Consider the following 57,671-nt stretch of genomic DNA (forward strand, 5'->3'; position numbering starts at 1 on the left):
TCAGCAAGAACTTTAGTGATTGCTGCTGTTAAAGTAGTTTTACCATGGTCAACGTGACCGATAGTACCAATGTTAACGTGTGGCTTATTACGTTCAAATTTTGCTTTTGCCATTTTGAATTGTCCTCCCGGATAATTAAAACTTTATATACAGTAATCCCATGGGGCTAAAAGCCCCACTAGATACACTTTTGATTAGCCATTTTTCTTAGCTTGAATTTCTTCAGCAATTTTCTTAGGCACTTCCTCGTAATGATCGAATGTCATGGAGTAGTTACCGCGACCTTGTGTTTTGGAACGAAGGTCAGTAGCATATCCGAACATTTCGCTCAATGGAACATATGCTTTGATATGTTGGGAACCGTTGCGAGCTTCCATACCATCCATGCGGCCACGACGGGAGTTCAAATCACCGATAACGTCGCCCATGTATTCTTCTGGTACTTCAACTTCAACAGCCATGTATGGTTCAAGTAATGCTGGGTCAGCTTTACGAGCACCCTCTTTGAAGCCCATAGAACCTGCAATTTTGAAGGCCATTTCAGAGGAGTCAACATCATGGTAGGAACCGTCAAATACGATAACTTTGATGTCAACCATTGGATAACCAGCGATAACACCAGATTCCATAGCCTCTTTAACACCGTTCTCAACTGGTCCAATGTATTCACGAGGAATAGAACCACCAACAACTTTATTTTCAAATTCGAAACCAGCACCTGGTTCTTGAGGAATGATTTCCAACCAGCAATGGCCGTATTGACCTTTACCACCAGATTGGCGAACGAATTTACCTTCAGATTTAACTGCTTTACGAATTGTTTCACGGTACGCTACTTGAGGTTTACCTACATTACATTCAACCTTGAACTCACGGTTCATACGGTCAACGATAATGTCAAGGTGAAGCTCACCCATACCGGAAATGATTGTTTGACCAGTTTCTTCATCAGTACGAACTTTGAAAGTTGGATCTTCTTCAGCCAAACGAGCTAAGGCCATACCCATTTTTTCTTGGTCCGCTTTAGTTTTTGGTTCAACCGCAACGGAGATAACTGGTTCTGGGAATTCCATGGATTCAAGAATAACTTGCGCTTTGTCATCGCAAAGTGTATCACCAGTAGTAGTATCTTTAAGACCTACTGCTGCAGCAATGTCACCAGCATACACGCGGTCAATTTCTTGACGGCTGTTAGCATGCATTTGCAAGATACGGCCGATACGTTCTTTTTTACCTTTTGTAGAGTTGAATACATAAGAACCAGACTCTAATGTACCAGAGTACACACGGAAGAACGCTAATTTACCAACATAAGGGTCAGCCATGATTTTGAAAGCCAACGCAGCGAAAGGGCCATCATCTGTGGAAGGACGAGTTGTCTCTTCACCAGTGTTAGGATCGATACCTTTGATCGCTGGTACATCTGTTGGAGCTGGCATGTAGTCAACTACAGCATCTAACAACATTTGTACGCCTTTGTTTTTATAGGAAGAACCGCAAAGAACTGGGAACAATGTGTTTTCACATACAGCTTTACGAAGAGCTGCTTTAATTTGTTCTTCAGAAATTTCTTCGCCTTCCAAATATTTTTCCATCAATTCGTCATCAGTTTCAGCCACAGCGTCAACCAACATTTCGCGACGTTCTGCTGCCACATCTGCGTATTCTTCTGGAATTTCAGTGATTTCGTATTCTTTTCCGTCATCGCTGATGTAGATTTCAGCTTTCATAGTTACCAAGTCAATGATACCTTTGAAAGTGTCTTCTGCCCCGATAGGCACTTGGATAGCTACGCTGTTAGCGCCTAAACGAGATTTCATCATATCAACTACGCGGAAGAAGTCAGCACCTACTGTATCCATTTTATTTACATAAGCGATACGAGGTACACCGTATTTATCCGCTTGACGCCATACTGTTTCAGATTGAGGCTCAACGCCACCTTTCGCACTGAATACAGCTACGGAGCCGTCTAGTACACGAAGGGAACGTTCTACTTCTACTGTAAAGTCTACGTGACCAGGAGTATCAATAATGTTGATGCGATGACCTTTCCATTGAGTAGTAGTCGCAGCGGACGTGATAGTAATACCACGTTCTTGCTCCTGCTCCATCCAGTCCATCGTAGCAGCACCTTCATGTACTTCACCGATTTTGTGAACTCGACCAGTATAGTAAAGGATACGTTCCGTTGTGGTTGTTTTACCAGCATCGATGTGAGCCATGATACCGATATTACGAGTTTTCTCTAAAGAAACTTCTCTTGCCACTTGTATATCTCCTTAACTAATTACCATTTGTAATGAGCAAATGCTTTATTAGCTTCTGCCATTTTATGAGTATCTTCTTTTTTCTTAATAGCTGCGCCAGTGTTATTGAACGCGTCCATTAATTCGCCTGCTAAACGTTCTTTCATAGTGCGTTCACCACGAAGACGAGCATAGTTTACCATCCAACGAATACCTAGAGATAAACGGCGATCAGCACGAACTTCAACCGGTACTTGGTAGTTAGCACCACCGATACGGCGAGCTCGCACTTCTAATACAGGCATTACATTTTTTAAAGCCTGATCAAAAACTTCCATAGGGTCTTGACCCATTTTGGAACGAATAATTTCAAATGCATCATATACGATGGATTCAGCAATGCCTTTTTTGCCATCGTACATTACTTTGTTAATGAAACGTGTTACTAATTTGCTATTGTACACCGGATCTGGTAGTACATCGCGTTTCACAACAGGGCCTTTTCTTGGCATGTCAATTCCTCCTTTAACGATGTGTGTTCTCTAATCTTATGCTAAATTATTTTTTAGCACGTTTCGCGCCATATTTGGAGCGGCTTTGCATACGGTTTTGTACGCCAGCTGTATCCAATGCACCACGAACGATGTGATAACGCACACCAGGAAGGTCCTTAACACGACCGCCTCTGATAAGTACAACGCTGTGTTCTTGTAAATTGTGACCAATGCCTGGGATGTATGCAGTTACTTCAATACCGTTTGTCAAACGAACACGGGCAACTTTACGAAGCGCGGAGTTCGGTTTTTTAGGCGTAGCAGTGTATACACGAGTACAAACACCACGTTTTTGTGGACACTCTTTCAAAGCTGGAGAGTCAGATTTACGCACTAAAGATTTACGGCCTTTACGTACTAACTGGTTAATAGTTGGCATGTGGGCACCTCCTTTCCAAACAATTAGATTTATAATTGATCCGCTCGATTGTATCGTTCGGATATTACCAAAACTACCGAAGCACGCCGATTGCGGCAGCTCCTACTTTAATATGAGCAGCTTGCCCCAGTTCTTCCATCGTATGATTTCGATCTACAGGCACGTTGTGCTCTAAACAAATTTCCAGAATCGGCAAGATAAGTCGGTCATCGCTATCAAGACCTACAAATACACACTCTACTTCATCGCGCCCCACGGCTTTACGTGTTTGTTTCGCTCCAATTGTGAGATTTGCATTTGAAAGCATATCGATTGTCATATGCGTCTCCTTCTCATTCGTTACTTACTTTAGGGCACACTGCCCCTCAAGCACTTTACTAGTGTACCATTCTTTATATGTCATGTCAAACCATTTTATCCCCTACAAATCGCCATAATAAAGCATTTTATATGTACATGTATCCGTGCGGTTCAGAAATATATTTTTCTGTATATTTTAAGTTGAATTTATACAGTTTTATAGTAATTGCTTGTATGTATATTCACTCCATTTCCTTTTATGGATTTTACCTATGCAAAATTGATATAACAAAATTATTTCTTCCTTTATATAACATAAAGAAATAAGCGGATAACTTCCTTATAGGTTGTCATCCGCTATTTCGTTAGACAATATGAACTATCTATCTATGCTCGTCTTACTGCCTTATATTATTCTGCTGTTTCTACTTCTGTAGTTTCTTTTGTTACATCCGTATTAACAACTTCTGTGTCCACCACTAGATCTTCTAATTCAGGTGTATGTTTCACTACTTTAATCTTACGATAACGGCTCATACCTGTACCAGCTGGTATCAATTTACCAATGATAACATTTTCTTTTAAGCCAAGTAATGGATCAATTTTACCTTTGATCGCTGCTTCTGTAAGAACACGAGTTGTTTCTTGGAAGGAAGCTGCTGATAAGAAGCTATCTGTCGCCAAGGCTGCTTTGGTAATACCCAAAAGTGTGCGAACACCTGTGGCCTCTTTTTTGCCATTTAAGCGTAAACGACGGTTTTCATCTTCAAATGTATTCACATCAATGGAGTCTCCTGGTAATACGTCTGCATCTCCAGCATCTTCAATTTTTACTTTATGTAACATTTGACGAACGATAACCTCGATGTGTTTATCGTTAATTTCTACACCTTGAGATTTGTATACTTTTTGTACTTCATATACTAGGTAACGTTGTGTTGCTTCTGTACCCATGACACGCATAATATCATGAGGGTTAATGGAACCTTCTGTTAAACGGGCACCTAAAGATACTACGTCACCATCTTTTACAATGATGCGAGATCCGTAAGGGATTAAGTAATCAAACTCTTCTCCCTCAGCTGTAGTAATGAAGATTGTATTCGTACCTTTTTTATTATCGTTAGGAACGACACGTATAGTACCTTCTACTTCTGCAATGATAGCATTACGTTTCGGACGACGTGCTTCAAACAATTCTTCGACACGAGGCAAACCTTGTGTGATATCATCACCAGCAACACCGCCTGTATGGAATGTACGCATTGTTAACTGTGTACCTGGCTCACCGATGGATTGTGCCGCAATAATACCTACTGCTTCACCCACTTGTACTTGTCCACCAGTACCTAAGTCACGACCATAACATTTCATACATACGCCATATGGGGAACGACAAGTCAATACAGAACGGATTTTCACTGTGTCGTAATGTTTTACGACTTCATCAGCTAATTCGTCAGTGATTTCACCATTCAATGGAACGATCACTTCACCAGTTTCTTTATTGATTAGTTCTTCTGCTGCTGTACGGCCCACGATACGATCTTTCAATGGCTCGATAACGCCAGTACCTTCCACGATAGCTTCTACTTCAATGCCATGGATGTCATTGTTGCGTACTTGAACTTCTTTTACATCAGAGTTCAAGATAGCTTCGATACCTTCTTCTGTCAACGCTGTATGCGCAGGGAAGATTTCTACACCTTCGCTATCAATAACGGGATATACAGTATCTTTACCCAACATATTTTCAACCATTGTGTTGCGTAATGTTGTACGAATCGTATCGTCCACTTCACCTAATGCAATAGTTTGAACAATGTTAGTATGGTTGATATCGCTGTCACTACCCAATTGTGCGCCACGCAATGCGATGGATTTTACCTGAGATTCTGCTAATGCTTCGATAGTTGCTTCTGTTACGATACTTTCAGCGTCAGCAATCACTTCCCCAGTCATAGGGTCTACTACATCGCGATCCAACACACGACCGATTAAATCATCTTTTAAGTATGTTAACGCATCTTTTGTATTGCGCGCTAAGCGAGCTCTTTCACGAGCTAAGTCGATACCTACTACGTCACAATCTTCTTCACGAACGATTACGTCTTGAGATACGTCAACAAGACGACGTGTTAAGTAACCGGAGTCAGCTGTACGAAGGGCTGTATCGGCCAAACCTTTACGAGCACCATGAGAGGACGTAAAGTAATCCAATACGGTCAAACCTTCTTTAAAGTTCGCTTTGATTGGTAAGTCGATGATACGACCAGATGGGTCCGCCATCAAACCACGCATACCCGCCAACTGACGGATCTGTTGTTTGTTACCACGGGCACCGGAGATGGCCATCATATATACTGGGTTGAAACCGTCTTGGTCAGCCGCCATATTATCCATCATGGCTTCTGTTACATTGTCGATTGCTTCATTCCAAAGATCGATTGTTTTACGGTAACGTTCTTCTTCTGTAATTAAACCACGACGATATAGACGGGATACTTTATTAACTTCTGTATCTGCTTCTTCTACGATACCAGCTTTTACTTCTGGTACTTTGATATCCGCAATAGCGATTGTCATACCAGCACGACGAGCGAAGGAGTAACCCAAGGATTTAATACGGTCCAATAGTTCTGCTGTTTTTTCGTTACCGAATGCTTGGAAACATTGGTCGACTAATTTACCAACCATTTTCTTATCCATGACTTTACCCAAGGACCATGTGCCGTCTTCTTCTTTCACAAATTGACGGATTTCTGGATATAGGGCTTCGTTGAAAATCAAACGACCTGCTGTCGTTTTAACTAAACCATATCCTTCGATACGAATGTAAATCACGTCTTGCAAACCGATGACACCAGAATCGTATGCCAACATCACTTCATCATAATTAGCGAAGCGTTTTGCTTTATCTTCTGTACCTTTACGAACTACTGTTAAGTAATATGTACCCAAAATCATATCCTGAGATGGAACCGCTACCGGTTTACCGTCTTTTGTGGACAAGATATTATGGGATGAAAGCATCAAGGTACGTGCTTCCGATTGTGCTTCTACGGACAATGGTAAGTGACACGCCATTTGGTCACCGTCAAAGTCAGCGTTGAAGGCTGTACATACTAAAGGATGCAATTTGATAGCACGGCCTTCCCAAAGGATTGGTTCGAAGGCTTGAATACCTAATCTATGCAACGTAGGGGCACGGTTTAATAATACTGGATGTTCTTTAATAACTTCTTCTAACGCTTCCCAAACACCAGGACCGATACGTTCTACTTGACGTTTTGCCGCTTTAATATTGCTAGCTTGTCCACGCTCTACCAAACGTTTCATAACGAATGGTTTGAACAATTCCAATGCCATCTCTTTTGGAAGACCACATTGATGCATTTTCAATTCTGGACCAACTACGATAACGGAACGGCCAGAATAGTCAACACGTTTACCCAACAAGTTTTGACGGAAACGACCTTGTTTACCTTTTAACATGTCAGATAAGGATTTCAATGGACGATTGCCAGGACCTGTGACAGGACGACCACGACGACCATTGTCAATCAACGCATCCACAGCTTCTTGTAGCATACGTTTTTCGTTGCGCACGATAATATCAGGAGCGCCTAAATCCAATAAACGTTTCAAACGGTTATTACGATTGATAACACGACGATATAAATCATTCAAGTCAGATGTGGCGAAACGACCACCATCTAATTGCACCATTGGGCGCAATTCAGGTGGAATCACTGGTACAACATCCATAATCATCCATTCTGGGCGGTTGCCAGATTGACGGAATGCTTCTACCACTTCTAAACGGCGAACGGCACGAACTTTACGTTGACCTGTGGCAGTTTCTAATTCACTGCGCAATTCATCGTTCAATGCTTCTAAGTCTAATTCGCAAAGTAATTCTTTAATCGCTTCTGCACCCATGTCGATACACACGAATGTGTTTTCTTCTAAGGCACCAAGTTCTAATTTTTCTTCACGAGTTAATACTTCGTATTCTTTTTCTTCTTCTGGGATTTCAGTATTCGATGAAAGTTCTGCATTCACAGCTTCTTTGTGTTTAGCAGAGTTAATTAATTGCAAGCGTTCACGACGTTGTGCAATGGTTTCAATGATAACACTTTTACCGCCAATGTTATACTCAGGCTCGTTAAACATAGCTTCGTATTCACGGAATTCAGTTTCAAATAACAACTGTTGTTTAGACAGCGGAGATTGACCTGGATCCACTACGATATACGCGGCAAAGTACAATACACGTTCCAAGGAACGAGGAGATATGTCAAGGATTAATCCCATACGAGATGGGATGCCCTTGAAATACCAAATATGAGACACTGGTGTAGCCAATTCGATATGGCCCATGCGTTCACGACGTACTTTGGCACGAGTCACTTCTACACCACATTTATCACAGACAACACCTTTATAACGGATGCGTTTATATTTTCCACAATGACATTCCCAGTCCTTGGTTGGTCCAAAAATGCGCTCACAGAATAAACCATCTCGCTCTGGTTTTAAGGTGCGGTAGTTAATTGTTTCAGGTTTTTTAACTTCTCCATGAGACCACTCCAAAATTTGTTGTGGCGAAGCTAAACCGATTCGCATGGAATCAAATTCATTTACATCTAGCACTGTATGCTCCCTCCTTTACGAGATAGTGGTATTACTCATTATCAGAAGATTCTACATAGCCACTAATTTGGCTGATAATATCGTCTTCTTCACCTGCTGTAACAGGCTCTTCTTCTACAATGTATCCGTCAGGTGTGCCTTCTACTGCGGAAGTTTTACTTTCTGCAGTCGCTTCTGTTGTACCTTCTTCCATGACTTCACGAATATCATCATGACGTGGTGCATCATCTTCATCTAATTCTTTGATGAGAACTTCTTCTTGATCTTCATTCAAGATTTTCACGTCAAGACCGATACTTTGTAATTCTTTCAACAATACTTTGAAAGATTCAGGTACGCCAGGTTCAGGAATGTTTTCACCTTTAACGATTTTTTCGTACGCTTTTACACGGCCTACAACATCGTCAGATTTTACAGTTAACAACTCTTGTAATGTATAAGCTGCGCCATAGGCTTCAAGAGCCCACACTTCCATCTCACCGAAACGTTGTCCACCGAATTGAGCTTTACCACCCAATGGTTGCTGTGTAACAAGGGAGTACGGACCTGTAGAACGAGCATGGATTTTATCATCTACTAGATGGTGAAGTTTCAACATGTATACATAACCAACGGTAACTTTGTTATCCATTTTTTCGCCTGTACGGCCATCGTATAATACTGTTTTACCATCATCATCACGACCAGCAATGCGAAGTGTATCGAATACGTCACTTTCATGAGCGCCGTCAAATACTGGTGTTGCAATATGGATGCCCGCTGTATCAGGTTTCGGCATGCCATATGTGTTAAAGTCGTAACCATATTTTTCCAACTCAGTGCGTAAGTGACTGCGTTTTTCTCGAACATGGTGAATCGTATCGATGACATTAACCACACGGCGAAGTGTGCGCAATTCTTCTTCTAAAGCTGTTTCCATTTCTGGACGTTCCGCTTCTACATCATCAAATGTTTCAATACCTAATTCATAGATGCGTTTTTCTTCTGCCAATAAGAAATCATAACGAGTTTGTCCACCCAATTCTTCAAATTTTTCTTCTGCACAATGTAAAATCTTATCTAATGCCACTACTTTTTGACTGTCGATTTGTTTATCTGTTTCAAGGTAATTCGCAATCGTCGGATCTGCAATGGATTGTTCTAGACTTTCAATTTCTGCGTAGATATCTTTAATACCGTCGATACCATCCCAGTAAGTACCATTCAATTTAGCTTCGTTAAGTACTTCTTTGATTTTTAGGTCTGTTGCTTTAATTTGCATACCCAAACCTTGTACTGCCCAACCTAAATGTGTTTCTAATACCTGTCCGATGTTCATACGAGACGGTACGCCTAACGGGTTCAACACGATTTGTACTGGTGTACCATCTGGTAAGAATGGCATATCTTCTTGGCGCATAACGCGAGAAACAACACCTTTGTTACCATGACGGCCCGCCATTTTATCGCCTTCGTGGATTTTACGTTTTTGTGCAATATATACACGAACCACTTTATTAACACCTGGTTGTAATTCGTCACCATTTTCACGAGTGAAGATTTTAACGTCCACAATTTTACCCGCTTCACCATGTGGCACACGCAAGGAAGTATCGCGAACTTCACGTTCTTTATCGCCGAAAATCGCACGTAATAAACGTTCTTCTGGAGTTAATTCAGTTTCCCCTTTAGGAGTTACTTTACCAACTAAGATGTCACCAGGTTTTACTTCTGCACCGATGCAGATGATACCGTTTTCATCCAAGTTTTTAAGGTTATCATCACCAGTATTTGGTAATTCACGAGTGATTTCTTCGGCACCTAATTTCGTGTCACGAGCATCACATTCGTACTCTTCGATATGGATGGATGTGTAAATATCTTCCTTACAAAGTTCTTCACTTAATAAGATCGCATCCTCGTAGTTATAACCTTCCCAAGGCATGAAGGCTACCAACACGTTGAAACCTAATGCTAATTCGCCACCATCTGTAGCTGGACCATCTGCCAACACTTGACCTTTCACAACGGATTGTCCACGGTATACGATTGGTTTTTGGTTAAAGCATGTAGATTGGTTAGAACGCATGAATTTATTCAATGTATATACGTCTACACGACCATTGTCACGTTGCACATGGATTTCATGGCCCCAACAACGTGTGACAATACCAGCTTCTTTTGCCAATACGCAAACACCGGAGTCTGTGGCCGCTTTGTATTCCATACCTGTACCTACCAATGGTGCTTGCGCACGAAGTAATGGCACTGCTTGACGCTGCATGTTCGCACCCATCAAGGCACGGTTCGCATCGTCATTTTCTAAGAATGGAATCATCGCAGTACCGATAGATACTACTTCTTTTGGACTTACGTCCATGTAGTCTACTTTATCTGGAGATACTTCTAATACGTCATGACCACGACGACATGCGATGTGATCAGATACGAAATAACCATCTTCATCGATACGAGAGTTCGCTTGGGCAATTGTCATGCCTTCTTCTTCATCAGCTGTCATATATACAACTTGGTCAGTAACACGAACTTTCAACACTTTGTTAGCATCTTCGGCTGTACCATATATTTTTTCAATTTTACGGTACGGTGCTTCTATGAAACCAAATTCGTTCACTTTCGCATAGTTGGACAAGGAGTTGATCAAGCCGATGTTTGGACCCTCTGGAGTTTCGATTGGACACATACGACCATAATGGGAATGATGCACGTCACGAACTTCAAAGCCCGCACGCTCACGAGATAAACCACCAGGTCCTAGTGCAGATAGACGACGTTTATGTGTCAATTCGCCCAATGGGTTAGTTTGGTCCATGAACTGGGACAACTGAGAAGAACCAAAGAATTCTTTAATAGCTGCCACAACTGGACGGATGTTCAATAATGCTTGTGGTGTAATGACAGATAGATCTTGAATTGTCATACGTTCTTTGACCACACGTTCCATACGAGTTAAACCGATACGGAATTGGTTTTGCAACAATTCGCCTACGCAACGAAGACGACGGTTACCCAAATGGTCGATATCGTCAGTTTGTCCAATGCCTTCGATTAAGTTCATCATGTAACTTACGTTCGCAATCATGTCTTCACGAGTCACTGTGCGATGGCTGAACGGCAAATTACTGTTGTTACAGATAACTTTCACAACAGTACCTTCTGTATTCACTACGAAGAACTCAGGTACTACATCACCGCTGTATACGCCACTATTAGCTACAATCTCAAGAACTTCTTCGTTCACATAGGTATTCGCTTCTACGATGATTTCGCCATTTTCGTCTACGATTGGTTCCGCCAATGTTTGACCGAACAAGCGTTGACGCCAGCCTAATTTTTTATTTAATTTATAACGACCTACACGAGCTAAATCATAGCGTCGAGGGTCAAAGAATAAATTATCGAATAAGTTACGAGCACTTTCCACAGTTGGTGGTTCCCCTGGACGAAGTTTTTTGTAGATTTCTACTAAAGCCTCATCAGCGGATTGTGTGCTGTCTTTTTCCAATGTACGAAGTAAACGTTCATCGTATTCTGGATGACCATTTTCGTCCACTTGTCCATTCCAGAATAATTCCAAGATGGATTCATTAGTTTCCCAACCTAATGCACGCACTAGTACTGTAGCTGGTAATTTACGGTTACGGTCAATACGTACGGACACGATGTCATTCGCATCTTTTTCTAACTCGATCCAAGCACCACGATTTGGAATCACTGTAGAATCATACAAACGGTTACCCATAGTATCGATGCTGCCACCGTAGTACACCCCTGGGGAACGAACCAATTGGGATACGATAACACGTTCCGCACCATTGATGATGAACGTACCTGTATCTGTCATCAATGGGAAGTCGCCCATGAATACTTCTTGTTCTTTAATATCTGGATTTTCTGGATCATTGTTAACGAGACGAACATTGACACGCAATGGTGCTGCATAGGTTGCATCACGATTCTTGCATTCGTTAATGTCGTACTTCGGTTCTCCAAGGCTGAATCCCTCAAAGGAAAGAGCTAGCTTTCCCGAATTGTCTTTAATCGGAGAAATATCGTTAAAAATATCTTGTAAACCGCTCTCTAAAAACCACTCATAAGACTTGCGTTGCACGTCTAACAAATGTGGCATTTCGAGAACTTCGTTAATCTTAGCGTAGGTATATCGAGTACGCTTACCCACCTGCTCAGGTTTGAACATGTTCTTTTCACCCCTCATAAAAATTGGCTTACATATTCTATAACGGTATGACTGCAGACGATTCCAGGTCTCAGTTTTCCTGCTGACCAATGACAAAATAAGCAAGGCTCGTAATTTTTTCTTGTGAACCTTGCTTTCCTCATTTCAGCACAACCTTGGATATATTCCTTCATCAATTCAATGTTATAGTTACTTTTTTGCAATTAAATATTATAATGTCCTTACATCTATTTGTCAAGACTTTTTAATGAAAGTCTCATCGCCATCTCTAGAGTAGTCAAACATTTGTGACAGAATCTCCTGAAAATATTTTTAATAGCACTCTGCTATGCATTCTGATGACCAGTGCTTCCTTACACCCATTACTACTTAACGATATATGTAGGTATACAAAGAAGAACTTGGATCACTAATGCATTACACATCAGTATCCAAGTCCTTTTCTTTTACCATCTGCACAGCACCGACCGGGCATATGGCATAACAATCGCCACAGTGAATGCACATGTCCTGATGAATGACATAGCGATCACCATTGCGAGTGATAGCCTGTGTCGGACAATCCATGGCGCATCCAGCACAACACACACAGGTGTCTTTAATATGAAAATACATAGACAAGCCTCCTAGTATTAGTATACTACGAGGCCTGTGATTAGACTATAGAGTGTGTTACCAAATATATTTTACGCTTACATTGCCACGGTACCCTTGGTAATAAGAGCCACCTAAATTTCTTTCAAAGCGAACATCGCCATACACATACCAGCGATCACTCGTACGCCACTGTGCACCGATACCTAATTCACCGATAGTGCGACCATAATCACCTCTCAATGTATCTTGACCGATGTGCACTGTATAGGCATTGGTAAAAGTTTGCCAGATATTGGCTACACCATACACTGTGCGATGTGCAACGCCTTGTCGATTGTAACTTTCACGGGATAAACGAACACCAATACGTCCTACCAACGTACCATGTCCCCCATGAGATACCGCTTTATCGGTGCCATGGATACCTTGTAATTTAAGATAGGAATACACTAATTGACCTTGTGGTTCTAAAATCGTGCGACCATGTTCGTTCTCGCGCAACACATGAGGTCGACCTGCTTCTACAGATCCAGCAAAGCCCCAACTAGATTGTGTTTCTTTACTATGACCTACCGCTTCATAGGCATTACGAAGGAAGCTCACTTGTCCAACCCAGTCTACGTATTGATCATGAGCGCCGTATTTCGTTCTTGTTAAACCGATGGATAGATTACGTACTGCACCTGTGCCAGTTTGTAAGTCTGTAGCCTGCTGCCCTTTGTCATCTGTATTAAAATTATCATAGAACTTCGCTTGACCATATTGGTATGCTACATAAGCACCATTAAAGCTCGTAGTACCATCTTCTTTTGTTTTCACATTCCAATCACGACCTAATTGAATGCCATTTGTATGTAATGTATAGCCAAATCGATGTCCATTATGATGTCCGTAATCTTTGATGACTTTCGCCCACATTGGATGTTGATCACCATCTTCATGATGGGCATACATGACACGGCTCATCGGATAGGATTCCATATGACGTTGTTCATGTAACACACGAGGGTTTTCACTACGACGTTCATGCAAAGTACGCAAAATTTGACCCATCATACGCGTGTTCACCTCTGGCATTTGCGTATACCCAGGAACACGTTTATCAAGCATCGGCGTTTTATTCAATCCTGTCAATGTCCAGTACCACTCATGTTTATTATCTTTCACACGGTGCGCTAGTTTCAATTCACCTGCACCGGTTGTTTTCGCCACCCCTGTGAAAGCCCCTTCTTCTGTGCCAGCTTCTGTATCGGCACGAACTACCGGTACTGAATTTTTATTTAAATCTGCTGCAATGGATCCAATAGATCCATCGATTACTTCTTCTTTGCCATTGGCCGATACAGGTACAATCTTAGTTGTGCCAGTCGCCGTGCCTGTAATATGTAACAAGTCAGATTTGGAGTTCGTTCCTACATCATCACCTGGGGAATCCCATTTTGTGTTCATCTTCACCGTTCCATCGGTACCGATGTAATTCCCATTCAAGGTCAACACATCTTCATAGGATTTATTTACCGTGGTGATAATACCACCAGTATTATTAAAAGTAGATGCGGTAGTACCATCTTTTTGTACGGTAGTCACTGTATATTCTGCTTTAGATCCATCTGTCAGGTTAGTACCCGCATCAAGAATACCACCATTAGACAATGTCACTGTGGTAGCTGTAGCAGTTTGAGGTCCCGTCAAATCTTCCTTCTTCGCCAATCGCCAAGTAGCTCCTGTATCTACGGTCATATTCAAAGTAGACCATTTGTCGGCTTGAATTAAGCCTGTGACTAGAGCTTTATCTTTAATGGTAGCTGTTAACTCTGAAGTGGCACGTTTCGTTTCATCGGTGGCGGTTATATTTTCTGATTTGGCACGAATGAGCCATCCCTTTTTCGCTGCTGTGGCTTCGGATAAGTTGCCAGAAAGAGTGAATTTGGCGTTTTTGACGTTCATTGCGCCCCAGTCAAAACGGCTGCGTAATACATCTTCTTTACCTAACATGCCAGCTCCCCAGATTAAATCACCATTCTTTTTAAACTCTGCATTTGCTAACACTAAATCATCCACTTCAGATGTAGTCGACAATTTTGTATTATGCAAGGTAACCACATTATTAATATTCTCTTTTCCACGAGCTAAGACCTCTTTAAACCTCAAGAAAGAGTTTAAGTTTACTACTCCTAAATTTTTATAATCAAAGGTATCAAACACAATAGCATTAGTACTAGATTTAATTTCAGACGCTTCTTTTGTGTTAGCCCCAGTAACAGTGAACTTTGAACCGTTATCAAATAGTCGTACCGCTCCAGAACCGCGGTATTCTTTTCTATCCCATGTGACTACACCATTCGTTCCTGTGGTGTCTACGGTCAGTTTTCCATTTGCTACTACCTGAGCTCCGACTCCAGCATCACCATTCCCTGGTTTACCAATTTTAATACCCGCAGAGTTAACCCCATTAGCCTTTACCGTAATCGAAGTGTCACCATCAAATGTGGCTTTCGCATCGGTTCCTGATACATACAGGCCAACTAGATAGTCTGCTACTTTAGCTGCGCTTTTATCTTCTACGGTAACATTTACAGCACCTGTGCTATGAAATTCAGGTTTTGCTCCATTAGAACGGTATAGACGAATCCCTGACATTTGGTATCCCGTTTCAAACTTACCTTTAGGAACCGGCACTCCCGTATAATTACCTCGTTTCGTATCTTCTGTATTATTAACTACTATATTGGCATTATTCACAGTAAATTTCGTGGTAGCATCTTTGTCACCGCCATTCCATCCATAGCCAACAGCCACACCATAGGCTGCATCACTATCGGGACTATGACCTGTATCAGCTTGTCGATTCGACTTCGTCACGGTTACATTCAGATTATCAATATTTGTATCAGATGTGCCACGCACAATCATCCCTTTGGGACGGTTATTCACAGCTTTGCTACCAGGGGTAACGGTAATGTTCAAATTCTCTGCTGTTAGGTTCGCGCTTGTGATATTCATACCTAAGCTTTCATCTGCACCATTCTCCATAGTTACAGACAAATCTTCTGTACCTGTTATAGTCAGCGTCGCTCCATTCGAGACACCTACTCCAGAGTTAGTATACGTATCCGTTCCACCTGTCTCTGTTGTTGTGCTGTTATAAGACTGCTGCAACGCACCATAGGATACACTCGTTGTCAGCGCATAGGCCGTTAACATCGCGGCCACACTCATCACACACTTTCTTTTCATTCTTACCGCTCCTTAACACACAATGTACGCACATTAAATGGTGCACAACCACCATCTTGAATACCTCCATTCTACCCCCCCCGATTCCAGTTGTCAAGGACAATCGCCTTTATTTGTGCTCCCTAAAAACACTTTGTGAATTATATACCGATTGGGAGTTCTTTATTCAATTCGTTCTCTCGAATGTAGATGCTACATTCATGCTATAGATAAATATTTCTTATCATCATATGGTGGTCACCCGCCCCTTATAGAACGCTTACCAAAATCTATCTGACCCTACCAGAGACTCTCTTGATACTACAAACATAAAAGAGGAATACCGACTCATCAGCATTCCTCTATCTATTGTATTCTTCTACGTTATACTTGCTTATATATTATTCTTCCACAATGCACTGACACATCTTCATCGTCAACAGTGCCGCCTCATGGGATTCTCGGGTCACCCCTGCACAACATCTAGCATCTACATGCAAAGGTATTTCCGGTAGGCCCGCTTTCAAAATGAGTGCATTCGATACGACGCAAATGTCTGTGCATAGACCAACCATCGTAATTGTTTCAATAGATTCCGCTTCATGCATCGCCTTAAGGTGATCCAATAAAGCTAAGGATCCAAAGTTAGGTTTATCTAACACATCCACTCGTTGTCCTCGTTCACGAGCCACTTCCAACAGGTCATCAGCAATCTCCCAGCCTTTGGTGCCACGGGCACAATGTTCCACCGGCAAATGCTTCCCCTCTTGGCTTTCAAGATAACCGCCATCGTGGGTATCACGAGTAAACACAATGAGACCAGTAAAATTGCGAATTTTTTCACGTACCGCCGGTACAATGGCCTGCGCCTGTGGTGAACCTAAAGTTCCATCAATAAAATCATGTTGCATATCTATCACAATCAATACGTTCATAGGGCATCTCCTTTGTTAGAAAGTAGGCAAGGAAATGATACATTCCCTTGCCTTACCTAAATTACTAGTACTAAACCTTTGACTACTTATGCTATTGTCATTATCCTTTGACTACGTCAGCACAACGAGCACATAATGTTGGATGATCCCCATCTTGACCAACTGTGTCACGGTGAATCCAGCAACGTTCGCATTTTTCTAACTCAGAAGGAGTTACCACGATGGATAAGGCTCCGTCTTCTACTGTTACTGCGTTGGCTGGTGCATTGTTACGGCCTTCCACTACATGTGCTTCAGACACGATTAGCAAGCTAGCTAGGGAACCCCCGAATCCAGTCAATGCTTGATACGCATCGCCATCTGCATAGACAGTGATAGATGCATCCAAGGAGTGACCGATAGCTTTATCACGGCGAGCCCCTTCTAAGGCTTTTGTCATTTCGCTACGAAGGTCTAACATCGTCGCCCAACGAGCGGACAATTCTCCGTCCACATGCTCTGCATGACCTTGTGGCCAATCTGCTAACATCACGCTTTCTTCCATGCCCTCTTCTTTTGGCATGTATTGCCATACTTCTTCGGCTGTGAAAGAAAGAACTGGAGACACCATTTTAACTAATGTTGTCAAGATTTCGTAAATTGCAGTTTGCGCACTACGACGAGCTACGTTGTTTTCTTTCTCTGCGTACATTGTATCTTTCAACACGTCTAAGTAGAAAGAAGATAAATCTACTGTACAGAAGTTATGGATTGTGTGATACAAGATGTGGAATTCATAGTTTTCGTAAGCATTTGTTACTTTTTGACGAACTTCTTCTAAACGATGCAATGCCCAACGATCCAATTCTGTTAAATCTTTGTAAGCTACTTTATCTGTGTTCGGGTTAAAGTTATCTAAATTACCCAACAAGAAACGGAATGTGTTACGGATTTTACGATATACTTCCGCCAATTGTTTTACGATATCTTTGGACAAACGCACGTCTGCTTGGTAATCTGCAGAGGATACCCATAAACGCATTACGTCAGCACCGTGTACATCGATGATGTCGGAAGGAGCCACTGTATTGCCTACAGATTTAGACATTTTACGGCCTTCCCCGTCCACTACGAAACCGTGAGTCAATACGGCATTGTATGGTGCATGACTACGTGTAGCGATACCTGTTAACAAGGAAGAGTTAAACCAACCACGATGTTGGTCGGAACCTTCTAAGTACATAGCACAAGGTACATCCATTTCATTTTGTTCCAATACGCCAGACCAAGAGCTACCGCTGTCGAACCATACGTCCATGATGTCTGTTTCTTTGTGGAAAGAATCATGTCCGCAAGATGGACATGTGAATCCTGCTGGCAATAATTCTTTCGCTTCATGAGCCCACCAAGCGTTGGAGCCTTCTTTAGCAAACCATTCTTGTAAAGAAGAGATGGTATCATCATTGATGATGTGCTCTCCGCAATGGTCGCAATAGTAGATAGGAATTGGCACACCCCACGCACGTTGACGAGAGATAACCCAGTCCCCACGGTCTGCAATCATATTATAAATACGGTCATGACCCCATTTAGGAATCCATTGTACTTGCTCGTCGATGGCTTTCAATGCTTCTTGACGGTAGCCATCCACGGAAGAGAACCATTGTTCTGTAGCACGATAGATAACAGGGTTTTTACAACGCCAACAATGGGCATATTGGTGACGGATATTGCCTTTTTGTACCAACGCACCGTTATGAGCTAAGATTTTGATCACTGGCACTTCTGCATCATGGATTTCAACACCAGCTAGTGGTTGTTCTGTATCACCATAGCGAGGTTCATCTACTTTGGCAATGTAACGACCAGTAGCATCGACTAAGGATAGAATATCAAAATCGATTTTACCTGCATCTTTGTATGCTTTCACCACGTTAAAGTCATCTTCACCATGAGCAGGAGCAGTATGTACGCAACCTGTACCAGCATCTAATGTAACGTGAGAACCCAACAAGATAGGAGCATTACGATCTGCAAATGGATGTTTAAAGTTCGCCAATTCTAATTCGCTACCTTTGAACGTATTCAACACTTCATAGGATTCTACGCCCATTTCTTTGGTAGCTGTTTCAATCAAGCCATTCGCTAATAACCATGCCTCATCGCCGATTTTCACCCAAGAGTAATCTAATTCTGGATTCACAGAAATCGCTTGGTTGGCAGGCATTGTCCAAGGTGTTGTTGTCCAGATGACGGAGAACAATTTGGTTGTATCAAGACCTGCTGGCAATGTACTTTCAGCGCCGTTTACGTAAGCAAATTTAACATAGATGGAGAAAGATTTCTTCTCAGCATATTCAATTTCCGCTTCTGCCAAGGCAGTTTCACAATGTGTACACCAGTATACAGTTTTCAAACCTTTGTAGATGTAACCGCGTTTCGCCATTTCACCGAACACGCCGATTTGTTTCACTTCGAACTCAGGGCGCAATGTCAAATACGGACGATCCCATTCGCCAAGTACACCGAAACGAATGAAATCTTTCTTTTGTTCTTCCACACAATTGAGTGCGTATTCACGACATTTGTTACGAAGATCCAGAGGACTCATTTCATGACGGTTCAAACCAGTGTTTTTAATAACCGCATGCTCGATAGGAAGACCATGTGTATCCCAGCCAGGAATATATGGTGTGTAATGGCCTTGCATCGTTTTATATTTCATCACAATGTCTTTTAATGTTTTGTTCAAGGCATGACCGATATGCAATTTACCATTTGCGTACGGAGGGCCATCATGTAAAATAAAAGATTTTTTGCCTTTATTTTTAGCTAAGCGTTTTTCATAAATTTTGTTATCTTCCCAAAACTTGATAAATTCTGGTTCGCGCTTTGGCAAATTACCGCGCATAGGAAATTCTGTTTCAGGCAAGTGCAAGGTCTTACCATAATCCACTTCATTAGACATTGTATTTCTCCTCTCAATAAAAAAAGCACCCGCTCCCCGAAGGGACGAATGCAAATCCGTGGTACCACCCTACTGATGATTCTTGTGAAAGTAACCCCCAACGAATCATCGCTCAAACATATAACGGTGTCCACCGATGTGAGTACCCCCAGTACGGGCTCCCCAACATATACTCAAAAGTGATCCGCCATGCATTCACCCATGAGGCTTTCACCATCCCTCACTCGCTCGGAGCTACCTTGCATGACCGTCTTTATCAACGTATTAACATATATCGTTGTCAATTACAGGTACAATTATATACTATCTGTGGGGCACTTGCAATAGGGGCAAACACATTCGACGGTGTCAATATGAACGACATATGATATTGTCATAGTGTAAACATAGTTAGTATAAAATGTTTGTAAGAAGATAGACATGGTTTGATATAATAGATATATCCACTATTTAGTAAGTGCAGAAAAAGGAGTTACAATGAAGGTAAGTAAAACAGTATTAGTATTAACAGCTATTATGGGGATGACTTGGTTAGGAACATTTGCAATGAATGGTGTCGCTTATACGCCGGAAGAAGTACCCCAATATGGAATGTTAGTCATAGAAGACGCGGTAGAGCTTGTGTATCCTAATAAATCGATCTATACGAATTATGTTCCTCTGATTCGTTGGGACCTAGGAGGACCAGATCCTCTAGATAGAGTCGCCATTTATGACGGCGGAGACTATTATAAATATGTCACCTATGGATTAACTGAACTTTATGATAAAAAAAGTGAAGATAGAACAAAAAGTGGGTTTGGTATGGAATTTACCCTTAAGTTAAAGAAAGATGCCTATGAGGATGAAGAAAAGGAACTCAAAAATGTAGTTGGGCACTTACAGACTCTTGCGAGAGCCACCAAAGAAGATGGAGAAATTTTTAAACCTTATGAATACATTTATACAGGACAAACTTTTGGCATGGACATAGAGCATAAATCTAACATTGTTGGTTTTATTACAATTCCTGATCCAGAATTAAGAGTTGTACATAACTTTTATGGAAGTGTAGATTTTATTGCATTTATTGGTGTAACGGAACAAGAATTACAAGCAGTTATGAAAAAAGAACTTACTGTAAAAGAGTTATACGAAAAACTTGGCAGTGATGTGACAAGTTATACTAGAAAGTCTGTGATATAGTATGGAACTTTGGAAACGCACATTATACGTTTGTTTATTTGGTGCCTTCATGGCATCGGTGGGGCTTAGTCAAGCAGCTCCGCTTATCCCCTTATATTTACAGGACCTAGGCGTCCACGATCAGGGGGACCTCGCCAATTGGTCTGGTCTCGCCATGGGGATGACCTATCTCATGGTGGCCCTCTTCGCACCCTTTTGGGGTAAGCTGGCCGACCGCAAGGGGCGCAAACTCATTTTATTGCGCGCTAGTCTTGGCATGGCTATTACAAATGCACTCCTCGGCTTTGCCCAAACTCCAGAGCACATTGTTATCATACGGATTCTAAATGGAATGATTTCCGGATTTTTCTCTGGTTCTATTACACTCGTAGCCACACAAACACCACAAACCCAAACGGGCTGGGCCCTAGGACTCTTGTCCGCTGCCAACTTGGGTGGCTCTCTCCTGGGTCCCATGATCGGTGGTTACATCGGTGGTCTTTTTGGCATTCGCTACGCCTTCTTCATCGTGTCTGCCTTACTAGGGACAGCCTTCCTATCTACCTTATTCTTTGTAAAAGAAGAATTTACACCGCAACCAAAAGGGGCCTCTCAATCCTTATCCACGTTGAAAGCGTCCATTCCCGACTGGAAAGGACTCATCTACATCTCTGTAGGCTCTTTTATCTTCGCTTTCACTACCATGGCAACAGCTCCTATCCTATCTGTATTCGTACAACAAATCGTAGGACAGGGCGCAGAGCACATTGCCCTTTTGGCAGGATTAGCATTTACGGTAACAGGTCTCGCACAAATGGTGGCTAGTTCTGTCCTCGGTAAATACATCGATAAACTAGGACCACGGTTCATCCTGTGGACTAGTTTCATCTACGTCGGTCTCGTGACCATACCACAAGCCTTCGTGACCGACATCTACACCTTGTGCATCTTGCGATTCCTACTTGGCATCGGCCTAGGCGGATTATTACCAGGTATTAATACTTTCATCTCGAGCATTACCCCAAAAGCATTCGCAGGACAAGTCTTCGCCTATAACCAATCTACCTTGTTTATGGGCTACTTCATCGGATCCCTTGGAGGCTCCTTTATTGCATCCCAATGGGGGTTCGGAGCAATGTTTATCACCACTGGGGCGATGATTGCCCTCACAGGAGTGTTCTTGAAAGTCACATTAGGGCGTACTCGAACAGCTAATCATTAATTACATTCCTGTAAAATACTGTATATTTTGAAACACTATATACTTCGTATTATATTAGTTCTTTACTACTTAGTATCTGCTATACAATATATACTCATAAGGACACATGCAAGAAACTATTAAAAAATAAATGCAATATAACAAAACAGAGGTCTTATTCCAAAGGCCTCTGTTTTTTCTTATTATATTAAAACCATTTTGTATATAAAGGTACTCTACTACTGCTACGTATTTAGCGTAAATTATGCTATAACAGTACTTCGTATGCATACGAATCAGTATCTAGTATACTTATAATAACAATGTAAACCTATAATGTATTCACACCTGTTTCCAAAGGGAAGCCTTCATAGGTCACCCAATCGCTAGAGCTACCTACGTACATAGCAGGTTCTACACCGATTTCGGCAAGAGCAATCATCAAATTCGCTGCAGTCACGCCAGAGCCACAATAGGTGACGATAGGTTTTTCCATCTTAGCTAAGTCACCGTAGGCTTGTTCTAACTCTGGAACTGGACGTACACCATCAGCGGTAAATCCCCATTCGTAGAAATGATTGATCGCCCCTGGGATATGTCCTGTCATACCATCCATAGTATCCACTACAGATCCATCATAGCGCTGTGGTGCTCGTGCGTCGATGAGGACATGACTGCCAGTTTGGCTAGCTTGTAATACTTCATCACGATGCATTAATAAATGGTCTTGCAAGGTATACTCCAATGGCTTTGAATCTGCCACGGTTGGTGTCTCCTCTTGGGTCAACGGATACCCTTCACGATGCCAGCGCTCAATGCCACCGGCTAGGACTTTCACATTGGTGAAACCCATGTATAGTAGCAAGAACCGCAAGCGACCAGCAAAGGAAATCCACGCGTCGTACACTACGATGTGGGAATCCATGGTCACACCGCATTCACTCAATCGTTGTGCTAATACGGACATATCTGGCACCGGGTGACGACCACCGTGCACGCCTAATGGTCCGCTCATATGCGCATCCATATCGATGGCAAAAGCCCCTGGAATATGGGCCCCTGCATAGGCATCAAAACCTCGTGCATCCAACACAACGACTGTATCTAATTGTTCCTGTAATTCTTTCGGTGAAAGTAACACGCTCATTGTTACACCTCCAATATATAAATTAATATGTCTATGTTACATCTCTATCCTATCTAGTATGCATAAAAAATATGCCTTCAGAGGATAGCTATTGCTGTCTCTCCAAGATATACTATAGGACCTTAACTATCATATAGAAACTATCTCTTACGGTTCTGTTAGATACAATAGAAACTGTTAACATACCCATACAAACAATAAAGAATGCCATACACTCTCTATAATCTAGTGTAACATAGATTATCTTCGATGTGTATGGCATTTCTATTCATACGTGTATTCTGTTGAATGCTATTGATTCCCGTCAGTTTTCAATACTTTGAAAGCCGTCAGTTCACCTTCTAGCCCTTAATCGCCTGAAACGCTTCTTTTGCAATTTGCAATGTGTATGCCAAGTCTTGTTCGCTGTGGCATGTGGACAAGAAGTTACTTTCATATTGGCTGGCTGCATAATAGATGCCACGTTCCAAATTGTAGTGGAAGAACGTTTTGAATGCTTCCATGTCACAAGCACTAGCATCATCGAAGTTACGCACCTCTTTGTCTGTGAAGAACAAGGTAAACATAGAGCCCACACGTTGCAGCACCACAGGTACGCCTACTTCTTTCGCTGCCGCTTCTAATCCTTGGCATAAAGCTTCTGTAGATTCCTCTACTTGACGGAATGCATTCGGATGTTTTTGCAACATTGATAAAGTAGCTAGACCTGCTGCCATGGCTACTGGATTACCACTCAAGGTGCCAGCTTGGTACACAGGGCCGGATGGAGCGATGGCAGACATAATGTCTTTCTTGCCACCGAATACCGCCATTGGTAAGCCACCGCCTACGATTTTGCCTAAGCAGGTCAAATCTGGAATGACATTGTAATATTTTTGTGCCCCTCCAGAACTGGATCGGAATCCGCACATTACTTCATCAAAGATGAGGACTACGCCGTGCTCTGTCGTTACTTCACGCAAGGTTTCCAAGAATCCTTCCACAGGAGGCACGCAACCCATATTGCCTGCTACTGGTTCTACGATGATGGCTGCAATGCTTTTTCCATGTTCTGCAAATAACTGACGAACCGCATCAGAATCATTGTACGGCAAAGTAATGGTATCTGACGCCACACCTACTGGCACGCCTGGACTATCTGGAACGCCGAAGGTCGCTAAGCCAGAACCAGCTTTCACCAACAAGCTATCACTATGACCATGGTAACAGCCGATAAATTTCACAATTTTGTCACGACCTGTATAGCCACGAGCCAAACGCAATGCACTCATCGTAGATTCTGTACCGGAGTTCACCATGCGTACCATTTCCATAGATGGATAGAAAGCTTGAATTTTCTTCGCTACTTCTGTTTCTAGTAACGTTGGCGCTCCATAACTAGTACCACGAGGGATGGCTTCCAAAATGGATGCGACAATTTCAGGATTCGCATGGCCTAGAATCATAGGACCCCAAGACAATACGTAATCGATGTACTCATTGCCATCAATATCGTAAATGCGAGATCCACTGGCAGAACTGATGAAAGGAGGATTGCCCCCCACACTGCGGTAAGAGCGAACAGGACTGTTCACGCCGCCCGGCATATATGTACGAGCCTCTGCAAAGGCTTGTTTTGATTTTTCTAAACTAAACATAATTGGCTCCTATATTTCCACACTATTTTTCTTGTAGCCAACGTGCCACATCCAAGGCATGGTAAGTAATAATCATCTTTGCCCCTGCTCGTTTCATGGATAACAAGGTTTCTAAAGTAATGCGTTTTTCGTCCACTAAACCTGCTGCCGCAGCTGTTTTAATCATGGCATATTCACCGCTGACATTGTAAACGGCTAAAGGACAATCGAAGTTATCCCGTACTTCGCGTACAATATCCAAATAGGATAGAGCTGGTTTAATCATAATGATATCCGCCCCTTCGATGATATCTTGTTCCACTTCACGCAAGGCTTCTAAACGATTGGCCTCATCCATTTGGTATCCTTTACGGTCCCCAAATCCTGGCGCAGAATGGACTGCATCACGGAATGGACCATAGTAAGCAGATGCATATTTCGCCGCATAACTCATGATGGATACATGGCTGAATCCCTCTGCATCTAAAGCTTCACGGATCGCCGCGATACGTCCATCCATCATGTCCGATGGCGCCACCATGTGAGCGCCCGCTTTCGCATGGCTCACTGCTACATTGCACAACAATGGCAACGTCGCATCATTGATGACTTCATGATGCTCCACATGACCGCAATGACCGGTAGATGTGTATTGGCATAAGCATACATCAGAGATCACGATTAGGTCTGGTACTTCTTTGCGGATCGCCATAATCGCTTGTTGCACCGGTTGTTCCATGTCCCACGCAGAAGAACCATCTTCATCTTTGTAAGTAGGAATGCCGAAAATTTCCACACCCTTGATACCTAAGTCATAGGCTTCTTTCGCCAATTTTACAGCCTCATCCACGGACACATGGTATTGTCCTGGTAAAGAAGAAATTTCTTCTTTCACAGCTGTTCCAGGAACGATAAATATAGGATAAATTAAGTCTTCTACTTGTAATGTTGTTTCACGAACCAACGCGCGCATGGCTGGATTAATGCGCAATCGTCTTGGTCTATTTCGTAATTCCATACTGTGCCTCTTTCTATTTGCAATCGTTCAAGATTAAGTCCACCATCGCAGGGATTGTGAAAGTTTCTCCAATTAAATCTGGTTGAATTCCTTCTTCCACGCAAGTTGCGCCTGTAATTGGTCCAATACAAACAACCTTCGTATTGCCTAGTAAGGTCACCGCATCAGCTCCAAGCATATCTTTTGTATTTGTCACCGTAGAAGAACTTGTGAACGTAATGTAATCTACTTCTCCTACTCGCAAGGCTTCTTCTAAATATTCTTTGTGGGACGTATCTTGTACCGTTTCATACAAGCGCAATACCGTCACGTCGCATCCCGCCTGTGAAAGTCCTTTATAAATCACGTCGCGCGCCACTTTTGGTTGTACCAATACAAACCGCAAGTCCCCTAGCGCTCGCTCTGGCCATACACGGCCTTGTTCAGCAGTAATCGTTTCTACCACAGATTCCGCTTGGTAATTTGGTGGCACGATGTCCGCACGAATCCCACGATCTAATAAAGATTTCGCCGTCGCACTGCCGATAGCACATACTTTCATAGAACCTAAAGCACGGCTATCTAAGCCACGGTCTAATAAGCCATCAAAGAAGAATCGTACTCCTTCGGCAGATGTAAAAATTAATCCATCGTAGGAAGATAAGCTATCGTATGCCACATCCATCTCCTCTGTACGAGGCAAGGCTTGCGTTTTAATAGCGGATGCTTCGATGACGTGCGCCCCTAATTCCAGTAAACGCTCCGACAAAGCACTCGCTTTACTACGAGCTCGTGTGACAACGATGGTTTTACCAAATAATGGTTTATTATCGAACCAACGTAATTGATCCCGCAAGGATACCACTTCCCCAACGATAACGATGGCTGGCGCTTTCAATTGTGCTTTCTCTACATCCTCTACCACATGTTCCAAGGTAGAGACCAACGTTTCTTGAATTGGTTTTGTGCCCCAACGGATGACCGCCACTGGCGTTTCCTTAGGACGACCATATTTGATTAAGTTAGTAGCAATACTAGGCAAATTAGAAATGCCCATCACAAAGGAGATCGTGTCCACAGATTTAGCTAAGCCTTCCCAGTTCATACCAGACTCTGGTTTTGTTGGATCTTCGTGACCTGTAACAATAGCAAAGGAAGTAGCCATGGCACGCTGTGTGACAGGAATCCCTGCATAGGCTGGCGCAGAAATACCAGATGTAATACCTGGCACAAATTCAAATGGCACGCCTGCTTCCACCAAAGCCAATGCTTCTTCACCACCACGACCAAATACTAATGGATCCCCACCTTTTAAACGAGCTACTACTTTGCCTTCTAATCCACATTTTACGAGAAGTTCGTTGATTTCCCATTGATGCATCGTATGATTGTTGCTTTTCTTACCTGCATAAATGATCTCTGCCCCTTCTTTCGCATAGGACAAGAAATGCGCATCTGCTAAATAGTCATACACAATAACATCTGCTTTTTCAATACATTCCTTGCCTTTTAGAGTGATTAATTTATGATCGCCTGGTCCGGCACCAATTAAATATACAATGCCTGTCATTTCAATACTCCTCTTTCTACTAAATCGTCAATGATGGCTTTGCCCCCTTCTTCATAGAGAGCTTTCGCCAAATTACGACCTAACATGTCTGCTTTTTCTTTTGGACCTGACAATTCACCTTCAAAACAATTTTTTCCATCTAAGGAAGCAATGATAGCTTTCAACGTTAATTGTCCTTTATAAATCGTCCCATGTACACCCATCGGCACTTGGCAACCACCTTCAAGTTGACGAAGGAAACTGCGTTCTCCACGGGTCGCCCACATAGTATTTTCATCGTGCAATACAGATAACATGTCTAGCATTTCTGCATCGTCCTTGCGACACTCAATACCAAGCGCCCCTTGACCAACAGCAGGAATGATTTCATCGCTGGTGAAAGTCTGTGTTATAACAGATTCCAAGCCCAACCGTTTTAACCCGGCCTCTGCCAGTACAATGGCATCAAAGTTTTCTGTTTCTAATTTATTCAAACGTGTTTGCACATTGCCACGAAGTACAGAAATCTGCAAATCAGGACGTCGATTCAATAGTTGTGCTTGACGACGTAAACTGCTAGTGCCTACCTTAGCACCTTGTGGCAATTGATCTAAGGTTTTATATTTCGGAGATACCAAGGCATCGCATGGTGTTTCTCGCTCTGTAATAGCACCTAATACCAAATCTTCTGGTAATTCTGTAGGCATATCTTTCAAGCTGTGTACAGCTAAATCGATGCTACCATCGCGCATGGATGCTTCTAACTCTTCTGTAAATAATCCTTTTCCACCGATTTCAGCCAATGGTTTTTCTAGAATACGATCACCTTTCGTGCTGTGATGGACTAACTCCACCTTGCATTGTGGGTAATGTTTGCGCAATATATCGGCTACATAATTGGCTTGCCATAAAGCAAGGGCACTACTACGGGTGCCTATGCGAATTATATCTCTCATGGTGTGTCGTCCTCCACTTCCAAAGCAAACATATCTTGGAATAACTTCCAATAATCTCGTTCTTCCTCTTTACCCGCTATTTCACCAAAGTGAATCATTGGATCCCGCAATAATTTACGCACCAACATACGAGACATATTGCTAATAATTTTGCGCTCACGATCTGTCGCATCTGGTAACTTCGCCATAGCACGATGCACTTCACGTTTACGAATGGCTTCTGCTTTTTCGCTGAGTAAAACCATAATAGGACGAACCGATAAATATTGCAATTTCTCTTCGATTTCCTGTAACGCTTCTTCTATAATCGGTTCTGCTTTGCGAGCTTCTTCCTCTCGTTGATGCTTATTCGCTTCTACTACACTTTCCAAGGCATCAATATTAAACAAATAGACACCTGGAATCTCTGTTACGTCTGGATTGATATCACGAGGGACAGCAATATCGATCATGACAATTGGCTTACCACCACGACCATCCATAATTTCTTCTGCTTCTTCTCGCTCGATCACGTAATGTGATGCACCTGTGGATGTGATGATAATATCTGCTGTCTTGGCTTCTTCCACAAAATGGTCAAAGGCAACCGCCTTACCATTGAATTGTGTGGCCAATTCTTCTGCTGTTTTAAAAGTCCTGTTGGACACAAACATACTCTTCACACCCTTAGCTTGCAAATGACGTGCTGTGAGCTCGCTCATTTGACCAGCCCCTAAAATGAGAACCTTTGCCTCATTCATCGGTATATCTAAGCTATCTTCCGCCAAATTCACAGCTGTATAACTCACAGACACAGGCGTATTCGCAATACCCGTCATCGTCCGTACCCGTTTCCCTACAGCAATGGCTTTTTGGAAAATAATATTAAACACAGATGCTGTTAACCCCTTGCTATAGGAAGAAATATAAGCCATCTTTAATTGGCTCAAAATTTGACCTTCCCCTAACACAAGAGAGTCCAAACTAGATGCTACCCTAAATAAATGAGAAATACACGCTTTCCCTTCATAAAGGAAGAACCATTTCTCATCTACATTTACTGTCTCTTCTCCTTTCAGATGTAGCAATAAACGTATCATATATTCTTTTACATTCTCCATGTCATTTAGAACGACATAGAGTTCTGTGCGGTTACACGTCGATAAAAGGACGCACTCCTCTACTTCTTCATGAGCATAAATGTGATCCATAGCATGATCGAGAGCTTCTTTAGAAAAAGAAAATTTCTCTCGTACATCTACAGGGGCACTTCTATGATTCAGACCTAATACGACTAATTGCATGTACAATATTCTCCTTCACTGAGTCTTCTTGACCCTCTACTATTTGTATAAACTCCGATTCTCCTAAATAGGTACGCCAGAACTGTTCTCGCTCTTTTGGAGTATCTAATATATGTTGTAATTCTTGTCTCCATAGACGAATCTGAGGTAGCCACTCGGCTAATATGCCATATCGTTTTTCTATATCCTGTCTAAGCAAGCGACTCACTCGTGGGCTCACTTGATTGGTAAATATAGAAATCTCTAAATCACCAATCTCCGTAGCACTGCCGAATACCCAAGTAGAATCATCTTTCACATCAGCCCGATTAATGAAAGCCTGCACCCCTTGAGCATCTTCCATGACTTGAGCATTCACAGCAGGAATGTCCGTAGCAATAATGACAAACTGTTGACCTACCATATATTCTGAGCTATAAGGCTTTGCTATCCATTGTAATACACCTGCTTCATGGTATGTTACAATGTCAGGCAATACATCAGGACTGACTACTATAACAGATGCCTTTTCTTCTATTAATTTTTCAATTCTGCGCAGGGCCACTTGCCCTCCGCCGACCACAAGACAAGGTCTATCTTTTAGTGAAAGTCCAACTGTTATCATCCTACTATCCTTATATGTCTCTACAATGGCAAAAACGGCTTGAATAATCAAGCCGAAATTCACCTTATGCTTCTGTTTCAGTCTGTACAGGTGTAATTTCCTGTAAAGCAATACCATCTAATAATTGTAATTGCGCTGTTAAAATTGATTCTACTTTTGCACGGAATACGGCCATTTCATTGGCAATGGTAGCATATTTAGCTTCTGCTTCTCGCAAGGCGCGATTTGCATCTTCCAAGATCACTTTACGTTGTTGCTCTGCATTTTGTAGAATTAAATCAGCTTCTTTGCGAGCTGCTTCTTTTACGTTTTCACCAGTTTCTTGAGCTAGTACCAATGTATTGCGCATCGTTTCTTCAGTGGACTCATATTGATTCAAACGTTTTTCCATTTGCTCAACTTTATCAGTCATTTCGCGATTTTCTCGATACAAGATTTCATAGGCTTGTACCACTTCATTCAAGAACTCGTTTACTTCATCGCAGTCAAAACCACGAATACTTTTTCCAAACTCTTTATTATGAATATCCATTGGTGTTAACATAGGATCAGCCTCCTTACATAAATCGTTTTAGATGTACTCCAATACGCCCTTTTTTAGACGTCCCAGTAATACTTTCTATTTGCATACGACCTCTGCCACGAAGAGAGATAACATCCCCTTCTTTCACTTCTTGCGCTGGTCCTTTCGCAGGTTGCCAATTCACTTGTACCAATCCTGCCTTAATGGCTTCTACTACTTTTGTACGAGATGTACTAAAACCAGAAGAAGCAATAGAATCCAATCGCATAGACGCCACAGTAGTTCGTACTTCTTTTATTTTTTCTTCTTTCGGTTGTAATTCACTCAATTCCATCCGAGATACTGTGACAGTAACCATAGCAATTTTTGTGAAGTTTTGAATCACAAAATCTGCTATCGTGTCGTCTACAATCACCTGAGCACCGCCACTAGTGACGATAATATCCCCGAAATGAGTGCGGTCGATACCGAGTCCCATCAAGGAGCCCAATACATCACGATGCGTCAACAGTCGGAATCGTGGATCCCAAGATACTTTCAGCACCGCAATTTGTAAATCTACCGTACCTTGAAAGTGTGGGTCCACAAAGGCCACTCGAAGACGTTCTGCCCCTTCATAGCCACCACTGGAAATGATGTTAATACCTCCGAAATTCGCTTTCACTGCATCGGTAATGACAAGCCCTGCGGGGGACATAAAATCTGTCACACGGTACGGTCTACCTGCTTGTACTTGCTCCGCAAGGTCAATCATGCGGCGCGCTTCTTCTCCATTACCAGATGCTTCAAAATATCGAATTAACTTTTCTTTATCTTTCACGTTGTTTTCCTATTTCATTTGATCGCTCATAACAAGCTAGGATGCCTTCCATAATAGAGGACCGTAATCCTTCTTTTTCCATAGCAGCAATACCTGCTATGGTGGTTCCCCCCGGAGAGGTCACTTGATCCCGCAGTACACTCGGATGAGAGCCTGTTTCCAAAGCAATTAAGCCTGAACCATACATGGTCTGTACCGCCGCTTGCAACGCCAATGGCCTAGTGAGTCCAATCCGAACTCCTGCATTTGCCATAGCATCTAAAATGGTATACATATAGCCAGGGCCCGCCCCTGCTAAGGCGCCAATACGGTCTAAATCAGCTTCTGAGCATACAACAGCTTCCCCTAATGCTTCAAAAATGCGCAGGGCTTGCTCCCGTTCACCTGGAGTTACGTCCTCACTACTTGCAATGGCTGTAAAACCAGCTTTCACTAAAATCGGCGTATTCGGCATAGAGCGCAACCAATGCGCATGAGGTGCAAAGGACTGCAATGTGTCCAATGTAATGCCTGCTGCAATGGAAATGCATAGCGTTCTCGGCTCAATCAGTGGGCCTACCTCTTGCATAAGAGATGGCAATACTTGAGGTTTTACGCCAAATACGATGGTTCTATACTCATCAAAGGCAGGTATGGCATCACAGTCCGTAAAGGCTGTTACACCGAATGTGCGCTCTAATGCTGCCGCTTGTTCACTGCGACGCACCAATACATCTACTTCCTCAGGACCCCAAATACCTTGTTCCAAAGCCCCTTGTAAAATAGCACCACCCATCGCTCCTACGCCAATTAGTAGTATTTTTTGCATGGCTACCTCCTAATACTTAGGCTTGTGGCTCTTTCCAAGCTAATTTATCAGATATTTCTGTATATTCTTTATCTGTATAATCTACCGTTACATTCACTGGTACACAGATAAAAATATCTTTACCAATTTTTTCTAATTTGCCATCTAAGGCAAATGTAGCACCACTAACAAAGTCCACAATGCGTGCAGCTTCATGAGGGTCTGTATTTTCAAAATTAATCACTACTGGACGCATATCGCGTAATTGATTTGCAATGTGTTCAGAGTCTTCGAATGCTTTTGGCTCTACGATGACTACTTTCATACCACTAGAACGTTGTGCCACTGTGTTATATCCTCCTGTTTTTGGATGTACTGCTGATGCTACAGGTCCATTACCACCTGCCACTGGTGCTGTAACCACTGGCTGTTGAGATTCTTCATCATATACATCTTCTGGATAATCTTCATATTCATATCCATCATCTTGATTACCGCCAAAAAAGTTTTTTACTGAATTCCAGCTGTCTTTCAGTGCCATCGTCATTTCCTCCGTTACTTATCATAGTGGCGTTCTCCAAATATTGCAGTTCCCACTCGAACAATATTTGCACCCTCTTCAATTGCTACTTCAAAATCATGGGTCATCCCCATGGATATATATTCAATCTGTCCTTCATCGAAATGAAGTTTCATGTCTTCAAATAAAGCATGTGCCACTCTAAAGATAGGGCGTGCCTCTTCTGGATCATCCAAAAATGGTGCCATACACATAAGCCCTTTTACCCGTACATTGGGTAATGTTTTAGCATATTCTCGTATGGCAGGAAACTCTTCCACATCCATACCAGACTTGCTTTCTTCTCGTGCCACATTAACTTGTAGTAATACTTCTTGTATCAAACCTTCTCTAGCGGCAATGCGCTGAATTTCATCCAACAACTTAACATTGTGAACCGAATGAATTAACCGAAACTTGCCCACTGCATTACGCACCTTGTTGTTTTGTAATTGTCCAATCAAATGCCACTGTAGCTCCGGACCCTGGTAGAGTTCCATTTTTTCTTTTGCTTCTTGTACGCGATTCTCTCCCACGGCTCTTACCCCTAGGTGAGCTACCTCTTGTACAGCCTCTACAGGATGATTCTTCGTCACCGCTACTAGCGTAACAGAATCTGTTCTTCCCACTCGTGCCTTCGCCGCTTCGATGCGTTCCTGCACTTCATGTAATGCTGTTGCTATCATATATGTCAATCCTCTTTCATCGTTACATTTCACTTTGAAAGGTCTTTATAAAAAAATAATACTTTATCTTTTTTATTATAAACGAAAGAATAAGAAAAGTACATAGAAAAAGCATGATTTCAAGCCTAGTTCTCTGTATTTTCTTATTCTTAAATTACTATTATATATTTATTAGGTATTCCATGCCTGAGTGAAAGTATATATTCCCTACGCCGTCATCGTATGTGATCTCCTCTGTTGTCCTACAGTATACTATAGTATCCTATGGTGGTGAAAGTGACCGCCCTTACGAGAAAGGAGTCCAAGGCATCTGTATCCTAGGCTTTATCTCGCAAGACAGAGAACATGGCCATGCGTCCTGTGCGACCTTGATCTCGTCGGTACGAGTAACATCTATCATTGGTCATCGTATCCGTTGATGATATCGACACTTGCTCTAATGGTACACCTTTCTGTACCACACAGGCTGCAAGGTATCCTTTCAAATCTACATGCGGTGTAGGCATCGTCTGCCCCACTCGTTGGATATAACGCACCACCTCATCCACCTGTGAAAGTCCCAAGGCATGCATGTCCTGTCGAAACTGTTCACCGATCTCTTCACTCACCTCGAAGGAGTCAGCCCCAATGGAAGGACCGATGAAGAGATAACAATCTGCCGGCAACGTTCCGTACGCATCGTGCATACTATCTATCGTTCGCTCTACAATATGAGCGATGGCACCACGCCACCCTGCATGAACCACCGCCACCGCATGATGCACCACATCATAGATCAGCACAGGCACACAGTCCGCCACAAGCAACAAAAGAGGAACATTCACCAAATTCGTATGAATCGCATCACTATCTGGAATGCTATCGTCCCAACTGAAAGCACCTCGACCGACAAGTTCTTCCGTCACCCTCGTCACACCCACACCATGCACTTGCTCACCACAAGTCAAATGATTCGGATCCACACCTAACACCTGTGCTAAACGTTTGCGGTTCTCTGCCACCGCATCTGGCGTATCACCGACATGCAGACCCATGTTGAAACTGTTAAAGCTACCTTCGCTGACACCACCATAACGGTACGTCACACCATGAGCGAGGGGGAAGTGGTCTAGCAGAGGAGAGTATTCATAGGTGATGGGGGTGGAGTTGTTTTGAGAGATGGGAGATTGGCGGAGAGTGGAGGAAATTTGGAATGATTTAGTTGTGTTCATGTTGGGGTCTCCTTTGTTGTTACAAGCGTGGTTTCCAATTTATGACTTATATCAGGAATTAATAACTCTAATCTTAGTTACCTTTTCTCCGTCATTTTCAAGATCGTTATGGTAAATACATCGCTCTTTCAGATAGACTGCTTGTTTCTGTTACTGTGGTATGTGCTCCAGACTCATTCCAAGATTTTTCAACCTTTTTCCACGTTTTGGACAACCAACTCGCTTCTACATGAGTTGGAGTGAAGATAGTCGCACTGAATAGTGCTAGTAAAATGGATGTGGTTAGTTTTTTCATATTCTCTCCTTTCTCCAATATTCTAACGGTTCTTATACTGGACGACTTATAATTTTAATTGACCAAAAATCTTTTTAATGGATTCACATGTCTCTTCAAACTTAATACCTTCCGCATAGCTATTTTTTTTAGAATAATTATCCCATCGTTGCCGCATAATATCACTAAGTTCTATTATTTCAATAACTTGATTAAACTCTTTTATCCTATTGTATGTACCTCTCTTTTCAGCAGTTTCTCTTAAAGCCATTTCTAATGTAGATATTTCTATATTTTTACTCTCTAACTTAGTTAGGATAAAAATATCATAATAATCTCTAAGCCTAGTATTTTGATCGCCTCTTACTATGACTGTTTCTAACTTTTCCGCAAGAATTGTAGACAAATTATACGCTAATATATTAATACTTCTTTCTTCTAGCATAAGATTATACCTATATTCAATCTCTTTTGGTGTAATCTTATCTCCTGTGGTTATATCCAATTTTAATGGCACCACCATTTTATCGTAATTACCAATTAATGATATCCTATACCCTACATATTCATCTTTTTCTCTAATTTCTTCTATAGCACCTCTATCAAAAGTTATTTTATCTTTCAATGGTATCGCTATAATATCATCAATCATTTCTATAATTCTCTCTTCGTTTAATGGATATCCTTTTATAGTTGCATCCATATCCATAGTAGATCTAATATCCACTCCAATCATAGATGCAATTAAAAATCCACCTTTGAGAATATAGTTATCTTTATACTTACTATTTGAAATACGCTCCAAAAAACGTTCTAGCATATAATTTTGTAAAAGTATTTGGGCCGATATATTCTTCTCCTTTGAAATCTTTTTGATAAGACTTTTGAGCTGCATAGAATTTTTCATAATAACACCTCTAAATAAGAACAGAGTTTTGTTTCTACTTTCAACAGTTTTGCAAACTCAGAAAGTAAGAGAATATTTTTTTCAGTTCTTTTGGTATATCGTTTAAATGCCTCGGTAATAATTTGAATATCTGTATGATTTTTTGCTTGTAATATTTCACATAAGGTCCTCTCTACAGAGTACCCCCTTACTATATTGCCACTGGGCGTTACTAATTCAGTTATACCAATATCATATAATGATGATCGTATCCCCACACATGAGATTCCATCAGACTTTGGATTTGTTAAATTATAGCCATAAGGAAACGCCATATTGAATCGTATCGGTGTTCTATCAGTTAAATCGGTTAAATATAACACTGTATCCAACGAATAAATCCCACGTTTATATCGACTTTGCAAGACAACAAATTCATCTTCCCATACTCCCGGTAATGTATATACCCCTCTTGAAGCACGCTCTATGCGTCCTTTTTTCACCAAATATTGCAAACTACCACGAGGAATACCTTCTTTTACAACCATCGCAGTCGTCACTTGTCCATTATTATACGTTGCCATTTCTAAAATTCGTTTCGAATAATCGATAGATATCCCTCCTTATTAAAACGTTAAATTTTACTTTCTTGCTTCAAATTATATCGTAACAGAGCATTAAAGTAAACATTACATTAACCGTTTCACACATTCCATAATGCTTATACAGCTCTTGTAAAGTAATATCTTCATACGCTTATTTTCACTTTTTAAATAAAACTTGTAGCATCTCTTTTTTATCCAAATCTATAGCATAATGAATTTTTCTATGACACGTTGGACATAAAAAAATTATATTCCCTACAAAGTCCAAGCTATTTTCATAAAAATCTTGTCCCGCCATTGGTATTAAATGATGCGCTTCCATATATGGATTATCAACAAATTGTGACGTAAATGTTATACGATCCGCATCCATATCGCACTTCCAATTTGCCTGTTCCTTTGCCGCTTGTGCATTTCTAGGGTTGCGAGGATATATAAATCTGTTATTAAAAAAGCTTTTTTAGGTCTTTTATCAGAGTCAGCATCCGATCCTATTTCTTCTAAAAAGTTAATTGATGGTTTTGTATCATCAATATAACCTGCTTCTAAATATGTTAGCAAAAACTTGTTGAATGACGATAATAGTGCTGAATAAAAATTTTTAGATTTTTTATTAAACTCCTCCATCTCAGGTGTTTGCATAAAACTTTTCAAATTTCTGTAACAATCCATGATGGCAAGACCTTCTATTGTACAGTCATAATAAAGTTCATATGCATATATTTATCAGATCAGAAAAATAAAGTAGCTCCTAGGCTTATCTGTTCTTTTTTTACATTCCCGCGTTCTATTATCTCTTGTCTTACAAATTCAAAATACTCTTCAAAAATTTCATGTCCTCTACGCAAATACTCTTGGAATTTTTCATCTTCTCTTTGCAACTGCTAAAATGATGTATTCATATGTCATTTTATTTAACACACTAGAAATACTTTTCAAACTTACTATGTTAAATGCTGAAGTGGTTTTGATGAATTTTTATTAATCTCATCTTCAATTTCACGTTTTACTTTACGTGCAATATCTAAGATTTGATTCTTAATCCATAGATGTGCTGTTGTTCCTTCTTGATAATCAGCCTCTACCAGCATATCTATACGGTTACAATCTCGTAGCATTTTTGCTTGCTTAAAGGGAGCTTCATAGTCCTCATCATCTTTTTTTGCATCGTTTAGCTTATACACTCCTAATGTGTATCCGCCACCTTTTTTTACAACAGAAAATGCAGGAATATCACTAGGACCATCTGCAATATAAATAATATTACTGAAAGGAATCCGTCTGCTTTTTTCAGGAATAGAAGAATTTACATCAATATTCCATTCTTTGATATTAGCACCTTTATTAATTTCAAATAGAGCTCTCGTTTTAGAAGTATTATCTATAGTATAGCCAATCTCGGAAATAATCCATTCATTATCTTGAGTTTTACTTTGAATTAATTCACAACCCCAAATATCTTTTACATATGGAGCTACTATACTTCCTTTAATCATTTCTGCAAAACCCGTGCTAACAATATAATGTTCGACTGAAAATCCGTATCCACTAAACTCTTTATTATCATCAAAAAGTTTCTGTGTAGATTTAAAAATTTCCTCGACTCCTTTGTAGAACTTTATTTTTGATCCTAAATTTCTAAGCACCGCATTATTTAATGGAGTTGTAATCTTTGACGCCTCGGTTGCTTTTTCTTTTGAAAAGTATCCACCATCTTTAGCGTGATTAATAAAGTGATTTAAATAAATCGTCTCTCTATTAATCTTGACCTTTTGTTCTTCTAAATATTTTGCACCTAATTCATTCACCTCTGCCCAAAATGGATCCCCTTTGCAACCATAAGCATCAAAAATAGGATCTTGCATATATCCATCTACTAATGTTTTATCAAAGTCCCAAACTACTGCGATAACATTTTTCATTTCTTAATCACCCTCCCCTATCTCATAAGGATTTTCTCCTGTCATAAATTCCTCAAAACTTCCGATAGGTGCAAAGTCAATGTATATTTTAGATTTATCGTCATCTTTATGCCACAAGCGAATGGAATCTGTGCCTTTCTTTTCCAGCCACTTTCTTGTGACTAGAGTCCGTTCTTTCAAACCCAATACTTCCACTAATAACCATTCACCCAATGCCCCTTGTCCAAAATATACACCATTCTCATCTTTTTCTGTTCTACTACCAGATTGGAACCCTTTCATTCCACTTTGAGAAATAAGACCTGGAATTTCTTTTCCATTTGGCAATACAATATTAAAACGTAAGTCTTGTTTTTCCTTGCCCGCAACCACGTCAGCTTTTTGTTGTTCTTCAAACTTAAAAATATTATCCGTAAAGAAGTCTGGGCATTTTTTATGAAATTCCTTTGGAATGGGAACATAAATCTCTCGTACCGGTCTAAGTGTGTTAGCCCCTTTACATTTAGGTGCAGCATTCCACGCATTTAAGCCTGATTTTTCTTCTACTTCTTTTGTTCGATACGAATATAACGGTAAGAATACTTCTTGGTATAGAGCATTCCCCCCCTCTTTAACAAAGTTGACATTTTTATAAGAATCAACTAAAAATTCAAATGGATCGTCAATAATATCTACTTTAAACTCTTCTACAACCTCTGTTTCAGGCTCATTCATACCAAAGAATTGAAAAATCTGAGAATCTCCATAAGTATATTTATATTTCTTAAGTCCGTCAGACCACGAGAAGGATGTAGAAGTTTTTTCAAAATCACAGAGATTATCTAAATCTACCAAAGTATAAGAACACTCTTGTATGACAAACTTTCCATAATCTCTTGTTACATAATGGTAAATATTATTACCATTTGTTAAACCTAGGCGATAATAATCTGACTGCATTCTATCATTTTTAATCATCGATATAGTCGTTGCGATGTGTAACAGATTATCCGTGCGCAGAGCAGCATCAATTTCTGACTTATAACTTTTTAGTTGCATAACCTTTTGATAAGATGGTTTACTATGCATCCACGTTTTTAAACCAATGCCTACACGCAAATCACTAAACACGGATAGTATATCGTGTGGGGTATTTCCAATATCTACATTTTGCGCCTGAAATACTCTTGCAAAAATCGTTTCTTGAAACTTAGAATCTAAATAGGGAATCATATCTCCTTGTTTCTGCCTAAACAAATTTGATAAGGCTCCATAGACCTTTAAAAAATGAATATATTCGTCTCGTTGTTTCTTTGGATATCGCTCCCATACTGACATACTATCACCTACCTTACATCGCTTTTTGTATCTCTTCTGCAATTCTACGAACTACTGGTACAACCACACTATTGCCCGCTTGTTTATATAAATGTGATTTTGCCATATCTGGTAATCGGAAATCTTCTGGAAAACCTTGAAATAAAAAGCATTCCTTTGGAGAAAGTTTCCGTATTCCTTTACGAGTCTTAACTAAAGGCACATTATGTCCACCTGTTCCCATATTGGCTGTCAATGTAGGGCACACATTGGACTTGTTCTCTCTCACATATTTACGACGCCATTGATATACCGTATCAGTCTTTGTCATAGATTCTTCTAGTACATCATAGAAATTACACTTTTTATCTGTATAAAATAAACTCTCATCCATTTCCTCATGATCGATGATATCCTTTATACTCTTTTCTAATGGAATCGATTGTGGAAACATAAACTTTTGAGCTACTTCCTTATCTAAAAAACCGATTATGTATATCCGCTCTCGGTTTTGTGGGACATTACCATATGTCATACCATTGAGCACTTGATACTTTACCGTATACCCTAGATTTTGTAATGTATCTAAGATGACTCTGAATGTATTTCCATTGTCATGTCCTACTAAGTTTTTCACATTTTCCAAGAATACTATCTTAGGTCTCTTGGCTTCAATAATTCGAGCTAACTCAAAAAATAAATCACCTCGACCTTTTTTATCTTGAAAGCCCTCACGGTATCCTGCAACCGAAAATGCTTGGCAAGGAAAGCCTCCTAAAATAATATCTACATCTGGCACATCCTCAGCTTTTACATCACGAATATCTCGACCATCCACAGTAAGGTCAAAGTTATGTTCAAATGTAATTCTTGCTTTCTCATCAAATTCATTGGCATATATAGTTTTACAAATATCTTCAAAGCCAAAATCTATGCCACCAACGCCGGCAAAAAAAGAGGCACACTTTAACATAGTTATCTCCTGTAATATAAATTGCGGCGCGCCGCAATTTATTCTTCAAAAAATTTTCTCTTACACCACAAAGTTATAAAAGGGAATATATATACTTATTTTATCACAGAATCTCCTTCACAGCGATACTTCATTCATCATATTTACAGCTAATCTTCTCCATTGTCATATATCTACTGTACTATTAAGAGCACTCTATCATCTCTTATACATAAGATCAATAGAAAAATTAAAAAGCGAACCCCTTCTTATGGTTCGCTTTTTTCATTGTTTATGTTGTCTCACTCTTTTCCGCTATGTCTCGGCCTTTTTCTGTGACTTTCAGTATGATTTTTTCAGGTGATAAGCAGTCCAAGAGATAGGTCCCGCCTAACACGTTAAGATACTTACTAAGCTCTCGTACTAATTCTGCGGTGATGGTAATGCCTTCGCCTCGAAGGGCCAACAAGGCATCTAGGAAGGCATGGACGATGCGTGGGTTGTTGGATGTATTACGCTCTAATATATCTGTGATAAAGCTAGCTTGTTCGCATACTAGTTTTGTGAGCTCAAAAGGGTCCGTTCGTTGCCCATCATAGGTCAATCGTCCAATCCACCACAATCGAGCCACCCCTTGTCGAGTCAACGATACCCGTGGTCCCATGCCAAAGAAGAAATGATTCCGTATGGTATCCACTGAGGATTGTCCGTCAATATTCCAACGATATTTAATATAGTTCCAAAAATGACCGAGTCCTAAGCCAGCCCACAGCCGTTCGTCTGACGCTTGGGAGTCTGTCAAAAACTGTAAGTTACCATACACAATTTCCACATTTTTCGCTTCTGTGGCAAAAGGATTTTCTCCGTCCACAATCACTTCAAAGTCTGGGATGTCCTCATAGGAGGTTGGTAAAAAAAGCATACCTTCTAGCTTTTCCTCTAACCAGCTGGCATCATCCGCATCAAATCGTGGCTTCCAAATTTCTAAATTACTCTTAATAATATCAATGCTGTCTTGGGAGATTAATTCTAATTTCATAGTTCATCGTCTCCTATCGAATCCAATCCGTATACCAGGGTACTGAAAGCCCCTGAAATAGGATTATGCAACATTTTCTGAGCTAACTCCATCATAGAATATTCCTCAAAGGCATCGCTTTCCAATAAACAATCAAAACTTCGTTTCAACACACTGCGAATGGTACGATACCAAATTTTATCATCATAGTCCATCCGTTCTTCCACGCGCATTTGTTTCAATTCCGACAGTACATAGATAAGGGCTGGAATGATTGTCATAGAGTGCAACACGTTACGCATAGACACATTCCCAAAGATGGCTTTATAACTCATATAATCATGAACTGGCAATTTAATAATAATTTTTTGTTGTTCATAATCCACCACCATATGTTGATAACTTTCATCAGGATGTTTCGTAATCGTAAAAATAGACGGCGTATTACTCAGATCGTCCACTACTTTTTCAATATCTGTATCAAAGGTATCCCCTACAGCAAGGATGCAACCTTCCTCGATTTCAAAGGATTGCCCTACATAATCTTCGTGAAAGTTCGACGATGTATAATTAGGAATATCTTCTTTCGCCACGATAAATGTACAAATTTCTAAACGACCATTGATTTCCTTATCTAGCAACAAACATTGTAATGACCGTTCTCTCGATTCATAGACACGGCGAAACCCAGTCTGCGCACATTCAAAATGATACGCATAGACGGCACGCCCTTCAAAGATGAGTGCATCCAAGGCTGAGCAAGATAAATTCGCATCTAATGTGACTTTCACATCATATCCATCGTTGGCAAGCTGTATATCTACTTGAAAGGAACTGTCCACATAATCATCGGAATAGTTTGCTAAAACCGGATACGGATACAGCTTTTGTCTTATTTCCATAGGCCACTACCTCCATCGAACAGAAGTCTTTATAATCGATGCGAACCGTAATTCGCATAGGTTTATCTTTCACAAATAGCAATCCACGAATGCGATTTCCTTCCATATAGCAATTGGAGTTCCCTGTGCAATCCACCTCTAGTAGGTTCGCCCGATAATGACTGCTTTCTGCCACCATAAATACATCCATCATGCCATTCTGAGCGTGCACGGTGGGCACAAACACAATCTGGTAAATACCTTCTTTGCGGTTTAAGCAGATGATTCTAGACCGTTTGAAAGGAATCACGGAAACGCGCTTTTGTGCCGTCAGTTGTCTATCTCCTGTGCGAGTAGGCGCCACTGTCCGCTGTCTCCGTTGTCGTGTAATCCGCTTTTGACCGAGTCCTCCTTCTAATTGTTGGGTCTGCGCTTCTTTGTGCATTTCATAATCTTCAAATAAAGGGTCATCCCCCTTTTTGCGGCTCTTCGTAACTAGCGGTTTTTGCTTGTTTACCTCAATGTGTCGAATCCGATCCGACACGTGGTCTACCTGCTGTTTCTCGTTCCCTCCCGTTTCAATGGCTGGCAACAGTTCCCCTACGGCTGGGTCCAAACTATCTTGTACATCTTCACTTTGCAAGTTCTTCAACTGTTCTTTAATAAACTTCGTGAAAGAAGACAGTAACTTCCGTGCCTCTTCTGGTCTATCTGCCCGTTCTACTTCCCATTCCATGTGTTGTGGGTTTTCTAAATTGCGTAAATATCCGTTGAGTTCTTGCCCTTTAATGTATACGGTTCCGCCAAAAGGGATGACCCCGTTGATACGATCTTTATCTAGAATTTTCATACCTGTTTCACGAATCATCGCCACACGCCGACATGTTTGTAAGTCTTCATGAATCATCAGCCGTAATTGTAACTCTCCTCGCATGCCTGGTTTGTCCACCATCATTGTAAACGTAGGGCATGTTTCTTCGTCGCCAGTCAATACACGGTAATACACATCGGCATAGCCTTTTCTAAGGTCGGGACGTTCAATTTTTCGTTCTTCATAGCGGTCGATGAGTATAGGTAAGGTCTCTTTCGAGATTTCTTGCTTTCCTACTTTCACAATTAAGGTGCCTGATAATATGGCATAGAGGAATCCGTCAAGGATAGCGCCAATCATATCTTCTTCCCAATGGGCAAAACTATGAAAGCCCACCACAAACACATCGGTACCATAGCAATCGGAAGAGCGTGTAAAATCTGGATCTAAGGAATAGGATTCCCAAACCGGTGTATTTTTATCCTGTCCATAAAAGCCTGTACCTTGCGTAATACTTCCGTCCTCTTGTGCAAAGGAAGTTAGGCGAGACACTCCTTGATAGGCAGAGATACCATCTTTTGCTACCGTACTATAGAGCACTGTGCGCAATCTAGAGCATGCATAGGGAGCAAACTTACCAATCCCGAAGGAGCCCCCTTTGGTGCCACTTTTATCGGAAGCACCAGAAGATTTTATCAAATTACACCAAGGTGAATTATAGGTGTCCTTAGCCCCCGTCAGACCCGTTGTATGGAAGTCACTTATGCGCAAACAGGTCATCATCATTTCATGAGTGGCATCTATAGCGGTTCTGTAAAACTTGCGAGCCTTGTCAGATTGCTGGATAGACCAAAATTGGTATCCTCTCTGAAAGGCATCCTGTAAGGATTCGATACCTGGTATGTCATTAGTGGGAATCGAAAAGGCATTAAACTCAACGCATACTGGTTCTTTGCTGCCATCGCTAGCATCTAATGAGTTTTGACAAATTTCTCGCGCCAATGAAGTAATTGGAGACCCGTTAAAGGTCTCCACTCCAGAATCTGCTATGCCATAAATTTGTCCATTATCGTTGGATGGAAAGCGCCAATCTTTTTTATCTACTTGTGTCGTCATTGTCTTACCACCATTCATTAATATACGTATGTTGTCTTGGGTAGGCCCGATTTAACACTTCTAATATATCATCTGGTCCTTCTAGTGTGTCTTCAAAAGCAAGTTCCGTAGCACTCATACGTCCCATGAGTAATAAGCTTAAAGCCCCTACGGAGAATACTAATTTTGCATTGATATCTACATGTTCTTTATGTTTCACCACTTGTGCTTTCCCCTCTTTATAGGACACCACATAGGTGCCGTGGTTCCACTCGCATAATGGGTCTTTCACACCGAATTGGATGGCCCCTTCTAATGCCACTGGTACGGGAATGCTTTCCATAGCCAATTTTACGTCTACGATACGACTCATCATAAATGGCATCGTACTGTGTCCCGTTTTTCCATCCGTATGAAAGATGTAGCCTTGGTCAATCATACCTTCATTCCAACGTACGCTGTCACCTTGGGAGCGATGGTTGTACAAGAAGTTCAGCAATGCTTTTTGCGCACGGCGAGTAGTATACACAAACTCGCTCACCCCGATTTCAGGATTTCCTAAGCGATAGAAACAATAGCCTTCTAATTGTCCAGAATCATTTTTTACATATCCTACTTGCACGCCTTCTGCAAAAATGGATTCCAATAGGCGAACCCATTCTTTTTCTTTTCGTACTGCATAGCCGGACAATGGTTTTGTATACGTTTCATAAACGCCTGCTAAGCGTTTCCATTCTCGTGGGGAACGCAACATGCCAAAGGATAAGGTTTTGTCTAGTTTCTTTAACAGAGGGGCTAACTCATCTAATTTCATGGTTTGTACCCATTGATGAGCGTACAAATCCCAGCCATAGTTTTGATAAAATCCTGCAGAAGATGGCATTAAAATGGTTATGCCCTGGCCACGTTCTTTCAATTCCCCTAAGGCTGCTTTCAGTAATTTTTTACCAACCCCACTGCGTCGTACAATCGGATCTGTGGCAACCCCTACCATGTAAGACATCGGCAAATCCACACCACGAACACGAATAGTATTTTGTCGTAAATGAACGGTACTCACCAAGTAACTACGATCAATGCCCACCATCGTATTCTCTGGTTCATAGGCCGTATCGAAATAGTATTTAAAAAATGGATGATCTTCTGGTTCAAAACAATAGGACCACAAACGTTTTACTTCTTTTGTATCTGACTCTTTGGCAATTCTAAATTTCAAAATAATCCCTCTTCCATCGCTATGGTACATAGAAAACAGTTCGAATACTTCATTCTATATATTATATAAAAAAATAAGGGCCTACTGCTAGACCCTTTTGTGAAAGTTTATATATACAGTAACACTCCATCCAAAAACAATTTTGCTCCATATCCGAATAAAATCAACCCACAGATACGGTTAATCCATACGAGTTGCGAAATCTTGATGCGCTTTGATAATTTGTGAATAATCATTGACAACGCCCCAAACCAAGCAAAGGCAGACACGATGTATCCCAACAAGAAATAGAGAGATGCTTCTTCTGGAATGCTGGCTTTCACAGCACCGAACATCATCGTCACATCGATCAGTGCCTGCGGATTCAGCCATGCCACCGCAAAGGCAGTGGTCACAATATTCCAGATGGTCACATTCGTATCCACATGGGATACATTCGGTTCCGAATTAAACACAGTATAGCCCATATAAAAGATAACCGCCCCACCTAGCAATAAAACAATGCCTTTCAAAAATGGCCATATATCAAAGATGGCACCAATGCCATAAAAGGCTGACACGCTCAAGGTAAGGTCGAAAAATGCCACGATTAAAATGGTGGTGATAATGCGTGATACCTTTTGTACCAATGCTGTATTAATGATAAATAGATTCTGCATCCCTATGGGCGCCAACACAGCAAACCCGATCAGTAATCCTTCCCAAAAATAGGTCATATTGGCTCCTTTCATTATCTACATTAATCCCGTTACTACTTGGTCCTGATAGACCTTGACCGTCTTGCACAGTATTAACAAGCGAACGCAGGTTACATCGCCAAGGGCAAGCGTTTCCTTAACTAGAAAGAAAATAAAACTCCTAGGAACCTACTATGTGTTCCTAGGAATTATACCATGTCTGTTACGCATTACCCTCGCAAGCACCTTGTTTGGCACAACGAGCATCATATTTTTCTGCAAAATGATCTGGGTTGTACGATTCTTTCGCCATGCGAAGCCCTGGTAATCCCATATCTTCTTCACGATTGATAAACTTCGTGTCCACAAATTCATGACGAATAAATTCATTATTAATAGCTTGGTACAAACCACGGATGGTTGGATTTGCTTTCTCAATATGAATGAGCGCCATATGCTCATTCAACATTTCCCCAATGGTGAAAGCCTCTACTCGTCCGAACAGTTTAATGCATCCGCCCACAAGGCCCAATGCATCCCAATGATCGAAGAGCAAGTTAATAGCGGTTAGTTCATCTTCGATGCCTTCTTCATGATGTGTTTCCACCCATTGCGCTGCCGCTTCACGACAGAGAGGAATCGTATTTTCATCAATAGGCATATATTCATAATTAGAATATTGCATACGGAATTGATTTAAATGATTTTTCTTTTGACGTAACTTTTTACCCGCTAAAGTAATCATATCTTCTGTACGATAGATATATTCAAAGTTATCACGATCAGGTGTAAATTCATAGCAATCTGGACACAACTTTTGCATCCGTTCCATCATGATTGGATTAACACCTTTTAATAAAAATGGAATTTGGTTCTCCTTGAACCACTCTTTCGCCATTTGTAATCCATCTACAAACTTGGCGTCTTTTCCAGCAAACGGCGGTAACATAAACGGAGATTCCGTCACTCCACCACCTTTAATAAATAATACACCTTCTTCTTCTGCCCAAGTAATGCCATAAATATCTTGCCACATAAATAAAGTAGTAAAACTATTATCTGACGCTTCATAATGATGCTCCGAGAAATACGCATCAATACGGGGCTTATCTTCTAAGGTAAAACGCTTAAAGTCTAAAATAGGACTCGCCTCCTAATACACTGATTGTATGATATAACATTACTATTATATGCTATTCATCGATAAAATTCAATGCAGGAAGAGTATAGCATTTACATTTCGTGATTTTTATTTATTTTGTATTAAAATTTGATATAATAAACTTGTCACTATAATCCCATTCCGTGACGGAAAGGGGGTGTTTTTATTAATAGACTTTCTAATCTTGTTGTTTGTTACTATCATGGCGAATGTAATCAGCTACAACATTTGCAAATGGCTAGATAGTAACAACAAATAGTGACTAGCCAAAGCCGTAATATAAACGGCAAAGAAAAAGCACAGGGTTGCCGCCCTGTGCTTTTTTGGTGTAATCTTTGCTAGACTTACCTTGTTGTTTTAGCTAACCATATTGTATCACAACTTAAAGTAAAGGTAAACATAGAATCCCCTAGTATCTTCCCTCTTCGTAAAGCGCCATTGTAGGATCGGACTTTCTTGCCCCCTTATCTGGCAAAATTCCACAAACGCAAGAAGAGCACGACATGTTCCTTAATCCCCTTGAGGAACGCCATTTCGAGTAGTAGCCTTGTGGCGCTCCTTTCTACCTAAATTAGGCAAACACAAGAAGAGCACGGTGTGCCCCGAACAAACATTATGAAATACCGTTTGTGAGGGGTATACCGTGCTCCTCCCTTTATCCTATTCAGTTAAGAACGCCACAGGCTACATAGCGAAACAAGTGACGATTTAAAATAAGCTTTCGTCTTCTTTTAACTCTTCTCCAGAGATAACCGCTACAGAGGCAATTTTATCCCCTTCGTCTAAGTTTTGTGTTTTCACGCCAGAAATGGCTTTACTTTTCTTCACGGCAATGTCGTTCACATCAAAGCGAATAATCTTCCCTTGTTCGGAAATCAGCATCATTTCATCGTTGTCATTCACGATTTCTACAGCTACTACTTCCCCAGTTTTGTCCGTGATTTTAAAGTTTTTCGTTCCTTTGCCACCACGTTTTTGCACTGTGTAGGAGCTTTCCACATTACGTTTGCCATAGCCTTCTTCACTGATGGTGAATACTTGACATTCTTCGCCAGTACCGTGGATGATACTAGCACCTACCACTTCGTCACCAGCGTTGAGGTTGATACCTTTCACCCCACGAGCGGCACGTTTTAACAAACGTACGTCACTTTCATGGAAACGAATGGCCATACCTTTTTTCGTACCTAGCAATACATCTTGGTTGCCATAGGTCAAGCCTACAGAGATCAACTGATCCCCTTCGTCCAATGCCACTGCATTCAAACCACCACGGCGAATGTTACGGTATTCATCGATGGATGTGCGTTTCACCACTCCCTGTTTTGTAACCATGAACAAGTTCACATCGCTAGAGATGCGTTCTAAATCAATCATGTTCGTCACTGTTTCCCCTACGTTGAGCGGAAGTACATTGATGATGGCTGTCCCACGAGAGTTACGGCTAGATGCTTCTGGCACTTCGTAGGCTTTCAAGCGGTACGCACGACCTGTGGATGTGAAGAACAACAAGGTATTATGAGTGCGCACATGCATAATTTGCGCCACATAATCGTCTTCCTTCGTTTTCATACCCACAACGCCGACGCCGCCTTTATGTTGGTTGCGGTACACATTAGCATTCATGCGTTTGATATAACCTTGACGAGTTAAAGTGATGACCATTTCTTCGTCAGCAATTAAATCTTCCACATCGAAATCAGAGGTGTCGATAGTGATTTCACTACGACGTTTGTCGCCATATTTTTCTTTCATAGCGATTAACTCTTCTTTAATGATGTCACGTTGACGTGCATCGGAGGCTAAGATGGCTTTCAAATCCGCAATCAACACCAATAATGCGGCATGTTCTTCTTCGATTTTTTCACGTTCCAAACCTGTTAAACGAGCTAACCGCATATCTAAGATGGCGTTCGCTTGAATTTCAGTAAGGCTGAACTTTTCAATCAAAGCAGTGCGAGCAATATCTGTAGTTTGAGAGCTGCGGATGGTGTGGATGACTTCATCAATGTGATCTAAAGCAATCAACAAGCCTTCCAATACGTGGGCACGAGCTTCTGCTTTCGCTAAGTCGAACTCTGTACGGCGTACGATGACTTCTTGACGGTGCGTTAAATAATGACCTAGTACTTCTTTCAAAGTCAATACTTTTGGATGACCTTTCACCAATGCCAACATAATCACGCCGAATGTATCTTGTAATTGTGTGTGTTTATATAGTTTATTCAACACGATGTCTGGTTGCACGTCAGCACGCAATTCGATGACGATACGAAGACCACGGCGGTCACTTTCATCACGAAGAGCGGTGATACCGTCCACCACTTTATCACGGCTTAAATCTGCAATCGTTGCAATTAAGCGCGCTTTGTTCACTTGATATGGAATTTCTGTGACCACGATACGGTGTTTGCCTTTCGTCATAGCCTCAATGTGAGCTTTCGCGCGCATTTTGATGCTACCACGACCTGTGGCATAGGCTTTTTTAATACCCTCACGACCAAGGATGGACGCTCCTGTTGGGAAGTCTGGGCCTTTGATAGCCGTCATCAATTGGTTCACATCCACTTCTGGGTCGTCGATGAGCATCACAAGACCATCTACCACTTCCCCTAAGTTGTGAGGCGGAATGTTCGTCGCCATCCCCACGGCAATGCCGGCGGAACCATTGATCAACAAATTTGGAATCTTTGCAGGAAGCACAGTTGGTTCTTCCAAAGATTCGTCATAGTTCGGCATGAAGTCCACTGTTTTCTTCTCGATATCTGCGAGCATTTCTGTAGCAATACGAGACATACGAACTTCTGTATACCGCATAGCCGCAGCAGAGTCGCCGTCGATGGAACCGAAGTTACCATGACCATCCACCAGTGGATATCTTGTATTAAAATCTTGGGCCAAGCGCACCGTTGCGTCGTACACAGAGCTATCACCATGTGGATGGTATTTACCAAGTACGTCGCCGACGATACGAGCCGATTTTTTGTACGGTTTCGACGGTGTCATGCCTGTTTCATGCATCGCATATAGAATACGACGATGCACAGGTTTCAACCCATCACGTACATCTGGAAGGGCGCGCATAACGATAACGCTCATGGCGTAATCGATGTAGGAACTGCGCATTTCTTTATCGATTTGGACCGGCAAAATTTTGCCATGACTCCAAGCCTTTTCCTCCATTGTATCACCTCATTTTACAATACTGATTATATAACTAATCCATTATACCATTTTATGCACTTTTTTTCTATCTTTTTACATGAAAATTTCAATACACTCAAATTTGAATGCTTGTGAAAGTATATCCTGTATAATTATTCCTTTGAATCTCCCCTTATTGGCTTAGCATGGCTTCATTTAATCGATTCATACGGAAGTGCTCCACCACCTCGATCATAAAGCATTCATCATGGATAGGATTCACATCCATTTTGAATAGGTGTGACGTACAATGACAATCACTGCAACCAAAGCCTTTCACCTCATCTACACTAATCGCCTTCATTGCCTTCGCCAATTCACATTCTAAATCACTGGAGCTACGAATCGGTAAGGCTGCCACAACAGTACTGACACTTCGCAAATAATCTAAATGCCAATGTTTCTGTTTCCGTTTCCGTTTATGACGTTCTATGCGTTTTTCTAAATTTGCCTTCGCTGAACCTACATACACATAATACCCTGGATCAAAGTGCATATCGCCCTTACTGCCGATGGTTACGGTCACTGGCTCTTCTACCTGCAACACCATGAGGTAGTCCCCTCGATCTTCCGCTTCTCGACGCACAGCCTCATCATGATACAAACATTCTCGCACCACCTTAGGTCGATTAAACTCTGGAGTCCACTGTAACGCCATAGCCTTCCAGTCTAATTGTGGCGCTACCTCAATAAATGTCTTCGTAAACTCCAAATCCGTGTGAAAGTCTGGAGAAAACCACAGAGCTCGTTCCCACTGCACTAAGAACAGAATCCCCGTACGATATCCTTCTTGTTGTAACTCTTGGAGATGCAACAAATGTTTTCGACCTCTTTCTGTCACCGCATCAGGGAACATGGCTCCTTGATCACCAAATAAGGTACAGGACTTCACTTCTAATAAAAAGCGTTCTTCTTTATCATTGGTCAGTAGCAAGTCAAAACGACTATGACCCACTGTGTACTCTCGTCGTAGCACACGCCATTCTTCCCATCCTGGAATGAGTTGTTCAGCGATCATGTACTCCGCTATGTCATTACAATAATTGGTGTCTAACATGATAGGCACACCATCACGTTCAATACCGATGACACGATATTGCGTTTTCGCACCTTCTTTTGGATGATGCACCACATACATCTTCACCCCTACAAAGAGGAGCTCCCACATACGACCTGGATTCGGCAAGTGAGCTGCAATCATCTGTCCCTGTAATTCTAAATGGACCACAAATCGATTCGGTCGCTCTACAAAAGTAGCAACCTGTACATTTTCATATAATACTTTCATACTATCCCTTATTTCTAACTAGATTAATATATTATATATATCAAGATTAATATATTATAAAATTCATTTATAAATCTAACCTACAATTTCCTGACACATAATAAACACTATACATATATGACGCATTTGCACACACGATTACTTCATCAGAGTACTATCATGATCCAACCCACACCTATGTAATTACAGCAACATATACACTATTCTGTGGATAACCATGTGGGTATCCTGTGTCTATATTGTGTGTAATCCCTTGGTTATTCACTTGCTATCCTTTGGCATGTGTATAACTATGTGAGTAACCTGTGTATGAACTGTGTGTATACTAAGAGTAACTTACTTCGATTTTTATTTTTCTTTTTACTTAATCACTTTTTGTGGATAAATCTGTGTGTAACTTAATTTATTCCGTGTATAAGCCGTGTATAGTTTGTGAATAAAATTCGTTGCCTCAGCTACATACAAGAACCACTTCTTATAGTATACTAAGAGCATAGGCTTTCGCCTAGTCATGTATAACAATTATATAATTTATTTTCCTAGAACTGTACACTAACACAATTTGATGCAAAATACTTGCTATAATTTTATACATACTACTACATAACTTACAAATAGGTATACATTCCTTTCATAGATTGAACAGATACCTTATGGCTATCCAATATCATCTACATTAGGAACAATGCCTACTTTCATACATAAACATGAACAACATTTACTCAATTTTAAGGAGATACACATGGCACAAGTGGCAGGCAATTTACAACGTATCCGCAACGGGAAACGCACGTACGCGATTACCCCTCGTATACCTGGTGGTTTCGTACAACCACAAATGTTACAAAAATTTATCGACGTGGCAAACACATTCCATGCAACTTTGAAAATTACAGGTGCTCAACGCATCATGATTACCAACCTAAACGCAGAAGATGTGGACAAAGCATGGGCCATGCTCGGCATGGAACCAGCGCACACCGTATCCAATCGTGTTCGTTCTGTGAAAGTCTGCCCTGGTACAACATTCTGTAAACGTGCGAAACAGGATAGCGTACATTTAGGCATGCAATTAGAACGAAAATACATCTCTAAAGAAATGCCTTCTAAAATGAAAATTGGCGTATCTGGCTGTCCTAACTCTTGCTCTGAAGCTATTACAAAGGATATCGGCGTGATCGGCAATGACCAAGGCTGGCAAATCTATGCAGGTGGTAGCGCTGGCGCTCATCCACGCTTAGGTGATTTAATCACAGAGGTAGCTACTGAAGAGGAAGTACTTACTATCATCGATCGCATGATTACGTACTATAAAGAAAATGCGCAAATCGAGCGTATGGGTCAATTCATTGACCGCATCGGTCTTGATGCATTCCGAGCTGCCGTATTAGATACAGTGGATTCCCCAACAGTTACTGCTAAAGCCTCTGCAGAACCAGTGGTCAAATTACCGGGTCAAGGCAATGCAGGTCTTGCAGAAGCGACTACGCCAACTAATGACAAAGGGGCCACACCACTTTCACCAGGACAACTCATTACAAAAGATACTATCGTTCGTCATATCGTCGAAGTATATCCAGAATTGATTCCTATCTTGCAATCCATGGGCATGGGTTGCCTTGGCTGCCCTTCTTCTACTGGGGAACCTTTATGGCAAGCGGCAAATATCCACGGTATGGACATCGATGAATTAGTAGCAAAACTCAATGCAGGTCGCAATGTATCTGAAATTGCTATTACAAAAGATTCCATCATTCGTGATATTATAGATATGTATCCACAAACGGTGCCTGTGTTGCAATCCATCGGTATGGGTTGTCTAGGCTGTCCTTCCTCCACGGGGGAACCATTATGGCAAGCCGCTAGCATTCACGGCATGGATGTGGATGAACTTGTTTCCAAATTAGAAGTCGCACGAAAAGGAGCTTAACATGTCAGCAGTACTGGGACACATTCATTTCTGGTTATACAAAAAAATTCAGCTTATCGCTGAACGTGAACAAATTATTAAGAAAGAGGCACAAAGTCGCCTCGACGACTTAGCCGATGAGTTATATGCAACAGCTATCGATTTATATGGAAAACCAATTCCTCCAGATCGTCAATTAGACCGCATCATCGACCACAACAACATCCACGGTTGGTTGCAAAACCAATTGCAAACCTCTTCCGTTCGCGAAGCTACTTTCATCAAAGATTTAACGGATTGTGGCGGAGATGACGGTATCGATGCAGTATTAGAAGCGTTCATCAAACAAGGCGCAATGTGCGGTACAGAAGCAAAAGAAAAATTGACTGCTCAAACAGCACCTGCCATTTACACAGTAATGCAAGACTACTACGTGAACGGCATGCCTTGTGACCCAAGCGATACTATCATCGAGCAAACTGATACTACCTTTAGTTGGTACGGAAATCACCAAAATCAAATTTCCTATTGGAAAACAGCCGGCGTAAATCCAATTATTATGGCCGCTGCCTTCCAAGCATGGTTCAGCGCTTTCGTGAGTCACGTAGCACCGGACTTCGCATTCAATGTGAACCTTGATGGTGATATTCCTGTATATACAATTGCAAAAAGCTAAGTAGCTAAACCCTTTTTATATTATTAGAACAGCACAACCGCTGTTGGTATTGACTTTCACCCCTGTGAAAGTCCCCAGAATAGGAGGTTCTACTATGGCAGGAACTGTAAAACAAGAACTAGGTTTAATTTTTGATGGTCCTAATTACAAAATCGTGAAAAAAGGCGGTGTCGCTGGTGACAAAGTAGAAAAACACAATCACCCAGAGGCTAACGTGATCTTCACTGTGGTAAAAGGTAAAGTAAACGTATTCCTTAACGACACAGAATCCCATATCTTAACACCAGGTGAAGTATTGCACTTCGACGGCAACAACTACATCCAAGCTACATTGGTGGAAGATAGCGAGTTTATTGTGAATCTCATTCATAAATAAAAATAACCCCTAGGTCACATGACCTAGGGGCTTTTTATATCTTATTTATTGATGCGTGCAATTACGTCTGGAGTTAAATCGATAACTTGGTTACCTTCTTTAACAGCACCAACAGATGTTGGGTTCGCCACTAATACATCGATATCCTTTTCTTTTATAATATCTTGAATTGCAGCTGTAATTTTTTGATCTAATGGAGCTAATACTTTTGATACTTCTTGATTGTATTTTTCTTGAATACCACGAATATTTTTATCAAAATATGCTTGCTTTTCTGCATCTGTTTTTAAATTATTTAATTTTTTAAATTCAGCTTCTACTTTAGGATTGTACTCTGCACTCAATTTATCAACTTGCATTTGAATAGCACCAAGTCCATTATAACCGTTAAATGCCGCCTCTTCACTAACAATCCCTACGTTAGCCGCATTGGATACTGTGAAAGCGCCAACAACCGCTAAGGCGCCTAATGTTACGATTTTTTTAGTTAAATTCATGTATAACCCTCCCTATGAGAAATATTTTCACTATTTTTTTAGTATAGCAAAGTTTTCTAGTTTTAGCAAATCAAACCTTGTTTCCTTACTATACAGTAAATAAATGAAATTTAAATGAAATAAATAATAGCTTTATTTATCTTCACTTACATAGACATATTCATCTTTTTTCAATTTGCTGATAATTTCTGGCACCATACCGATTAAACGATCGAAACCAGTATATTTAGCAGAACCTTTGATATTGAATAATTCAATGCGTTCCCCTTTGATTACAAGGACAGCTGTTGGCTCAACTTTTGCTCCGCCACCACCAGCTTTTTGGCATCCACCTAAACCAAGGGATACGTCAACGAATGGTACAATCGTAGTATCGCCTAATTGTACAGCTTCACCTACTACGGTTTCCACGCGAATCATTTCTTTAAATTGTTCAAATAAAGGCTCTAAATTGTCTTTTAAATTAGTAAGTTTAGTATCCATCATGACCTCCTATGATTCTTCAACTTCTGAAAGTTCTTTATTTTGCACTTTGCTTACGACGACGATACTGTAAAAACGCTTTGGCGCAGTCTATGAGACATTCTCTCACTGCTTGTTTCACTACGAATAGAGTTCCATAGAATGCAAACACACCCAATTGCATATGACCTTTCACATCCAAGCTGCCGGTATAGGCAAACTCTGTATAGGAGAAGTTAACATCCTCCACTTGCTTTGGACATAGGGTATAAGCTGCCGCTGTAATGAGACCCATTTCATAGGGTCTAGGAATTCCAAAATCCCCTTCTAAGCGGAATACTCTAGGACTAGCATGGCTAGCACATTGCTTACTAACGGTAAACAATGCTTCATAGAGTTTAGGGTTTGATACATGTTTCCACCACCAATAGGTTGGTAAGTCTTTTGTATCTTCTTTCTCTTCTGTTATTTCTTCTTGCTGTGATGTAGATTCTGCTGGTTCCAGTACCTGTCCATTCGCATCAAATCGAACAGGTTTCACAGGTTCTGGCCCTGAGTATCCAGATAGCGGATACGAATCTGGCTCGTCTAGTACTTCTTTTGTGTTTACATCTTCTTTACTGTCTGTCGCTAACGGTTCTAGTTCTTCTTTTACTCTACGATTTAACCAATCTTCGTAATCACGGGCAGAACCAACTTTCATAGACCCTAATACATAGACCTCCTTAAACAAGGAATGTCCTTGCTTATACGCAAGATGCACCTTTAATACCCGGTACATCCACTCTAATCGGAAGTCAAATTCATAAGGCTTGCGCGAACTTACTTTCAGACTATATGTGATAGGAATACATAGAATGGCTATGATGAAAGCTATTACTAGAAGCAATAGAATCATCCATAGTGACACGATACCACCTACCTTTCAGTATGTTACAAGGATATATACACTTCAATTATACCATCCTTTACCCTTAATGCTCAATACCAAGACGTGCTTCTACACCTTGATCATAGTAATGTCGATATGCTTCCATGACGGTCACTAAGTCCGCCTCATCCAACAACCACTGAGGAGCCCCTCGACCAGTAAATACGACTTCTACATCTGGATTACGAGCTGCTAGCAAATCGCGCCCTTCCGCTTCATCGATTAAACCGAAAAATAGGGCCATATTGTATTCATCTAAGATAACAATATCAAAATCTCCTGTTGCCACAGCTTGTAGAGCTCTCTCTTGACCGATGTGAATCAAATCTTTGTAGTCTTGTGGGGGCTGCCCTTTAGGAAAGACCACCACATCATCACCCCATCGACGTAACTCTTCAT

Annotated in this window: 49 protein-coding genes (1 of these 49 running past the window's edge); 5 read left to right on the forward strand and 44 right to left on the reverse strand. The window is 41.2% G+C overall.

Annotated features, from left to right (window positions below):
• From EO125_RS04540 to ileS, 11 genes are all read right to left on the reverse strand, one after another.
• Nucleotides 1-113 (reverse strand): GTP-binding protein (locus EO125_RS04540; protein WP_151158424.1); only part of this gene is annotated, 113 nt, incomplete at its 3' end.
• A gap of 81 nt (nucleotides 114-194) precedes the next feature.
• Nucleotides 195-2,270 (reverse strand): elongation factor G, encoded by a 2,076-nt coding sequence (fusA, locus tag EO125_RS04545; RefSeq protein WP_127147862.1) that lies wholly within the window; start codon nucleotides 2,268-2,270, stop codon nucleotides 195-197.
• A 20-nt stretch (nucleotides 2,271-2,290) separates the two neighbouring features.
• A complete protein-coding gene (rpsG, locus tag EO125_RS04550; protein WP_009353884.1) occupies nucleotides 2,291-2,761 on the reverse strand; it encodes a 30S ribosomal protein S7 in 471 nt (156 codons plus the stop codon).
• A 46-nt stretch (nucleotides 2,762-2,807) separates the two neighbouring features.
• Nucleotides 2,808-3,182, reverse strand: coding sequence for a 30S ribosomal protein S12 (gene rpsL / locus EO125_RS04555; RefSeq protein WP_126939305.1), 375 nt, complete (start codon nucleotides 3,180-3,182; stop codon nucleotides 2,808-2,810).
• A 73-nt stretch (nucleotides 3,183-3,255) separates the two neighbouring features.
• A complete protein-coding gene (locus EO125_RS04560; protein ID WP_127147863.1) occupies nucleotides 3,256-3,501 on the reverse strand; it encodes a ribosomal L7Ae/L30e/S12e/Gadd45 family protein in 246 nt (81 codons plus the stop codon).
• Nucleotides 3,502-3,893: 392 nt separating this feature from the next.
• Nucleotides 3,894-8,138 (reverse strand): DNA-directed RNA polymerase subunit beta', encoded by a 4,245-nt coding sequence (rpoC, locus tag EO125_RS04565; protein WP_127147864.1) that lies wholly within the window; start codon nucleotides 8,136-8,138, stop codon nucleotides 3,894-3,896.
• 31 nt (nucleotides 8,139-8,169) lie between these two features.
• Nucleotides 8,170-12,336 carry a DNA-directed RNA polymerase subunit beta gene (gene rpoB / locus EO125_RS04570; protein ID WP_127147865.1) on the reverse strand — a complete coding sequence of 1,389 codons (4,167 nt, stop codon included), beginning with the start codon at nucleotides 12,334-12,336 and terminating at the stop codon, nucleotides 8,170-8,172.
• A gap of 417 nt (nucleotides 12,337-12,753) precedes the next feature.
• Nucleotides 12,754-12,951, reverse strand: coding sequence for a DUF362 domain-containing protein (locus EO125_RS04575; protein WP_127147866.1), 198 nt, complete (start codon nucleotides 12,949-12,951; stop codon nucleotides 12,754-12,756).
• A gap of 57 nt (nucleotides 12,952-13,008) precedes the next feature.
• The gene (locus EO125_RS04580) at nucleotides 13,009-16,170 is read right to left on the reverse strand and encodes an autotransporter outer membrane beta-barrel domain-containing protein (protein WP_206168366.1); all 3,162 of its coding nucleotides are present in this window, start codon (nucleotides 16,168-16,170) and stop codon (nucleotides 13,009-13,011) included.
• Between the two features lie 380 nt (nucleotides 16,171-16,550).
• Entirely contained in the window at nucleotides 16,551-17,084 is a 534-nt protein-coding gene (locus EO125_RS04585; RefSeq protein ID WP_127147867.1) for a cysteine hydrolase family protein, read from the reverse strand.
• Between the two features lie 100 nt (nucleotides 17,085-17,184).
• Nucleotides 17,185-20,019, reverse strand: a complete 2,835-nt coding sequence (gene ileS, locus EO125_RS04590) for an isoleucine--tRNA ligase (RefSeq protein ID WP_127147916.1) — start codon at nucleotides 20,017-20,019, stop codon at nucleotides 17,185-17,187.
• Nucleotides 20,020-20,508: 489 nt separating this feature from the next.
• Between ileS and EO125_RS04595 the strand changes: the two genes are divergently transcribed.
• Nucleotides 20,509-21,216, forward strand: coding sequence for a suppressor of fused domain protein (locus EO125_RS04595; RefSeq protein ID WP_206168367.1), 708 nt, complete (start codon nucleotides 20,509-20,511; stop codon nucleotides 21,214-21,216).
• 1 nt (nucleotide 21,217) lies between these two features.
• Complete coding sequence (locus EO125_RS04600) at nucleotides 21,218-22,417, forward strand: MFS transporter (RefSeq protein ID WP_127147868.1); 1,200 nt, start codon at nucleotides 21,218-21,220, stop codon at nucleotides 22,415-22,417.
• A 310-nt stretch (nucleotides 22,418-22,727) separates the two neighbouring features.
• Here EO125_RS04600 and EO125_RS04605 read toward each other — a convergent pair whose 3' ends face one another.
• From EO125_RS04605 to sfsA, 29 genes are all read right to left on the reverse strand, one after another.
• A complete protein-coding gene (locus EO125_RS04605) occupies nucleotides 22,728-23,543 on the reverse strand; it encodes a sulfurtransferase (protein ID WP_127147869.1) in 816 nt (271 codons plus the stop codon).
• Between the two features lie 341 nt (nucleotides 23,544-23,884).
• Nucleotides 23,885-25,180 (reverse strand): glutamate-1-semialdehyde 2,1-aminomutase, encoded by a 1,296-nt coding sequence (gene hemL, locus EO125_RS04610; RefSeq protein ID WP_127147870.1) that lies wholly within the window; start codon nucleotides 25,178-25,180, stop codon nucleotides 23,885-23,887.
• A 22-nt stretch (nucleotides 25,181-25,202) separates the two neighbouring features.
• Nucleotides 25,203-26,177 (reverse strand): porphobilinogen synthase, encoded by a 975-nt coding sequence (hemB, locus tag EO125_RS04615; RefSeq protein ID WP_127147871.1) that lies wholly within the window; start codon nucleotides 26,175-26,177, stop codon nucleotides 25,203-25,205.
• Nucleotides 26,178-26,190: 13 nt separating this feature from the next.
• On the reverse strand, nucleotides 26,191-27,726 hold the full coding sequence (gene cobA / locus EO125_RS04620; RefSeq protein ID WP_127147872.1) for a uroporphyrinogen-III C-methyltransferase: 1,536 nt from the start codon (nucleotides 27,724-27,726) through the stop codon (nucleotides 26,191-26,193).
• The gene (gene hemC, locus EO125_RS04625) at nucleotides 27,723-28,661 is read right to left on the reverse strand and encodes a hydroxymethylbilane synthase (RefSeq protein WP_127147873.1); all 939 of its coding nucleotides are present in this window, start codon (nucleotides 28,659-28,661) and stop codon (nucleotides 27,723-27,725) included. The genes cobA and hemC overlap by 4 nt, the downstream gene beginning before the upstream one ends.
• Nucleotides 28,658-29,944, reverse strand: a complete 1,287-nt coding sequence (gene hemA / locus EO125_RS04630; RefSeq protein ID WP_127147874.1) for a glutamyl-tRNA reductase — start codon at nucleotides 29,942-29,944, stop codon at nucleotides 28,658-28,660. The genes hemC and hemA overlap by 4 nt, the downstream gene beginning before the upstream one ends.
• Nucleotides 29,913-30,548, reverse strand: a complete 636-nt coding sequence (locus tag EO125_RS04635) for a bifunctional precorrin-2 dehydrogenase/sirohydrochlorin ferrochelatase (protein WP_164726439.1) — start codon at nucleotides 30,546-30,548, stop codon at nucleotides 29,913-29,915. The genes hemA and EO125_RS04635 overlap by 32 nt, the downstream gene beginning before the upstream one ends.
• A gap of 64 nt (nucleotides 30,549-30,612) precedes the next feature.
• Nucleotides 30,613-31,092: a DivIVA domain-containing protein gene (locus EO125_RS04640; RefSeq protein ID WP_127147876.1), complete on the reverse strand. Its 480-nt coding sequence runs from the start codon at nucleotides 31,090-31,092 to the stop codon at nucleotides 30,613-30,615.
• Nucleotides 31,093-31,105: 13 nt separating this feature from the next.
• A complete protein-coding gene (locus EO125_RS04645; RefSeq protein ID WP_127147877.1) occupies nucleotides 31,106-31,891 on the reverse strand; it encodes an RNA-binding protein in 786 nt (261 codons plus the stop codon).
• On the reverse strand, nucleotides 31,881-32,699 hold the full coding sequence (gene proC, locus EO125_RS04650; protein ID WP_127147878.1) for a pyrroline-5-carboxylate reductase: 819 nt from the start codon (nucleotides 32,697-32,699) through the stop codon (nucleotides 31,881-31,883). Before proC ends, EO125_RS04645 begins: the two co-directional genes overlap by 11 nt.
• A gap of 16 nt (nucleotides 32,700-32,715) precedes the next feature.
• On the reverse strand, nucleotides 32,716-33,219 hold the full coding sequence (locus EO125_RS04655; RefSeq protein WP_127147879.1) for a cell division protein SepF: 504 nt from the start codon (nucleotides 33,217-33,219) through the stop codon (nucleotides 32,716-32,718).
• Between the two features lie 14 nt (nucleotides 33,220-33,233).
• Nucleotides 33,234-33,923 (reverse strand): YggS family pyridoxal phosphate-dependent enzyme, encoded by a 690-nt coding sequence (locus tag EO125_RS04660; protein WP_127147880.1) that lies wholly within the window; start codon nucleotides 33,921-33,923, stop codon nucleotides 33,234-33,236.
• A 317-nt stretch (nucleotides 33,924-34,240) separates the two neighbouring features.
• Nucleotides 34,241-35,134 carry a peptidoglycan editing factor PgeF gene (gene pgeF / locus EO125_RS04665; RefSeq protein WP_127147881.1) on the reverse strand — a complete coding sequence of 298 codons (894 nt, stop codon included), beginning with the start codon at nucleotides 35,132-35,134 and terminating at the stop codon, nucleotides 34,241-34,243.
• A 106-nt stretch (nucleotides 35,135-35,240) separates the two neighbouring features.
• Entirely contained in the window at nucleotides 35,241-35,429 is a 189-nt protein-coding gene (locus tag EO125_RS04670; protein ID WP_127147882.1) for a hypothetical protein, read from the reverse strand.
• A gap of 46 nt (nucleotides 35,430-35,475) precedes the next feature.
• Nucleotides 35,476-36,315: a nucleotidyl transferase AbiEii/AbiGii toxin family protein gene (locus EO125_RS04675; RefSeq protein WP_127147883.1), complete on the reverse strand. Its 840-nt coding sequence runs from the start codon at nucleotides 36,313-36,315 to the stop codon at nucleotides 35,476-35,478.
• Nucleotides 36,312-36,878 (reverse strand): type IV toxin-antitoxin system AbiEi family antitoxin domain-containing protein, encoded by a 567-nt coding sequence (locus EO125_RS04680; RefSeq protein WP_206168368.1) that lies wholly within the window; start codon nucleotides 36,876-36,878, stop codon nucleotides 36,312-36,314. The genes EO125_RS04675 and EO125_RS04680 overlap by 4 nt, the downstream gene beginning before the upstream one ends.
• Nucleotides 36,879-37,056: 178 nt before the next feature.
• Nucleotides 37,057-37,272, reverse strand: coding sequence for an HNH endonuclease (locus EO125_RS04685; protein ID WP_127147885.1), 216 nt, complete (start codon nucleotides 37,270-37,272; stop codon nucleotides 37,057-37,059).
• The gene (locus EO125_RS04690) at nucleotides 37,254-37,571 is read right to left on the reverse strand and encodes a hypothetical protein (protein WP_127147886.1); all 318 of its coding nucleotides are present in this window, start codon (nucleotides 37,569-37,571) and stop codon (nucleotides 37,254-37,256) included. The genes EO125_RS04685 and EO125_RS04690 overlap by 19 nt, the downstream gene beginning before the upstream one ends.
• Nucleotides 37,572-37,843: 272 nt before the next feature.
• Nucleotides 37,844-38,821: a haloacid dehalogenase-like hydrolase gene (locus EO125_RS04695; protein ID WP_127147887.1), complete on the reverse strand. Its 978-nt coding sequence runs from the start codon at nucleotides 38,819-38,821 to the stop codon at nucleotides 37,844-37,846.
• Nucleotides 38,822-38,824: 3 nt separating this feature from the next.
• Nucleotides 38,825-40,138 (reverse strand): NgoFVII family restriction endonuclease, encoded by a 1,314-nt coding sequence (locus EO125_RS04700; protein WP_127147888.1) that lies wholly within the window; start codon nucleotides 40,136-40,138, stop codon nucleotides 38,825-38,827.
• Between the two features lie 13 nt (nucleotides 40,139-40,151).
• Entirely contained in the window at nucleotides 40,152-41,090 is a 939-nt protein-coding gene (locus EO125_RS04705) for a DNA cytosine methyltransferase (RefSeq protein ID WP_127147889.1), read from the reverse strand.
• Between the two features lie 271 nt (nucleotides 41,091-41,361).
• Nucleotides 41,362-42,108 carry a DUF6339 family protein gene (locus EO125_RS04710; RefSeq protein WP_127147890.1) on the reverse strand — a complete coding sequence of 249 codons (747 nt, stop codon included), beginning with the start codon at nucleotides 42,106-42,108 and terminating at the stop codon, nucleotides 41,362-41,364.
• Nucleotides 42,105-42,989, reverse strand: a complete 885-nt coding sequence (locus tag EO125_RS04715; protein ID WP_127147891.1) for a hypothetical protein — start codon at nucleotides 42,987-42,989, stop codon at nucleotides 42,105-42,107. The genes EO125_RS04710 and EO125_RS04715 overlap by 4 nt, the downstream gene beginning before the upstream one ends.
• Nucleotides 42,934-44,895, reverse strand: coding sequence for a hypothetical protein (locus EO125_RS04720; protein WP_127147892.1), 1,962 nt, complete (start codon nucleotides 44,893-44,895; stop codon nucleotides 42,934-42,936). Before EO125_RS04720 ends, EO125_RS04715 begins: the two co-directional genes overlap by 56 nt.
• A 4-nt stretch (nucleotides 44,896-44,899) precedes the next feature.
• A complete protein-coding gene (eis, locus tag EO125_RS04725) occupies nucleotides 44,900-46,090 on the reverse strand; it encodes an enhanced intracellular survival protein Eis (protein ID WP_127147893.1) in 1,191 nt (396 codons plus the stop codon).
• A gap of 107 nt (nucleotides 46,091-46,197) precedes the next feature.
• Nucleotides 46,198-46,806 (reverse strand): LysE/ArgO family amino acid transporter, encoded by a 609-nt coding sequence (locus EO125_RS04730; RefSeq protein ID WP_127147894.1) that lies wholly within the window; start codon nucleotides 46,804-46,806, stop codon nucleotides 46,198-46,200.
• A 184-nt stretch (nucleotides 46,807-46,990) separates the two neighbouring features.
• Nucleotides 46,991-47,908, reverse strand: coding sequence for a DUF2156 domain-containing protein (locus tag EO125_RS04735; protein ID WP_127147895.1), 918 nt, complete (start codon nucleotides 47,906-47,908; stop codon nucleotides 46,991-46,993).
• A 729-nt stretch (nucleotides 47,909-48,637) separates the two neighbouring features.
• Nucleotides 48,638-51,112 (reverse strand): DNA gyrase subunit A, encoded by a 2,475-nt coding sequence (gene gyrA, locus EO125_RS04740; protein WP_127147896.1) that lies wholly within the window; start codon nucleotides 51,110-51,112, stop codon nucleotides 48,638-48,640.
• 154 nt (nucleotides 51,113-51,266) lie between these two features.
• Nucleotides 51,267-52,421 (reverse strand): DNA/RNA nuclease SfsA, encoded by a 1,155-nt coding sequence (sfsA, locus tag EO125_RS04745; RefSeq protein WP_127147897.1) that lies wholly within the window; start codon nucleotides 52,419-52,421, stop codon nucleotides 51,267-51,269.
• Nucleotides 52,422-53,163: 742 nt separating this feature from the next.
• Here sfsA and EO125_RS04750 point away from each other — a divergent pair.
• From EO125_RS04750 to EO125_RS04760, 3 genes are all read left to right on the forward strand, one after another.
• Entirely contained in the window at nucleotides 53,164-54,351 is a 1,188-nt protein-coding gene (locus EO125_RS04750) for a DUF1858 domain-containing protein (protein ID WP_127147898.1), read from the forward strand.
• 1 nt (nucleotide 54,352) lies between these two features.
• Nucleotides 54,353-55,006 (forward strand): hypothetical protein, encoded by a 654-nt coding sequence (locus EO125_RS04755; RefSeq protein WP_126938068.1) that lies wholly within the window; start codon nucleotides 54,353-54,355, stop codon nucleotides 55,004-55,006.
• Between the two features lie 94 nt (nucleotides 55,007-55,100).
• Nucleotides 55,101-55,382 carry a cupin domain-containing protein gene (locus tag EO125_RS04760; RefSeq protein ID WP_127009669.1) on the forward strand — a complete coding sequence of 94 codons (282 nt, stop codon included), beginning with the start codon at nucleotides 55,101-55,103 and terminating at the stop codon, nucleotides 55,380-55,382.
• 41 nt (nucleotides 55,383-55,423) lie between these two features.
• Here the strand turns inward: EO125_RS04760 and EO125_RS04765 are convergent, their stop codons facing one another.
• The 4 genes from EO125_RS04765 to EO125_RS04780 all read right to left on the reverse strand — a co-directional run.
• A complete protein-coding gene (locus EO125_RS04765; RefSeq protein WP_127147899.1) occupies nucleotides 55,424-55,879 on the reverse strand; it encodes an OmpH family outer membrane protein in 456 nt (151 codons plus the stop codon).
• A gap of 132 nt (nucleotides 55,880-56,011) precedes the next feature.
• Nucleotides 56,012-56,362, reverse strand: a complete 351-nt coding sequence (locus EO125_RS04770; protein WP_127147900.1) for a GerW family sporulation protein — start codon at nucleotides 56,360-56,362, stop codon at nucleotides 56,012-56,014.
• Between the two features lie 37 nt (nucleotides 56,363-56,399).
• A complete protein-coding gene (locus EO125_RS04775) occupies nucleotides 56,400-57,251 on the reverse strand; it encodes a hypothetical protein (RefSeq protein ID WP_127147901.1) in 852 nt (283 codons plus the stop codon).
• A 64-nt stretch (nucleotides 57,252-57,315) separates the two neighbouring features.
• Nucleotides 57,316-57,671 carry the 3' portion of a cob(I)yrinic acid a,c-diamide adenosyltransferase gene (locus tag EO125_RS04780; RefSeq protein WP_127147902.1) on the reverse strand. It continues 223 nt past the right edge of the window, so 356 of the gene's 579 nt are visible here — the last part of the coding sequence; its start codon lies off the right edge, out of view; it ends in the stop codon at nucleotides 57,316-57,318.

Source organism: Veillonella sp. VA139, from assembly GCF_003992005.1.
In the GTDB taxonomy this organism is placed as follows: domain Bacteria; phylum Bacillota; class Negativicutes; order Veillonellales; family Veillonellaceae; genus F0422.

What these genes read in the sequence shown, in the direction of transcription:
- EO125_RS04695 (WP_127147887.1), bottom strand. Translation starts at nt 38,821, where the DNA reads ATGAAAAATGTTATCGCAGTAGTTTGGGACTTTGATAAAACATTAGTA.
- EO125_RS04685 (WP_127147885.1), bottom strand. Translation starts at nt 37,272, where the DNA reads ATGGATGCGGATCGTATAACATTTACGTCACAATTTGTTGATAATCCA.
- cobA (WP_127147872.1), bottom strand. Translation starts at nt 27,726, where the DNA reads ATGACAGGCATTGTATATTTAATTGGTGCCGGACCAGGCGATCATAAA.
- hemL (WP_127147870.1), bottom strand. Translation starts at nt 25,180, where the DNA reads ATGTTTAGTTTAGAAAAATCAAAACAAGCCTTTGCAGAGGCTCGTACA.
- EO125_RS04710 (WP_127147890.1), bottom strand. Translation starts at nt 42,108, where the DNA reads ATGAAATTAGAATTAATCTCCCAAGACAGCATTGATATTATTAAGAGT.
- EO125_RS04605 (WP_127147869.1), bottom strand. Translation starts at nt 23,543, where the DNA reads ATGAGCGTGTTACTTTCACCGAAAGAATTACAGGAACAATTAGATACA.
- hemC (WP_127147873.1), bottom strand. Translation starts at nt 28,661, where the DNA reads ATGAGAGATATAATTCGCATAGGCACCCGTAGTAGTGCCCTTGCTTTA.
- EO125_RS04640 (WP_127147876.1), bottom strand. Translation starts at nt 31,092, where the DNA reads ATGTTAACACCAATGGATATTCATAATAAAGAGTTTGGAAAAAGTATT.
- EO125_RS04720 (WP_127147892.1), bottom strand. Translation starts at nt 44,895, where the DNA reads ATGACGACACAAGTAGATAAAAAAGATTGGCGCTTTCCATCCAACGAT.
- EO125_RS04675 (WP_127147883.1), bottom strand. Translation starts at nt 36,315, where the DNA reads ATGAAAAATTCTATGCAGCTCAAAAGTCTTATCAAAAAGATTTCAAAG.
- gyrA (WP_127147896.1), bottom strand. Translation starts at nt 51,112, where the DNA reads ATGGAGGAAAAGGCTTGGAGTCATGGCAAAATTTTGCCGGTCCAAATC.
- EO125_RS04595 (WP_206168367.1), top strand. Translation starts at nt 20,509, where the DNA reads ATGAAGGTAAGTAAAACAGTATTAGTATTAACAGCTATTATGGGGATG.
- hemA (WP_127147874.1), bottom strand. Translation starts at nt 29,944, where the DNA reads ATGCAATTAGTCGTATTAGGTCTGAATCATAGAAGTGCCCCTGTAGAT.
- EO125_RS04560 (WP_127147863.1), bottom strand. Translation starts at nt 3,501, where the DNA reads ATGACAATCGATATGCTTTCAAATGCAAATCTCACAATTGGAGCGAAA.
- EO125_RS04755 (WP_126938068.1), top strand. Translation starts at nt 54,353, where the DNA reads ATGTCAGCAGTACTGGGACACATTCATTTCTGGTTATACAAAAAAATT.
- EO125_RS04635 (WP_164726439.1), bottom strand. Translation starts at nt 30,548, where the DNA reads ATGATAACAGTTGGACTTTCACTAAAAGATAGACCTTGTCTTGTGGTC.
- EO125_RS04730 (WP_127147894.1), bottom strand. Translation starts at nt 46,806, where the DNA reads ATGACCTATTTTTGGGAAGGATTACTGATCGGGTTTGCTGTGTTGGCG.
- rpsG (WP_009353884.1), bottom strand. Translation starts at nt 2,761, where the DNA reads ATGCCAAGAAAAGGCCCTGTTGTGAAACGCGATGTACTACCAGATCCG.
- EO125_RS04600 (WP_127147868.1), top strand. Translation starts at nt 21,218, where the DNA reads ATGGAACTTTGGAAACGCACATTATACGTTTGTTTATTTGGTGCCTTC.
- sfsA (WP_127147897.1), bottom strand. Translation starts at nt 52,421, where the DNA reads ATGAAAGTATTATATGAAAATGTACAGGTTGCTACTTTTGTAGAGCGA.
- rpoB (WP_127147865.1), bottom strand. Translation starts at nt 12,336, where the DNA reads ATGTTCAAACCTGAGCAGGTGGGTAAGCGTACTCGATATACCTACGCT.
- EO125_RS04690 (WP_127147886.1), bottom strand. Translation starts at nt 37,571, where the DNA reads ATGGATTGTTACAGAAATTTGAAAAGTTTTATGCAAACACCTGAGATG.
- hemB (WP_127147871.1), bottom strand. Translation starts at nt 26,177, where the DNA reads ATGGAATTACGAAATAGACCAAGACGATTGCGCATTAATCCAGCCATG.
- EO125_RS04680 (WP_206168368.1), bottom strand. Translation starts at nt 36,878, where the DNA reads ATGGCAACGTATAATAATGGACAAGTGACGACTGCGATGGTTGTAAAA.
- EO125_RS04575 (WP_127147866.1), bottom strand. Translation starts at nt 12,951, where the DNA reads ATGTATTTTCATATTAAAGACACCTGTGTGTGTTGTGCTGGATGCGCC.
- EO125_RS04655 (WP_127147879.1), bottom strand. Translation starts at nt 33,219, where the DNA reads ATGGCACTGAAAGACAGCTGGAATTCAGTAAAAAACTTTTTTGGCGGT.
- EO125_RS04585 (WP_127147867.1), bottom strand. Translation starts at nt 17,084, where the DNA reads ATGAACGTATTGATTGTGATAGATATGCAACATGATTTTATTGATGGA.
- EO125_RS04770 (WP_127147900.1), bottom strand. Translation starts at nt 56,362, where the DNA reads ATGGATACTAAACTTACTAATTTAAAAGACAATTTAGAGCCTTTATTT.
- EO125_RS04765 (WP_127147899.1), bottom strand. Translation starts at nt 55,879, where the DNA reads ATGAATTTAACTAAAAAAATCGTAACATTAGGCGCCTTAGCGGTTGTT.
- proC (WP_127147878.1), bottom strand. Translation starts at nt 32,699, where the DNA reads ATGCAAAAAATACTACTAATTGGCGTAGGAGCGATGGGTGGTGCTATT.
- EO125_RS04700 (WP_127147888.1), bottom strand. Translation starts at nt 40,138, where the DNA reads ATGTCAGTATGGGAGCGATATCCAAAGAAACAACGAGACGAATATATT.
- EO125_RS04760 (WP_127009669.1), top strand. Translation starts at nt 55,101, where the DNA reads ATGGCAGGAACTGTAAAACAAGAACTAGGTTTAATTTTTGATGGTCCT.
- EO125_RS04670 (WP_127147882.1), bottom strand. Translation starts at nt 35,429, where the DNA reads ATGAAAAAACTAACCACATCCATTTTACTAGCACTATTCAGTGCGACT.
- EO125_RS04660 (WP_127147880.1), bottom strand. Translation starts at nt 33,923, where the DNA reads ATGATAGCAACAGCATTACATGAAGTGCAGGAACGCATCGAAGCGGCG.
- pgeF (WP_127147881.1), bottom strand. Translation starts at nt 35,134, where the DNA reads ATGAACACAACTAAATCATTCCAAATTTCCTCCACTCTCCGCCAATCT.
- rpsL (WP_126939305.1), bottom strand. Translation starts at nt 3,182, where the DNA reads ATGCCAACTATTAACCAGTTAGTACGTAAAGGCCGTAAATCTTTAGTG.
- EO125_RS04580 (WP_206168366.1), bottom strand. Translation starts at nt 16,170, where the DNA reads ATGAAAAGAAAGTGTGTGATGAGTGTGGCCGCGATGTTAACGGCCTAT.
- EO125_RS04715 (WP_127147891.1), bottom strand. Translation starts at nt 42,989, where the DNA reads ATGGAAATAAGACAAAAGCTGTATCCGTATCCGGTTTTAGCAAACTAT.
- EO125_RS04750 (WP_127147898.1), top strand. Translation starts at nt 53,164, where the DNA reads ATGGCACAAGTGGCAGGCAATTTACAACGTATCCGCAACGGGAAACGC.
- EO125_RS04705 (WP_127147889.1), bottom strand. Translation starts at nt 41,090, where the DNA reads ATGTTAAAGTGTGCCTCTTTTTTTGCCGGCGTTGGTGGCATAGATTTT.